The sequence below is a fragment of the Halomonas sp. I1 genome (genome assembly GCF_032334135.1).
In the GTDB taxonomy this organism is placed as follows: domain Bacteria; phylum Pseudomonadota; class Gammaproteobacteria; order Pseudomonadales; family Halomonadaceae; genus Halomonas.
The window spans coordinates 1-57,671 of the sequence record NZ_JAVXUS010000017.1; the positions used below are offsets into that span (position 1 = coordinate 1).

A 57,671-nucleotide genomic window follows, 5' to 3' on the forward strand; every position below is an offset into this window, starting at 1 on the left:
TACGGCTTACGGCTTACGGCTTACGGCTTACGGCTTACGGCTTACGGCTTACGGCTTACGGCTTACGGCTTACGGCTCGAGTGGAGTAATATGACAGACAGACAGCATATCCAGGTTCTCGATCCGCGGTTGGCCAACCAGATTGCCGCGGGTGAGGTGGTCGAGCGACCGTCGTCGGTGGTCAAGGAGCTGGTCGAGAACGCCATCGATGCCGGCAGCCGGCGTATCGAGGTGGAGCTGGAGTCCGGCGGGGCGCGACTGATCCGGGTGCGTGATGACGGCGTCGGCATCGGCGAAGAGGATCTGCCGCTGGCCTTGTCGCGTCATGCCACCAGCAAGATCGCGTCCCTCGACGACCTCGAGGGCGTGGCGAGCCTGGGGTTTCGCGGCGAGGCGCTGGCCTCGATCAGCTCGGTGTCGCGCCTGGAGTTGATGTCCAACGTCGAGGAGGATCCGACGAGTGGCTGGCGCGTGGTCGTGGAAGGTCGCCGCATGGAACCTCGGGTTACCCCCTCGCCGCACCCACGTGGCACCTCGGTCACGGTGCGCGACCTGTTCTTCAATACGCCGGCACGACGCAAGTTTCTGCGCACCGAGAAGACCGAGTTCGGCCACGTTGAAGAAGCCTTTCGACGCCAGGCGCTGTCGCGCCTGGATCTCGGCTGGGTGCTGCGCCACAACCAGAAGACCATCCATCAGTTGAGCCCCGGGGGCGATCTGGTCGGCCACGAGCGTCGTCTTCAGGCCCTGCTGGGCAAGGGCTTCCTGGAAAACGCCCTGCACCTGGATATCGAGACCGGCGGATTGCGCCTGTGGGGCTGGGTCGGTCTGCCGACTCACTCCCGGGCTCAGGCCGATCAGCAGTATTTCTTCGTCAATGGGCGGGTGGTGCGTGATCGGCTGGTGGCCCATGCCATTCGCCAGGCGTATCGGGACGTACTCTTCCATGGCCGCCATCCCGTGTTTGTCTTGTATCTGGAGGTCGACCCCACGGTGGTGGATGTCAACGTCCATCCGACCAAGCATGAAGTGCGCTTCCGCGATGGGCGCATGGTGCATGATTTCCTGTTTTCCAGCCTGCACCGGGCACTCGGTGAGGCGCGTGCCGGCCAGCCGGGCGAAGGCACGGTGACAGAAGGGGCGCCTGACGCGGAAGGGGCGTCGGAAGAGGTGCCGTCGGCGGCGAATGGCGTGGCCGAGTCCGCCGGACGCTGGCAGCAACAACCCATGGCGCTGCATGGGCGTGATGAAGAGGGGGGGCAGAAGGTTACCCCGGACCGTGTGCGTGCTTTCATGGAGGGCTATCGTGCCCTTCACCCCGAGCACGAGGAGAGCCTGCTGACACCTCAGCCATCCGCGCCGGGAGCGGGAGGGAGCGCCGCCGAGGTGGCGCTGGCCGAGCGAGAGTCCTCTCCCGATGCGGCGACAACCGCCGCGGCTTCGGCACCGTCGATGCCGGAGGAAGATGCCACGCGGGCGCCGCCCCTGGGCTACGCTGTTGCCCAGTTGCACGGTATCTACATACTCTCCCAGACCGAGCGTGGTCTGGTGGTGGTGGATATGCACGCCGCCCATGAGCGTATCGTCTATGAGCGCATGAAATCGCAGGTGCATGGAGACGCCGGTGACGGGGGCGGTCTGCAGGCCCAGCCGTTGCTGGTGCCGGTATCTCTGGCGGCCAGTGCCGCCGAGGTGGCGACCGCCGAGGCCGAGCGTGGCGCCTTCTCGCGGCTGGGCGTGGAGCTCGATGTGGCCGGCCCGGAAACGCTTCTGGTGCGCCAGGTGCCGGCCTTGCTGGTCGATGCCGATGTCGAGCCGCTGGTGCGCGACATGCTGGGTGACCTCGAGCGTTACGGGCGTTCCGATCGACTCGAGGCCCATATCAATGAACTGCTGTCGACCATGGCCTGTCATGGTAGCGTACGGGCCAACCGCCAGTTGACGACGGCGGAGATGAATGCGCTGCTGCGTGACATGGAACGTACCGAGCGCAGCGGCCAGTGCAACCATGGCCGTCCCACCTGGACCGAGATGAGCCTCAAGGAACTGGATCGCCTGTTCCTGCGAGGCCAATGACCCGACGGAGACTTCATGAGCGACACGCGCCCGCCGGCCATCTTCCTGATGGGGCCGACTGCCGTGGGCAAGACCGACATGGCCATCGCCCTGCATGAGCGACTGGGGTGCGAGCTGATCAGCGTCGATTCGGCGATGGTCTACCGTGGCATGGATATCGGCAGCGCCAAGCCGACATCGCGGGAGCTGGCGCGGGCGCCGCATCGCTTGATCGATATCCGTGACCCGGCCGATCCTTATTCGGCGGCGGCGTTCCGCGAAGATGCGCGCCGCGAGATGCGTCGTATCACCGACGCCGGGCGCGTGCCCCTACTGGTCGGTGGGACCATGATGTATTACCAGCGGCTCTGGGTGGGCGAACCCAACCTTCCATCAGGGGATCCGTCGATCCGGGCCGAACTGGATCGGGAAGTCGAACAACGTGGGCTGGCCGCCCTGCATGAAGAGCTCTCACGGATCGATCCGCGTGCCGCCCGACGCATCCACCCCAATGATCCCCAGCGCCTGACGCGGGCATTGGAAGTCTATCGCATCAGTGGACGCTCGCTCACCGAACACTGGGATGAGCAGCGACCGGAAACCTTCCCCTGGCGAACGTTGTCGATAGGGCTCGCCCCGGCCGACCGAAGTGTGCTGCACTCACGGATAGCGGCTCGGTTCGATGCCATGCTCGAGGCGGGATTTCTCGATGAGGTGGCCGGCCTGAAGGCGCGGCATGACCTGCATGCGAGACTACCGGCGATGAAGAGCGTGGGGTATCGTCAGGCCTGGGAGTACCTGGAAGGGCAGGTCGACCGAGAGACGCTGCGGCGCCGGGGGATCGTCGCCACGCGGCAGCTGGCCAAGCGCCAACTGACCTGGATGCGTGGCTGGCCCGAACTGCATTGGGTCGACATTCTGGGCGGTGAGCCACTCGATCATGTCGTGAAATTGGTGCGCGAATTCAGCAGTTAGCGTAAGATGAGCGTTCCATGAGACCGGCTGATCGGGCTTCACCGGGCAAGAGTGCCACCTCGGGAATTGAGGTGGGCACCCAATAACACTATCAACCCCATAAGAGATAATTTAGGGAGAGCAACATGTCCAAAGGACAGTCCCTTCAAGATCCATACCTGAACGTACTGCGCAAGGAGCGCATTCCGGTGTCGATCTTCCTGGTCAACGGCATCAAGCTGCAGGGCCAGATCGAGTCCTTCGACCAATTTGTCATTCTGCTGCGCAATACGGTCAGCCAGATGGTCTACAAGCATGCCATCTCCACGGTGGTGCCGTCGCGCAACGTGCGTCTGCCGGCAACCGATGTGCCCGCGCAGCCGGACAGCGACGCGTGAGGTATTGATTGTTTTTCGAACGTCCCGACGCCGGTGAGACGGCGGTACTCGTCCATGTGGACTTCCAGGACGAAAGAGAGCGTGAGGATTCCGGTGAATTTCTCGAGCTCGTACGCTCTGCCGGTGCGGAGCCGGCTACGCTGCTGACCGGCAGTCGAGGTCGGCCCGATCCGCGCTTCTTCATCGGCGCGGGCAAGGTGGAAGAAGTCCGCGATGCACTGGCGGTCCACAAGGCTGAGCTGGTGATCTTCAATCATGCCCTCAGTCCCTCCCAGGAGCGCAATGTCGAGCAGTCGCTCAAGTGCCGTGTGCTGGATCGCACGGGGCTGATTCTCGACATCTTTGCCCAGCGGGCGCGGACCCATGAGGGCAAGCTGCAGGTCGAACTGGCTCAACTGGAGTACATGTCGACTCGACTGGTACGTGGCTGGACTCACCTGGAGCGGCAGAAGGGCGGTATCGGCCTGCGCGGTCCGGGGGAAACCCAGCTGGAGACCGACCGCCGTTTGCTGCGTGGTCGCATCAAGGCCATTCACAAGCGCCTGGACAAGGTGCGTAGCCAGCGCGGCCAGAATCGCCGTGCCCGTTCGCGGGCCGAAATTCCCAGCGTGTCGCTGGTCGGCTATACCAATGCCGGCAAGTCGACACTGTTCAACGCTCTGACCGAGTCCAGGGTCTATGCGGCGGACCAGCTGTTCGCTACCCTCGACCCCACCTTGAGGCGTCTCGAGGTCGAGGACGTGGGGCCGGTCGTGCTGGCCGATACCGTGGGTTTCATACGGCATCTGCCTCACAAGCTGGTGGAAGCTTTCCAGGCGACGCTTCAGGAAGCCGCCGAAGCGAGTCTGCTGGTTCATGTGATCGATGCCGCGGACCCGGACCGCGACCTCAATGTGAGTCAGGTAAACGAGGTGCTGGGCGAGATCGGTGCGCTGGATGTGCCGACGCTCAAGGTGATGAACAAGGTCGACCTGTTCGACAGCGCACCGCGCATCGAACGCAATGCCGAAGGACGGCCCGAGTCGGTGTGGTTGTCGGCCAAGGACGGTCGCGGGCTGGCGCTTTTCGAGCAGGCGCTCTCGGAATGCCTGGCCGACGATATCATCGACTTCGATATCACCCTGGCACCTGCTCAGGGCAAGCTGCGAGCGGGCCTTCACGACCTGGGGGCGGTACGCGAAGAGCGTTTCGATGAGCAGGGGCGTACCTTGCTCGAGGTACGGCTGCCGCGACGTGACTTTCTGCAATTGATGGCGCGTCTGGGCGAAAGCGCCAACGACTACCTGCCGCAGGAATTGCAGGAAGGTCCCGTTTGGGAGCAGTGAGTCGCCTTCGGGCGTCGGTCGGCGTCGCCAACGCCGGTCGACGCCACAAGGATCGCAACGATGCCCGTCGCGACACTCCGGTGCGCGGCGGTACGCAACGCATAGTGGAGACGACGTATGGCCTGGAATGAGCCCGGTGGCGGCAACCAGCATGACCCCTGGAGTGGTGGGGGCCGCCGTGGTGGCAACGGCGGTGGAGGCAAGGGGGGCGGCAACCAGGGCCCCCCGGATCTCGACGAGGCCCTGAAGAAGTTTCAGAACAAGCTCAATGGCATGTTGGGCGGCCGCGGCAAGCGTGGCGGCAATGGTGGCGGCTCGGGCGGCGGCGGCAAGCCGCGCAACGTTTTCGCATTGCCGGGCCTGCTGCTGATCGTGGCACTGGCCATCTGGGCGGCGTCAGGGTTCTATCTGGTCGATCAGGCCGAACGGGGCGTGGTGCTGCGTTTCGGCAAGTACCAGGAAACCGTGACGCCGGGCCTGCAATGGAATCCGCCGTTGATCGATGACGTTCGCATGGTCAATGTGACCCGGGTACGTTCCATTACCCAGACCCAGTCGATGCTGACCCAGGACGAGAACATCGTGTCCGTCGAGATTTCGGCTCAGTACCAGGTGGCCGATCCGCGCGGTTACGTGCTGAACGTGCGTGACCCCGAGCTGAGCCTGGAAAACGCCCTGAATTCCGCCCTGCGCCATGTGGTGGGCGGCACCGACATGATCGATATCCTGACCTCGGGCCGCGAGATCCTCGGCAGCTCGGTCAACAGCCGCCTGCAGTCCTATCTGGACAGCTATGGTACCGGCATTCTGCTGCAGACCTTGAACATCGAGTCCACCTCGCCGCCGGATGCGGTGCAGGATGCCTTCGATGACGTGATTCGTGCCCGCGAGGATCGCCAGCGCACCATCAACGAGGCCATGGCCTATGCCAATGCGGTGATTCCCGCCGCTCAGGGCCAGGCCCAGCGCATCGTCGAACAGGGGCAGGGGTATCGCGAATCGGTGGTAGCCGAGGCGCGTGGTCAGGCCAATCGCTTCAATGCCCTCTTGACCCAGTACCAGGATGCTCCGGCCATCATGCGTGAGCGCCTCTATCTGGACACGCTCTCCGAGGTCTACAGCGGTACGCCGAAGGTGATGGTCGACGTCGCCGAGCAGAGCCCGCTGATGGTCCTGCCGATGGATCGCCTCAAGCGCAGTGGCACCACCGGTGGCCAGGCGAGCGATAGCGACACGCAGCTGGATCCACAGTTGCTCGAGCGGCTGCGCAATATCCAGTCCTCGTCCAGTTCGAGCAGCAGCAACAGCAGCAACAGCAACGGAATTCGCAGGGAGGGTCGCTGAAATGATCAATAATCGTTCCCTGCTCATCGTCGGTGGCCTGGCTGCCGTCGCCTGGCTGGCCAGCAGCAGTCTGTATGTGGTCGACGAGACCGAGCGTGCGGTGAAGCTGCGCTTCGGCGAGGTCGTCGAGGAGAACATCCAGCCGGGCTTGCATGCCAAGATTCCGATCACCCAGACGATCCGCAAGTTCGATACGCGTGTACTGACGCTGGATACCGATGCCAGTCGCTACCTGACGCTCGAGCAGAAGGCAGTGATCGTCGACTCCTACGTCAAGTGGCAGGTGGTCAACCCGACCCGCTACTACGAGGCCACCGCCGGTGACGAGATGCAGGCTGTGCGCCTGATTCAGCCTCGGGTCGACGAGAGCCTGCGTAACGAGTTCGGTCGCCTGAACCTGTCGCAGATCATCTCCGAGCAGCGCGACGAGTTGATGACCGGGCCTACCGAGGAACTCGACAAGCTGATGCGCGAAGAGCTCGGGGTAGCGATCCTCGACATTCGCGTCAAACGCATCGATCTGCCCGAGGATGTCTCCTCGGCGGTGTACGATCGCATGCGCTCGGAGCGCGAGCGCGAAGCCCGCGAATGGCGTGCCCAGGGTCAGGAAGAAGCCGAGCGCATTCGCGCCAATGCCGACCGGCGTCGTCAGGTCCTGCTGGCCCAGGCCCAGGAACGTTCCGAGACCCTGCGGGGCGAGGGTGACGCCGAAGCGGCGGCGATCTTCTCGCAGGCTTATGGCAAGGACGAGGAATTCTTCTCCTTCTGGCGTAGCCTCGGCGCCTATCGCGACAGCTTCCAGGGTGATGGCGACATGCTGGTGCTGGATCCGTCCAGCGATTTCTTCCAGTATCTCAAGAGCCCGACGCCGACCGACGAATGAACCGGCCGGCCTGGCGTCGGTGCCAAGATGGTACCGGCGCCAGGGTTCATCCTGATGCGAAACGTGATAGAATCGGTAAACCGGGCGTGGCCCGGTTTTTTTGTGGCCTATCCACTCCCGGCGAGCTTTCTCCGGCATCCCGCCATGCTTATGTTCCGTCATGCCGCGAGGCTCGCGCAGGCCAACCACTGTCTTGCAGGAAGAACGACATGACCATCGCTGACCGCTGGCTCTTGCCCGACGGCATGGACGAAGTGCTGCCGCCCCAGGCCAGCCGCATGGAGGAATTGCGCCGGGCGTTGCTCGATCTCTATCACGGCTGGGGCTATGACCAGGTCATGCCGCCCCCCGTGGAGTTTCTCGACTCTCTGCTGACCGGAACCGGTACCGAGCTGGATCTGCAGACCTTCAAGCTCACCGACCAGATGACCGGCCGCATGATGGGGGCCAGCGCCGATGTCACCCCGCAGGTGGCCCGCATGGATGCTCACTCCCTCAAGCGACAGGGGCCCGTTCGGCTATGCTATTGCGCCAATGTGCTGCGCGCCAAGGCCGACCAGTATCAGGGTGGCCGAAGCCCGGTACAGGTGGGGCTGGAGCTCTTCGGGCATGCCGGTCTCGAGGCCGATCTCGAGATTCTGCGCCTGGCGTTGACGAGCCTGTCCGTCGCTGGAGCCGGCGAGGTCCACCTGGCGCTCGGCCATATCGGTATCTACCGTAGCCTGGTGGAAGCTGCTGAGCTGTCTCCGGAACAGGAGCGCGCGGTGTTCGAGGCCCTGGAGCTCAAGTCGCCGGGCGCCCTGTCGAGCCGGGTCGAGGAGTGTGTCGATGACCCGGTGCTGGCGGAGATGTTCCGTGCCCTGGTGGCGTTGCACGGTGGCCCCGAGGTGCTCGACGAAGCCCGAGAGGCGTTCGCCGAAGCGCCCCAGGCAGTGGGCGCCGCCCTCGACCAGTTGCGGGCACTGCACCGTGGCGTGATCGCCGAGCATCCGGACGTCGATCTCTATTTCGACCTGGCCGAGCTGCGAGGGTATCAATACCACACCGGCATGATGTTCTCTGCCTATGTACCCGGTTACGGCCAGGCCCTGGCCAAGGGTGGGCGCTATGACGACACCGGACGTGCCTTCGGGCGTGCCCGACCAGCCACCGGCTTCTCCCTGGAACTCAAGCTGTTGGCAACCCTGACGCCGAAAGAATCCCGTGGTGAGGGGATCTGGGCGCCGGCCGAGGGTGAGGGACTGGCCGAGGTCGTCAAGGACCTGCGTCAGCAGGGGGAACGGGTCGTCCAGGCGCTGCCGGGACAGCGGACCGGTCCCGAACAGCACCACTGTCAGCGGCACCTGGTACCGACCGATGGCGGCTGGCGGGTGGAATCGCTGCCATCTTCCGATGACCCCGCCTGACGCCAGGCGAACCGTTTTTTTCGACGCCGGCCGATGCCGGTGTGCAGCAACGAGAGACAAGACACTATGGGCAAGAACGTAGTCGTACTGGGCACCCAGTGGGGTGATGAGGGCAAGGGCAAGGTGGTCGATCTGCTGACCGAATCCGCCGATGCCGTGGTGCGTTTCCAGGGCGGGCACAATGCCGGCCATACGCTGGTCATCGATGGCGAGAAGACGGTGTTGCACCTGATTCCCTCCGGCATCCTGCGAGAGGACAAGACCTGCGTGATCGGCAATGGTGTGGTGCTGTCTCCGGAGGCATTGATCGAGGAGATTCGTGAGCTGGAGGCCAAGGGGGTACCGGTCCGTGACCGCCTTCGCCTGTCGCCGGCATGCCCCTTGATCCTGCCGTATCACGTGCGTCTCGACCAGGCACGCGAGAAGGCGCGTGGCGTGGCCAAGATCGGCACCACCGGCCGGGGCATCGGGCCGGCCTACGAGGACAAGGTGGCGCGTCGGGGCCTGCGTCTCGGCGATATGCTGCATCGCGAGCGCTTTGCCTCCAAGCTCGGCGAGGTACTGGACTACCACAACTTCGTGTTGACCAAGTATCACGGCGAACCGGCGGTGGATTTCCAGCAGGTGCTCGACGATGCCATGCGCATGGCCGACGACCTGCGCGACATGGTCTGCGACACCGTGAGCCTGGTGCACGACGTGCGCAAGGCCGGCGAAAACATCCTCTTCGAGGGCGCCCAGGGCTCGCTGCTGGACATCGACCATGGCACCTATCCCTTCGTGACCAGTTCCAACACCACGGCCGGCGGTACCGCGACCGGCTCCGGCGTGGGCCCGTTGTATCTGGATTATGTGCTGGGCATCACCAAGGCCTACACGACGCGAGTCGGTTCCGGCCCCTTCCCCACGGAACTGTTCGACGAGCATGGTCGTCACCTCGCCGAGAAAGGCCACGAATTCGGTGCCACCACCGGCCGCGCTCGCCGCTGTGGTTGGTTCGACGCCGTAGCCTTGCGTCATGCCGTGCAGATCAACTCGGTGTCGGGGCTCTGCCTCACCAAGCTCGACGTGCTCGATGGCCTGGAAAACATTCGCGTCTGTGTCGGCTATCGCAGCAAGGATGGCGATGTCCTCGATGCTCCGGTGGATTCCGAGGGCTATGAGGCCATCGAGCCGGTCTACGAGGACCTGCCGGGCTGGAACGAGTCGACCATCGGGGTGAAAAGCGTCGATGAGCTGCCCGCCAATGCGCGCGCCTACATCCGTTTCCTCGAGGAGCAGGTGGGCACGCCCATCGATATCATCTCGACCGGGCCGGATCGCAACGAAACCATCGTGTTGCGCAATCCTTTCGCCGAGTAGATCGCCAACCGAGTGAGCCTGGCATCGCCGGGCAGTGCTGAACCGCAACGCCGCCTACCGGAGTTTCCGGCAGGCGGCGTTTTTTGTTGCGACCGTCATGCCCTTTGGGGGGGCAGTTCAGCGGCGGTGACGTTTTTCGGCCGCGACAAACGATATCGCCCCGCACGGAGCGGGGCGATATCGTCTTTCACGCGTCTGACTCGCGAGTCAGAGGTGCGCTTCAGACACTCTTGGGCTCGCTCATCAGGCCCTTGATGATGGCGTAGCAGGCCACCAGCAGTACCAGGGTGAAGGGCAGCCCAGTGGTGATTACCGCGGTCTGCAGGGCCGTCAGCCCGCCGCCCAGCAGCAGGGCGATGGCGATGGCACCCTCGATGAGGCACCAGAACACGCGCTGTGACGTCGGTGCGTCGACCTTGCCGCCGGCGGTGATGGAGTCGATCACCAGCGAGCCGGAGTCCGACGAGGTGATGAAGAACACCATGACCAGCACGATGCCGACGAAAGACGTGATGCTGGTCAACGGGAGCTGGCCGAGCATGGTGAACAGTTGCAGCTCGAGTGCCGCGTTCTGTACGCCCTCGAAGCCATCGGTAATGTACTGGTCGATGGCGGTGCCGCCGAAGGCAGTCATCCACAGCACCGAAACCACGGATGGCACCAGCAGCACGGCAATCAGGAACTCACGCACGCTGCGGCCACGGCTGACCCGCGCGATGAACATGCCGACGAAGGGCGACCAGGAGATCCACCAGGCCCAGTAGAAGGCGGTCCAACCTTGGCTGAAGTTGGCATCCTCGCGCCCGAAGGGCATGGACAGCGCCGGCAGATTGACGATGTAAGCCACCAGGTTCTCGAAGAAGCCCGTGGCGATCATCAGGGTCGGACCGACGGCGATCACGAAGATCAGCAGAAGGAAGGCCAGTGCCATGTTGAGCTGCGAGAGCCGCTGTACGCCCTTGTCGACGCCCATCACGACGGAACCCAAGGCCACGATCGTGATGCCCAGGATGAGCAGCACCATGGTGGCGTCGGTATCGGGTGTCCCGAACAGGTAGCCGAGCCCCGCCGAGGCCTGGGAGGCACCGAGCCCCAGCGACGTGGCCAGGCCGAAGAGGGTGGCAAATACCGCCAGGATGTCGATGACATGACCGGCCCAACCCCAGACGCGCTCACCCAGCACCGGGTAGAAGATCGAGCGCATGGTCAGCGGAAGGCCCTTGTTGTAGGAGAACAGCGCCAGTGCCAGGGCGACGACGGCATAGATCCCCCAGGGGTGCAGGCCCCAGTGGAAAATGGTCGCGGCCATGCCCAGGGTGATGGCGCCCTGTTGGTCGCCACCGGCAGCGCCCAGTGGGGCCCAGTCGGTCCGTACACCATTTTCCACCGTGGTGCCGCCCATGGCGGTACCGAAGTGCGTCATCGGCTCGGAGACACCGTAGAACATCAGGCCGATGCCCATCCCGGCAGCGAACAGCATGGCGAACCAGCCAGCATAGCTGAAGTCAGGGGTGGCATGGGCCCCGCCGATGCGTACCTTGCCCAGAGGCGTGAAGATCAGCACCACGGCGAGGATGACGAAGATATTGGCGGCCAGCAGGAAGAACCATGACAGGTTGCCGGTCAACACATCGAAGATGGCGTTGAAGAGCGGCTCGACCTGGTTCTGCATGGCCAGGGTTGCGATCACGAAGAACAGGATCACCAGCGAGGAGATGGTGAAGACCTTGCCGTGAAGGTCCATGTCCACCCCGAACTTGCTGCCGGTGATGTTGTCCTGACCGATCACGTAATCGGTATCGATTAGGTTGGCGGGCCCATCCGGGGCTGGAATGCCCTCGGACCCCGTATTGGCCTCTTGGGCTTTATCGTCGTTCGTCACGGGACTTCTCCTTGTTGACGTCGATGAACAGTGAAAAGCGAGGCGTCAGTCGCGCGGTAGATGCGCGAGGGCTCCCGACACCTCGGCATGAGTGGCGACCTTGCCGCCAAGCGAGAGGTCTGCATTGGCCCGATGGGGGGAAAGCTTCGCCACCCGATCGGTACCGACCTCGTCGATGGGTTCCACAAATGCCGGATCCATGGGCACCATGATCCGCCTTGGCATGTTCCGTGTTCCTCCCTGGTGTCTCGCTTGTTGATGACACGACAAGTGTGGTCGTTTGACGATGATCGCGCGGGTCGTCACTTTCAACGGCCTGTTTCGCCACGAATCGTTGCATACCGTACATCATCTCATGCGAATCGTCTGCGCCTGGCGACACATCTGGGCGGGGATGGCTATGTCATGTCGCGATCATGACCGTCCGAACGATTGTTTTGATGAGTAATCCTGCTCTCAGGACTTGATGTATTGCACTTCTTCATCCTTGTCGTGCGCCAGCATGACACCGGCATGAAAAAGGGAGGCACCGGACTGGTGCCTCCCCTCCACGATGTTCGAGCCATCATGAATGCTGGCTCGAACTCACGACTCGGGCAGCCACTCCTGCACGACGTCCTGATTGTCCTCGACCCACTGTTTGGCGTTCTCGTACGGGTCGGAACCTTCCTCCTGGTTCATCAACATGACTTCGCCCATCTGCTCGGGCGTCCACTCGAAGGCATCGAGGATGGCGTAGGCCTCCGGCATGTCCTCCTCGAGTCCCTGGCGGGCGATGGTGTTGATGTGCTCGGCGCCCCCATAGACGTTCTCGGGGTCCTCCAGGTACTTGAGGTCCCAGCGCGCGAACATCCAGTGTGGCGTCCAGCCGGTGACCACGATGTCACGCTCGTTCTGGATGGCCGATTGCAGGGCGGCGGTCATGGTGGCGCCGCTACCGCTGCGCAGACTGAGGTCCAGGCCATACTCGTCGACGACGTCTTCGGTCAGGCCCATCAGGCCGGCGCCCGGGTCAATGCCGATGATCTCGTTGTCGAAGGTACCGGCGTTGGCGTTGAGCTCATCGATGGAGTCGACGTCCGTGTACTCGGGCACGACCAGCCCGAGCTTGGTGCCTTGCAGGTTCGGGCCGAGGTTCTCGACCTTGTCGCCGACGCGTTCCAGATAATCGGCGTGCGTCGACGGCAGCCAGGCGGCGACGATGGCGTCGGAATCGCCGGTGGAAACGGCTTGCCACATGGCGGCGGCAGACAACGAGGTCAACTCGACGTCGTAGCCGGCCTGTTCCAGCACGGCACGTACTACGTTGGTGGAGGCGACTTCCGAGGACCACTCGACATACCCCAGCTCGACGGTTCCCTTGTCCTGAGCCTGGGCGGTACCGGCGGCGAGGGCGGTGCCGGCGGCCAGTGCGATGCCAGCGATGCGAAGATGATGGCGCATGGGTTGCTTGGTCATCCGTTTTGCCTTTATTGAAGATGTACCTAAAGGATGCAGACGCGGGCGCAGGTATGCAACCTTGCTCCCGCGACGCTGACGGGATATCAGGACTTGCGTTGCTTGCGCAGCGACTGGGTGACGCGGTCGAGGATCATGGCCAGGATGACCACCGCGATACCGGCTTCGAAGCCGTCACCCGGGCGAAGGCGCTGGATGGCGCGCCAGACTTCGCTGCCCAGGCCATCGGCGCCGATCATCGCCGCGATCACCACCATGGAAAGTGCCAGCATGATCGTCTGGTTGATGCCGGCCATGACCGTGGGCAACGACATCGGCAACTGGACCTTGATCAGCTTCTGACTGCGCGTGGCGCCATAGGCATCGGCGGCTTCGACGAGTTCCACCGGTACCTGACGGATACCCAGGGTGGTGAAGCGGATCGCCGGTGGCATGGAGAAGATCACGGTGGCGAAGATCGCCGACACGGAGCCGATGCCGAAGAAGGGAATCGCCGGGATCAGGTAGACGAAGGCCGGCATGGTCTGCATGAAGTCCAGCACCGGCATGATGGTCTTGTAGAGTCGCTCGGAGAGCGCGGCGGCGATGCCCACTGGCAGGGCGATGACCACTGCCACCAGGGTGGCGATCACCACCAGGGTCAGGGTCTCGATCATCGGGTCCCAGAGGCCCAGGTTCCAGATCAGCGCCAGGCCGACGGCGGCGCCGATGGCCAAGCGAGAGTTGGCCAGCCACCAGCACAGGGCCACGATGATCGCCAGCAGTGACCAGTCGGGCAGCCACATGAGCGCATCGTTGAGGCCATCGATACCGGTCTGTGTCACACGGGAGATGCCGCGGGTCACCACGGAGTATTCCGTGGTCAGCCAGTTCAGGCCGCCCTCGATCCAGTCGCCGAGCGGAATGCGCGGAATGTCGATAGCCATCAGTCTTCTCCTGCCTGTGCGAGTTCATCCAGGACGGCGCCCTTGACCACCACGCCCTGAAGCACCTTGTCGTCGTCCACGACGGCGATGGGGAAACGGTTCTCGCTGAACATGGCGAACAGGTTGTGCAGCGGCTCTTCCCGCGTCACGCTACGAAAGTCCTGCGTCATGGCCTCGGTCACCTTTTCCTTGCCCTGCTCCAGCGCTTCGCTCGCGGCATCGGCGTCGATCAGCCCGATCAGGCGGCGTTCGCGGTCGAGGATGTAAATGGAGTCGAGGCTGTGTTCGCGCATCTTGCGCAATGCGGTGCGTGGGCCGTCACTGTCGCGCACCGTGGAGCGCACCTTGCGCATGGCGCTCTCGGCGGTGAGGATGCGTGACTTGTCGACGCCCTCGATGAAGCGACGTACATAGTCATCCGCTGGTTTGGTGAGGATTTCCTCGGGCGTGCCGATCTGCACCACTTCACCGTCCTTGAGCAGCACGATGCGATCGCCGATGGTCAGTGCCTCATCGAGGTCATGGGTGATGAAGACGGTGGTCTTCTGCATGCGGTGCTGCAGGGCCAGCAGTTCCTGCTGCATGTCGCCGCGAATCAATGGGTCCAGTGCCGAGAAGGCCTCGTCCATCAGCAGTACGGTGGCGTCGTTGGCCAGTGCACGGGCCAGGCCGACACGTTGCTGCATGCCGCCGGAGAGCTGATTGGGATAGGCGTCCTCCCAGCCGTCCAGGCCGACCTGCTTGAGAGAGTTGTCCGCGGCTTCCCGCCGCGTTGCCGTGTCGATACCCCGAACTTCGAGGCCGAACTCGGCGTTCTGGCGCACGGTACGATTGGGGAAGAGGGCGAAGTTCTGGAACACCATGGAGAAGTGGCGTCGGCGGCACTCCAGGAGTTCCTTCTCCTTGAGATCGGGAATGTTCTCGCCGTCGATGACGATCTCGCCTTCGGTGGGCTCGATCAGTCGGTTGAGGCAGCGGATCAGGGTCGACTTGCCCGATCCGGAGAGCCCCATGATCACCAGAAGTTCACCCTCGTGAACATCGAAATCGATGTTGGAGAGGCCCAGGGTCTGGCCGGTCTTGTCGAGGATCTCGGGCCGCTTCAGGCCCTGGTCGCGCAATTCGAGCGCCTTCTTCGGCTGGCTGCCGAAGACCTTGCTGAGATTGCGGACCCGAATCTTGACGTTTCGGTTGTCACTCATTGCTGTGCCTTAGTGGCCCCTGGCCGTGGCGCGGACGCCCTGACCGGTGCCTGGTTGGGATGAGGGGACGCATCAGGATGCCGGGCGACAGTCGTGATGCGCGCGAGGCGGCATACCCTAGCGTTGGTTGAATGGTTATTCAAACACACCGGGCGGCCATGAGCGCTCAGGAAGCGCAGGATGCGGCGCCTCCCGTTGACTGTGCCGCCGGCAACAGCCGAAAGAGGCTACCGTTGGAGGCGTCGTTGAGCAAGTACAGGGCACCATCGGCTCCCTGGTGGATATCGCGGATTCGGCCGATATCGCCGTCGAGAATCACCTCGCGCTCCGCCACGGCGTCTTTCTCCAGCGATAGCCGCACCAGCGTCTCGCTGGCGAGCCCACCGGCCAGCAGGTCTCCCGTCCAGCCGGGGAAGGTATCGCCGGTGATATCGGTCAGCCCGGAGGGAGCAAAGCGGCCCTCGAAGACGTGTACCGGGTCACGCATGCCCGGTGCGCTGTCCTTGCCGAGGGGGAGGTTGGTGACGTAATCACGGCCTCGGGTGACCTCCGGCCAGCCATAGTTTTCGCCGGCGACGAGCCGATTGAGCTCATCGCCGGTACGAGGGCCATGTTCGGTCGACCAGGGCGTGCCATCTTCGGCCACGACGAGACCCTGGGGGTTGCGATGCCCAAGGCTGAAGATCTCGTCATCTATCCCCGGATCATCGACAAAGGGGTTGTCCGAGGGCGCCTTGCCCGTGGCTGTCAGGCGGAGAAGGCTGCCGGCATGATCCTCGCCATCCTGGGCTCGTGCGGCGTCGACGCCGCGATCCCCGATGCTCATCAGCAGGGTGCCGTCGTCGAGCCAGGCCAGTCGCGAGCCATAATGGCGTCCTGGCTCGGAAAAACGGTCCTGGGTGAAGAGATGCTCGAGATCCTCGAGACGTTCACCCTGCAGCCGGGCTCGAGAGAGGGCGGTGGCGGTGCCGCCGTCGCCGGTTCGGCTCCAGGTGAAGTAGAGCCAGTCGTGCTCGCCATCGCCATGCACTTCACTGCCGAACCGGGGGTGCAGGACGATGTCGAGCAGGCCGCCCTGGCCACGGGTCGAGACACGCGGCATGCCTGCCAGTCGGGTCGTGCCTCCCTCGGGGGTCACCAGGGTGAGATGGCCCGGGCGTTCGCTGACCAGAAAACGGCCGTCGGGCAACGTGGCCAGGCTCCAGGGATGTTCCAGCCCGGAAGCGATGCGTTCGAGGCATAGCGTCAGGTGTCGTGTCTCAATGGCCGAGTCGGCATGGACCGTCATGCCGGCGGTCAGGAGTAGCCCGACAAGCGACCGGGATATCAGCGCGCGCATCCGTCCTCCCGCATGGGTCGAAATCCTGGTGTCCTGTTTCGGAGGTTCGTTGAAGAGGTGGCGGATACAGGACACAAGGCACTGTCTGAAAAGTCGGTGAGCGAAGTATAGGCGGTCGTCGCGTTGACCGTGTTACATCAAGATGGCCAGCAGGATCGGCAGATAGATCAGCGACAGCAGGGTCGAGCAGAACACCAGGCTGGCCACGTATTCCGGTTCACGCTTGGCGCGTTGAGCGAAGAGGTAGTTGAACACGGCCACCGGCATACTCATCTGCAGGATCAAGATGCCGTGCGCCATGGGGGGCAGTGCCAGCAGGCTGCCGATACCCCAGGCGGTCAGAGCGGCCAACGGAATGCGCAGCAGGCTGAAGCCGATGCCCGAGCGCAGGCTGCGCACCTGAATGCTGGCCAGCGAGACGCCGAGGGTGATCAGCATCAAGGGGACGGTGAAGCCCGAGATCAGGTCGACGCTGTTGGCCAGCCAGAGCGGCAGCTCCGTGTCGGTCAGCAGCAGGCTCAGGGAGATCAGGATGGCGTAGACCGTCGGCGTCTTGGCCAGGGACTTCAACGGATTGCCGCGGCTGGCAAGCATCGTGCCCAGGGTGAACTGGAACAGCGACACGGTCACCATCACGGTGATGCCGAAGGCGAAACCCGCTTCGCCGAAGGCGTAGAGCACCACCGGCAGTCCCATGTTGCCGGTGTTGGGATACATCGAAGGCGCCAGCATGACGCGCCAGTCCTTGCGCAGCAGTCGTGCCAGCACGAAAGCGGCGCCGGCCATGGTGGTGATCACCAGGGCAGCCGCCAGCATGGTGCGACCGAAGCTGCCGGCGTCGATCTCGGCGCCGGAGAGCGAGGCAAGCACCAGGGCCGGCGTGCCGATGTTGAAGACCAGTCGAGTCACGAAGGCGACGGGATAGTCGTGACCGAGCCGGATCCAGGTGAAGCCGAGGCCGGCGCCGGCGAGTACCGGGGCCATCACGGCGAAGAGTTGGGCGAACATGGCAATCCTTCATGAAACGGAATGTCGAGTGACGGCGGTGGCGTCCGGTGTCGATGTCAGGCAGGGCCGGCCTGCATCGCGTTCGGCGCGCGCGAATCCCGGGCCCGCTCGGCCTGGCGCTGCAACGACAGGTCCAGGCGCTCTACCAGCCCGGTGAGCAGGGCGCGGCGACGGTCATCGAGCGATGGCTGCTCGTCCAGCACATCGATCAGCGCATCGCCCGCTCGGCGGACGTCGCTGGAGGTGTGCCCCCTGGCGCTGTCGGCATAAGCCCGGGCCAGCGCGGCGAAAAAGTCCCGTTGCGCATGGCGAAGGGGCATTCCGGGCAGGTCGTCGAGTCGGCGACGCAGTTGCAGGCAGGCATAGCCGATATCCAGGCCGGTAAGCCCCAGGGTAAAGAGATGTCGCTGATCCTCGGGCAGCATGTCGTCGTGCTTGGCCAGGTGCAGCAGTCGGTCGGCCATGCTCCCGATGAAGCGGGTTTCTGCCTCGGGTATGGGGCGGTTCGGCAAGTGGCGAAGATCGCGGACGATGGCGCCGACCAGGCGCCGCTTGCGCAGGGTGGAGCCGAAACCGGGAATCAGCCGGAAGCCCGTCACGACCGTGGCTAGCCCGATCATCACGGCGATGGCTCGGTTGATGAAGCTGTCGAAGGAGAAATCCATGCCGTTGCCGGGCATGGTCAGCAGGATGTTGCCGATGGTGAAGGCCAGGCAGTAGCCCATCAGGCGTGGATTGGCCGCCCCCAGCAGGCCGAGGAACAGGGGCGGGAGAAAGATCATGGCCAGCATCGCAAAGCCGTTGGCCTGGGCGAGCAGTACATGGCCGAACAGGAACGCACTGGGGATTGCCGCCAGCATGCCCTTGGCGAACATCATGCAGACCATGACGGGGTTGTCGCGGCTGGCGAAGAAGGCCGAGAACAAGGTGCCCAGCAGCATGGCTACCTGGCCGCTGTTCCAGGCGGTGGCGATCCAGAAGCTGGCGAGGGTAGCGAAGATGATCCCGGCGCGAACGGCATTCAGGCCCGCGGCCAGGTGGTCGCGATGCCAGGCAAGGGCCACACCGCGCAGACGTTTGCGTCCAGGGCGTGAAATGGCGTCGCGGGCGTCGAGCATGACCAGGGCATGGCCGAGTGCCTCGCGTAACCCGATGATGACCCGCAATTGCAGCGGTGAGGCATTTTCGTCGGGGCACCCAAGGACCCGATGGCGCAGGTCATGCAGGCGACGGTGCGCTTGGCCGGTGCCGCGGGTTTCCGCGGACAGACGGAACCCCTCGGCGATCTCGCCGGCCAGGTCATGGATGGCGGGGTCGAGTCGGTCGCCATAGTGATGCAGGAGCTGTTGCAGGGCATGCAGGGTCGCCATCAGGCGCAAGGTGTGTCGTGTCAGCACATGACTGGCGCGGATGCGTCCTGCGCCTTCGGGGCCCTCGTAGCGCGCGGCCTGGCTGTCCGTCTCGAGCTGTGTGAGCGGCTCCAGGCTGCCGGTCAGGGTCGCCTGGAGTTCATCGAGGTCGGTCGCGTTCGTCAGTCGACGTGTGGCGTGTTGAAAGGCCTGATTGACGACGTCGTCGGCCTGTTGACCGAGGTGATCGCGAACCTTGATCGGCCACAGCAGCGAGCTGACCAGGGTGGCGCAGATGGCGCCCAGCGCCAGCTCGGAAAGCCTCGCCACGGCGATGCCGAAAATGCCGTCGGGCTGGGAGGCTCCGATGACCACGATCAACATCGCCGTGACGGCGCCCATGATACAGCCGTAGGAGGCATTGTTGCGCAGCAGGGAACTGCCGTAGGTACACAGCATGATCCACAGCGTCAGGACGACCAGGGCGGGGATCGGGGCCTGGACGAACAGCCCCATGATGGCAATGCCGGCGGCGCAGCCGACGACCGTGCCGGCGATCTGGCTCAAGCCCTTCTCGACCACCATGCCGCTCATCGGACGAATCTGCAGGAAGGCCGCCGAGATCAACGCCCAATAGGGACGTTCCAGGTCGCACCACAGGGCCACGTAGAGCGCCAGCAGCATCGCCAGGGTCGCCTTGATGGCGAACTGCACGGCCTGGGTGCCGGGCGTCAGGTAGGCTTGCAACCAGGGCGACATGCGCCGTTACTCCGCGTTGTCGAGGATGCGTACGGTAGCCGTCATGCCGGCACTGAGGGTGACGCCCTCGGGGATCTCGTCGAGCGCGATGCGTACCGGGATACGCTGAGCGAGCCTGACCCAACTGAAGGTGGGTTGTACTTGCGGCAGCAACTGGCTGTCGGTCGAGGTATTGCTGTCGGCAATGCCTCGCCCGATGCTGGCCACGTGGCCTTTCAGCTCGGTATCGCCGCTCATCAGAATGACGCGGGCCGGGTCGCCGACCTGGATGTGCGGCGTCTTGGTTTCCTCGAAGTAACCGGTGACATAGAAGGAGTCCGTCTTGACCAGAGCCATCACTGGCGTGCCGGCGTTGACGTAATTGCCCTCGGCAAGCTGCAGGTTGAGAACGTGGCCGGCGGCAGGGGCCTGAACGCTGGTGCGCTCCAGGTCAATTTGCGCGCTTTTCAACGCACTCTGCGCCTGCCCCAACTGGGCGGCGGCAACCTGGCTGTTGATCTGTGCTGTCTCCTGGCTCTCGGCGCTGATCGCCTGACGGCTCAGACGGTTGCGCCGCGAGGCCTCGTGCTGGCTCAGCTCCAGCTCGGCCTGGCGCTGCTGGACCACGGCCTGCGTCTTTTCCAGTGCGGCCTGATAGCGAGTGTCATCGATGCGGAACAGGGTCTCGCCCTTGTCGACGCCCTGGTTGTCGGTGATCGGCAGGGCGACGACGCGCCCCGAAACGTCCGGGGCGATGGTGACGACATCGGCCCGGACCCGGCCGTCCCGGGTCCAGGGGGTGTAGAGATAGTAGTGCCAGAGCCAGAGACCGGCGACGATGGCCAGAGCCACGATGGCCAGGGTGATGAGGCTGCGTAGAAGGGTGCGCATCATTTAGAGAATCCCCACGGACGCCGAAGCCAGGAAGGCGATGCTAGCGGTGCAGATGAAAAACAGAGCGGTGTCGAACCAGGCCTCGAACCACAGCCGTGCCGAGCCGACCAGGCGGTGCAGGATCGCTCGGATCACCAGTGTGGCAAACAGCCCGAGCAGGGCGTAGAGGAGCATGGGGGAAAAATAGATCCCGCCGAAGGCGATTTCACGAAGGCCCATGGTCGCCCCTGTTGAGTCGCTTGAAAGCGTCCCATGGTAGCAATTTCCGACGGCGCGGGCACGGCGGCCATCGAGAGGGGCTCTCCCGCCAGTACGACAGTGGGGTCAGGAAGCGCGTCGCTGGGCGCCATGCTGCCACTCGACCGGACAGGCACTGCGCAGGAACTCGAGCAAGGCCGAGACCTTGCGCGGCTGGTGCCCATGCGCATAGAGCAGGCTGACCGGAGAAGGAGAGACCTGCCAGTCGTCGAGACAGCGTTCGAGCTGCCCCGGGTGGGCCGCTTCACGGCGCTCGGCCATCCAGTTCGGCATGACGCCGAGTCCCTGTCCCCGAGCGATGGCATCGGATTGCAGCACCAGGCGATTGACCCTCAGTCGCGATCCCGGCGGCCGCACGTCGACCTGGCCTTGATGCGGATGACGCAGTACCAGCCCGTGTTCGGCGTCACCGAGCAGGTCGATCCAGTCATGACGCTCCAGCTCATTGGGGTGGGTGGGGTGGCCATGACGGGCCAGGTACCCCGGATGCGCGTACAGCCCGCGCGACAGCAATGCCAGTGTCTCCTGACGCAGTCCTGTCTCGCCGGGATCGCCGAACCAGATCGCCACCGATTGCGGAGCAAAGCTGTCCGGGAGGGCTTCGCGGATCATCAGGCTGACATGCACGCCAGGGTGACGTTGCATGAAGTCGTCGATGGCGCGGGCGATCCAGGAGCGCCCCAGGGCATCGTGCACCTCGAGGGTCAGCTCTCCACTGATCTCCTCCCGCAACTCTTCCAGAGCTCGGTGTCCCTGGTCGGCCAGGTCGAGGATGCGCAGGCAGTAATCGTGGAAGACGCGGCCCGCCTCGGTGGGCAGCAGCCGGTTCGACTGACGCCGCATCAGCGGCTGGCCGAGCCGGGTCTCCAACTGCTGGATACGGCGGCTCAGGGTCGACTTCGACACGCCGAGGCGTCGGGCGCTGAGGGTCAGGCTGCCGGACGTCATGACGGCGGCGAAGGCATGCATTTCATCGAGGTCGGACATGATGCTGGCTCGGGCCTGGGAGGGGCACAGTATCGCACAGGTGTTATTGGTGGTGAAAATCATTCTCTAATGCTGTTGCGAACCATGCAACGTAATGTGCGAAGACATAAAGGAACAAATTTGAAAGAATCTAAATGATAAAAATTCGCATTAAATTTGGGTCGATATTTCCGACCCCGGATCATCAGGAGAACGATCGACATGCCCCTTCCTTTCACTCGGACACTGCTGGTGGGCTCCATGGCGGCATTGGGCGTACCCGTTGCCCTGGCACAGGATGCTCAGGACCAGGATCTCGATGACATCGTCGTCACCGCTTCCGGCTACGAGCAGCAGGTCAAGAATGCGCCGGCCTCGATCAGCGTCATTCCCAGAGAGCAGCTCGAGAAACGCCATTACAACGACGTCACCGATGCCCTGCGGGATGTGCCGGGTGTCATCGTCACCGGTGGGGGCAGTGGCGATAATGGCCATGACATCAGCATGCGCGGCATGCCATCCGAGTACACGCTCATCCTGGTCGATGGTCGGCCGGTGAGTTCCCGTGAGTCGCGTCCCAACGGCAGTGCCGGCTTCGAACAGGACTGGCTGCCACCGCTGCAGGCCATCGAACGTATCGAGGTCGTGCGTGGCCCGATGTCGACCCTTTACGGCTCCGATGCCATCGGTGGGGTGATCAACGTCATCACCCGCAAGGTCGCCGACGAGTGGAGCGGCAGCGTCCAGCTCGACAGCATCGTGCAGCAGGACAGCGATTCCGGCGACAGCTATCAGGGCAATTTCTATCTCAATGGTCCTCTGGTCAAGGGGTTGATGGGGCTCGAGGTCTACGGGCGCGCCAAGACGCGCGAAGAGGATGACATCGTCAATGGCTATGAGGACAAGACCCTGCGCAGCCTGACGACCCGACTGACCCTGACGCCCGACGAGGATCATGAATTCGGCGTCGAAGCCGGTGCCACGGAGCAGACGCGTGAAGGGCATGTTGGCCGAAGTGTGCCGGTGGATGGCTGCCGAGGCGGTTGCGAGGACTCCTATGGCGAGTACACCCGCGAGCATGTCGCCCTGACTCACAATGGCCAATGGGGTATCGGGACCACCGACACCCATGTGCAGCGCGAGGTCAGCGAGAACGAAAGCCGCGAAATGGAGATCACCAATACCACCGCCAAGACCAGCCTGGTGATGCCGCTCGGTGCGCATATCGTCACGGTCGGTGCCAACTACGAGAAGGAGGAGCTGGATGACGCCACCTCCAATCGCATTTCCGATCGTACCTTTGTCGAAAATGCCAAATGGGCGCTATTCGCCGAGGACGAATGGATGCTGACCCGCGACTGGTCGTTGACCGGGGGCGTGCGCATGGATGACGACGAGAACTATGGCAGTCATGTCAGTCCGCGTCTCTACAGCGTCTGGAACATGACGCCCGAGTGGACGCTGAAAGGGGGTGTCTCGACGGGGTTCCGCTCGCCCAGCCTGCGCGAGATCACTCCGGACTGGGGGCAGATCAGCCGTGGTGGCAATATTTACGGTAACCCGGACCTGGAGCCGGAAACCTCGCTCAACAAGGAGCTGGCCCTGCTGTACAGCGCGCCCAATGGCCTCAGTGGTGGCGTTACCCTGTTCCACAATGATTTCGAGGACAAGATCACACGGATTCAGTGCCCGATTTCCATCTGCACCGATGGGCCCAACCAGTTCGGAAGTGATCCGACTTACCGCGTCAATGTCGACGAAGCCGTGACCCGTGGGGTGGAGCTCTCCCTTTCGGCGCCACTGGCCGATACCCTGGATCTCACCGCCAGCTACACCTACACCGACTCCGAGCAGAAGAGTGGCGAGTACAAGGGCGAGCCACTGACCCAATTACCCAAGCACCAGGTATCGGCGACCCTGGACTGGCAGGCGAGCGACCGGCTCAGTCAGTGGACGAGGGTGACGTATCGTGGTGAAGAGAGCCAGCCGACAACGGGCCCCTCGCGCAGTTCTCTGGTTGCACCGTCCTACACCTTCGTGGATACGGGCATCGGCTATGAGGTGACCGATACCGCCACGATCAATCTCGGCATCTACAACCTCTTCGACGAAGACGTGACCTACGACGAATACGGCTACATCGAGGATGGTCGTCGAGCGTGGCTGGGGCTGACCGTCGACTTCTGAGGCGTTGAGTGTTTGCCCGGTCATCCCTGGCCCGGGGTAAGCACAGCGGGTTGTGATTCGTGGAACGCGATGTTGCAGAAGACAGGAATGCATCCGCGTTTGAGATTCATTACCATTCGTTCCATTCCACGCCGCGTCGAACAGGCGCGGCGCTTCCGGGAAGCGGCGTCATGCCGTGAGCCGCATGATCGATGCGGTTTCCCGGTACACCAAGGAGTTGTATCACATGTCGTCGAGTCACGTTGCTGCGCCCCGTATCGGCAAGCATTTCGCGAGTTTGACATTGGGGGTTCTGGCCATCTCGATGCTGCATGCCGCCCAGGCCCGAACGCTCGATACCGCCCATGGCGAGATCGAGATCGACGGCCAGCCCAGTCGCGTGGTGACGCTCTATGAGGGTGCCCTGGATGCCTCTCTGGCAGTCGGTGTGACACCTGTGGCGGCGGTGGCCAGCCGGGGTGGCGAGGGCGTGGCCGAGTACTTGAGCGACCAGGTGCCGGATATCGCCATGGTCGGGACCAGTCGCGAGTACAACCTCGAGGCGATCGCGACCCAGGAGCCGGACCTGATTCTGGCCTCGCCGTACCTCAGCGACGAACAGTACGCCTTGATGTCCCGACTGGCACCGACGGTCGTGCCGGAAAGCGAAGGCTTTTCGCCGAACGGCTGGAAGGACGAGACGCGCTTGTATGGCAAGGCGCTGGGACGTGCCGATGCGGTGGATGCCGCCATCGAGGACGTCGAGAGGCGTGCCGCGGACCTGCGGGAGCAACTGAATCCTGGTGATACCACCACCAGCCTGGTGCGCTGGATGCCCCAGGGACCGCTGGTCATGTCCACCGAGCTGTTTTCCACCGGTATGCTCGAAGCCGTCGGGCTGAACGTCACCGATGCCGGTCTGGTCAAGGCAGGCCGCCCGCACAGTGACCCGCTGAGCCTCGAGAACCTGGAGCAGGTCGATCAGGATCTGCTGTTCCTGGCCACGCTCAACGACGCGGGGCGCGAAGCGCTGGAAGCCGCGCGGCAATCGCCGGCCTTCGCGCGGCTCGATGTTACCGAGCGTGATCGGGTCTTTGCCGTCAATGGCCAGCTGTGGACCAGCGCTTCCGGCCCCCTGGCCGCACAAGCCGTGCTGGACGACATCGAGGCCGCTCTGCTGCCTGACGACGAATGATCACCGGCGTCATGCAACGACCTCTGGCCGGCCAGGCGAGCGTCCTGGCCGGCTTCTTGCTGTTGGCCTGCCTGGCCAGTCTGCTGTGGGGGGCCGGCGATGTCGGGGCCGGGCGGGCACTGGCCGTGCTTCTGGGGCAGGGGGACGACGAGGCCCGCTTCGTGGTCGGCACCCTGCGTGGTTCCCGGACCCTGGTGGGGCTGGCGGTAGGCATGGCGCTGGGAGTCGCCGGCGCGCTGCTGCAGACGATATCGCGTAACCCGCTGGCCGAACCGGGGCTGCTGGGCGTCAGTGCCGGCAGCGCCTTCGCGGTGGCCATCGCGCTGTTGCTGGGCACCTCGGCGGCCACGCTGCGCATCGGCGTGGCGCAGGTGGGCGCCTTGCTGGGTTGCCTGTGCGTGCTGGGTGTCGCGCGCTTTCGTGGCCTGGGCCAGGATCCGGTACGCCTGGTGCTGGCGGGCGCGGCCTTTTCAGGGCTGCTGTCGGCGCTCACTACCTTGCTGCTGCTGTTCGATCAGCGGGCGGCCGACGAAATACGCTTCTGGGTGGTCGGCAGCCTGTCGGGACGTCGAATCGGTGATCTGCTGTCGGTGCTGCCGAGCTTTCTGGTCGCCGCAGCCATCACCCTGTTGATCGCCAGGCCCATGGCGGCGCTGGCATTGGGCGAGCGGATGGCCGCCGGACTCGGGCATCACCCCGGTCGGGTGCGCCTGCTGGCGGTCCTGGTGGTGGCGCTGCTGGTCGGTGGTGCCACGGCCATTGCCGGTCCCATTGCCTTCGTCGGCCTGGTGGTGCCCTTCGCGGCGCGTGCACTGGCGGGGCCGGACATCCGTCGCAGCTTGTGGCTCTGCCTGTTGCTGGGGCCGCTGATGGTGCTCGTCGCCGATGTCATCTCGCGGCGAGTGGTGGCGCCCTCGGAGCTCCCCCTTGGCGTCTTGACGGCACTGTGTGGCGCACCGGTGCTGGTTGCCGTGGTCAGGCGTCGTCGTCTGCCGACGTTATAGGAAACGCATGAGTCTGTCGGTTTCATCATCGTCATCCCGGGACAGCATGACCGTATCCCCTTCCCTGGTGCCGGCCCCGGTCGGCACCCATCGCCTGGCCTGGGGCAATGCCAGCGTGCTGCTCGATCGTCGCACCCTTGGCGCCAACCTATTGCTGCTGGTGGTGCTGCTGGCGGCATGCCTGACCTACCTGTGTCTGGGCGAACGGCATCTGTCGCCGCTGGAGGTGCTGGCGGTCCTGCAGGGACAGGGCGATGGTCTGGCGAGCTTTCTGGTCGGCGCGTTGCGCCTGCCGCGGCTCGGCGCAGCGCTCGCCACGGGGGCCGCCTTCGCCCTGGCGGGCTGTCTGATGCAGACGCTGGCCGCCAATCGACTGGCCACACCGGGGATCATCGGCATCGACAATGGGGCCACGGCCTTTGCCGTGGCGTCGGTGGTGGGGATTGGCGTCGGCATGGCGCCGCCGGCCATGGCGCTGGCCGGTGCCACCACGGCCACCATCCTGACCTTCGGCCTGGCACTGGGTGGTGGTACCCAGGGATATCGTTTCATCGTCGCCGGTATCGGCGTGGGCGCGGTCTTCGGTGCCATCACCAATCTGCTGTTGGCGCGAGTCGCCATCGACGTGGCCAATGCCGCCTACCCCTGGACGGTCGGCTCACTCAGTGCCCGCCCCGAGGGGGCTGTCTGGATGCTCACCCTGGGGCTCGCGCTGGGCTTGCCTGCGGCCCTGGCATTGAGTCGCTCACTGCGCCTGATGGGGTTTTCCGAATCCGTGGCACGTAGCCTGGGGACCCGCCTGGGGCGACGTCGCATCCAGGTGCTGAGCACCTCGGTGGTGTTGACGGCCCTGGCCGTCGCCGTGGCCGGGCCGGTGGGCATGGTCGGGTTGATCGGTCCCGAACTGGCGCGTCATCTGGCGTCCCCGCGCAGTGTGCCGATACTGGCCTCGGCATTGGCCGGCGCCTTGATCATGGTGCTCGCGGACCTGGCGGGTCGCCTGATGCTCGCACCGCTGGAGATTCCTGTGGGCATTGTCACAGCGGTGGTGGGCGGTCCCTGGTTACTATGGATTCTGATTCGCCCCCGCCGTCATGGAGTTGCTTGAGATGAATGCCGTTGCGTCTTCCCTGGAGGCCCGGGAACTCACCCTGGCCCACGACCGCATCCCGGTAGTGATCGACCTCGATCTGCGTCTGCCGGCCGGCAAGGTGACGGCCATCGTCGGCCCCAATGGTTGCGGCAAGTCGACCCTGCTGGCGGGGCTGGCGCGCTTGCATTCGCCGCAGGACGGCCATGTACTGCTCGATGGCGCCGACATCGTTCGGCTGCCGGCCCGGGAACTGGCGCGTCGGCTGGCCTTGCTGCCCCAGGAGGCAAGGGCACCGGAGGGGTTGACCGTTGCCGAATTGATCGGCTTCGGTCGTCAGCCGCATCAGAGCTGGCTTCGGCAGTGGTCGGCCGAGGATCGTCGGGTGGTGGATGAGGCACTGGCGGCGGCGGATCTGCAGTCACTGGCCGATCGCCCGCTGGAGTCGCTTTCCGGTGGGCAGCGTCAGCGGGCCTGGATCGCCATGATCATTGCCCAGCAGACCTCACTGCTGCTGCTCGACGAGCCGACGTCTGCGCTCGACCTGGGCCATCAGCTGGAAGTCTTCGAACTGGTGCGCCAGTTGGCGGGGCAAGGCCGGACGCTGGCCATGGTGTTGCATGACCTGCCGATTGCCTGCCGTTATGCCGATCACCTGGTGGCGATGTGCGAGGGCAGGGTCGTGGCGGCGGGGCCGCCGGGCGAGGTCGTGACGCGGGAACTGGTTCGGGAGCTCTACGGCGTCGACTGTACCCTGCTGCAGGATCCTGAGAGTGGGGCGCCGATGTTGACGGGGTTGCGTCGGATTCGCTAGGGGAAACGCTGCTTAAATGCCTGCGCATGTAAATCGCTTCGTTGCGCGGTGCTCGAAAGCTCGCCTAACTATCCGTTATGTCTCGCTTTCTGTGCTCCGTGCGCCTCGCGCTTCACTATGCTCGGCGATTTATTCAGCGTTTCCTTATGTACTGGCTGAGATTTTTCCATGCGCGTCGAGTCGCCGGAAAGGGCGCGAGTGGCATGCCGGCGGTGTCGACATCAGGGGCCCGGCCTGCGGCCGGGCCCGGACGGTGAGTGCATGCGTTACTGGGCGTCGTCGGCGGCCTGCTGGGTCTTCTCGCCGACGGATTCCAGGACATTGCCGGCCTTGTCGAGGACGTTGCTGGTCGCCGAGCGGGTCGTTTCCCAGGCGCTGGCGGCGCCCTCCTTGGTTTCGCTCCAGGCCTGCTGGAGGTTGTCCTTGGCCTGATTCCACCAGGTGTCGGTGTATTCGGGTTGCTCGCCGAGTGCCTGGGCATCGATGTCGAGGTGGACGCTGTACTCGATGTCGTCGAGACTCTCGCCGTTGCGCGTCTCGACGGTGAAGTGCTCGCTGCCGACCACGTACTGCTTGTCGCCCAGGTCGAGCAGGCTGCCGGTGTCGATGACCAGGGCATGGACGCGCATGTCGTTGTCGAGCAGCACGTCCTCCACGTCGCCGATGGCCTGGCTGCTGTCGGACGCCACATAGACATCGGCGTCGAGCAGCTCATCGGTGGAGTAGAGACCTTGCGGCGCGGCCATGGCACTGGCCGACAACAGCAGGCCGGCGCCGAGCAGGACGGGGCGAAGGGGGATATTGAGGGGGGTGTGCAGGGTCATTCGGGTCTCTCCTTGATCCAGGGTGTCGAAAGGTCGACACCTACTTGGTTCGGTTTGTCCGGGCGTAAGTTCCCACGTGATGATATTTGTCACGTCATATATCGCGTTGATTGATGAAACCGCTTTTACTCGAGGGCATGGCCAATGCTATACCTGCGTGCTCTCGATCATGGCAAGGAGGACAGGATGGCAGCTCGGCTGATGGTGGCAGGACTCTCGATGGCGTTGGCATGCCTTGCCACGCCGACCATGGCACAACAATCGGCGCCGCTGAAGACGGTGGCCACCACTGGCATGGTAGGGGATGTGGTCGCTCGGGTCGGCGGGGAATGCGCCGAGGTCACGACCCTGATGGGGCCGGGGGTCGACCCGCACCTCTACCAGGCCAGTGCCCGTGACGTCTCGACCTTCCAGCAGGCCGAGATGATCTTCTATTCCGGCTATTCGCTGGAAGGCCAGCTCGGTGATGTGCTGGAGCGCTTCTCCGAAACCAAGCCGACGATCGCCGTGGCGCCATCGTCCATCGACACCGGCAGCCTGATCACCGTCCAGGACGTCTATGGCATCGACCCCCACCTGTGGATGGATGTCTCCCTCTGGTCGCGGATCGCTCCGACCATCGCCGACTCGCTGAGCGAGGCTCGTCCGGCCTGCGAAGCACAGTTCCGCGACAATGCCGAGGATTATGTCGCGCAGCTCGAAGCGCTGCATCAATGGGTGACGGAGAGTATCGCCTCGATTCCCGAACAGCAGCGAATCCTGGTGACCGCTCATGATGCCTTCAACTACTTCGGTCGTGCCTATGGCATCGAAGTGGCCGGTATCCAGGGCATCAGTACCTCGACCGAAACCGGTGTGGCGGATATCCGCGAGATGGCGCAGGTGGTCGTGGATCGTGAAGTGCCGTCGGTGTTCGTCGAGAGCACCATCAATCCCCGCACTGTGGAGGCCGTCATCGAAGCCGCACGCGAGAAGGGCCAGGAGGTGTCCATCGGCGGGCAGCTTTATTCGGATGCCATGGGCGAGGCAGGCACTGCCGATGGCACCTATATCGGGATGCTGTATCGTAATACCCGGCATATCGTCGAGGCACTCGGCGGCAAGACACCGGCGCTGCCCGAGGCCCTCGAAGAGTGGGCGGCCCGTTGGGATATCGCCTCCTCGTGATACTTCACCTTCCACTGCCTGGCTCGAGAGTTCGCTGCACCCATGACGACGCCGTTACATGAACCGGATCTCGCCCTCCATGTCGAGGACCTGACCGTCAGCTACCATAGCAAGCCGGTGCTGTGGGATATCGACTTCGACGTGCCGCCCGGTGTGATGGCGGCCATCGTCGGTCCGAACGGAGCCGGCAAGAGTACCCTGATCAAGAGCGTGCTGGGCCTGGTGCCCTCGGTGGCAGGGCACGTCACCCTGTTTGGCCGGCCCTATCGGGCGCACCGTCGGCGAGTCGGATATGTGCCGCAACGTTCCAGTGTCGACTGGGACTTCCCGACCACCGCCCTGGACGTGGTCACCATGGGGCTCTATGGCCGGCTGGGCTGGCTCAGGCGGCCGGGGCGGCGCGAGCGTCGAGAGGCCATGCAGGCGTTGGAGATGGTCGGGATGCAGGCGTTTGCCGACCGCCAGATCAGCCAGCTCTCCGGGGGACAGCAGCAGCGGGTTTTCCTGGCTCGGGCCCTGGTACAGCAGGCCGATGTCTATTTCCTCGATGAGCCCATGGCGGGCGTCGATGCCACCACCGAGAAGGCCATTGTCGATATCCTCCGCCGCCTTCGCGATGACGGCAAGACGGTGATCGTCGTTCACCATGACCTGCAGACGGTGCGCAGCTATTTCGACTGGCTGCTGATCCTCAACGTGAGAGTCATCGCCCAGGGGCACGTGGAAGACGTCTACACAGCCGAAAATCTGCGTCGTGCCTACGGCGGTCAGATCGCCCTGCTCGACGAGGCGGCCTTCATGCCTGCCGACAAGACCGCGGAGACGTGACGATGTCGCCGCTCGATCTGCTGCACGATTACACCATTCAGAACGTGGCCATCGGCGCGGCGCTGCTGGGGCTGATCAGTGGCGTGCTGGGCAGCTTCGCGGTGCTGCGCAAGCAGAGCCTGCTCGGCGACACCATGTCCCATGCGGCCCTGCCCGGTGTCTGCATCGGCTTCATCATCGCCGGTGCTCGTGAGATGGGGATCATCCTGCTGGGCGCCCTGACCACCGGGGCGTTCGCCGCGCTGGTGATGCTGCTGCTGACGCGCAACAGCCGGCTCAAGACCGATGCCGGGCTGGGCATTACGCTGAGTACTTCCTTCGCCCTGGGGGTCGTGCTGCTGACGCATATCCAGAACATGAACAATGCCGCCCAGGGTGGCCTCGATGCCTTCCTGTTCGGCCAGGCGGCGGCGACGCTGCGCAGCGACCTGTGGATCATGGGCGGGATCACCGTTGTCGCCCTGGCGCTGGTGGTCGCACTCTGGAAGGAGTTCAAGCTGGTGTCCTTCGATCCCGAATTCGCCACCTCGCTCGGTATGCCCGTCATGTGGCTCGAGGTGATACTGACGGTAATGATTGCCCTGGCCGTGGTGGTCGGGTTGCAGATGGTCGGCGTGGTGCTGATGGCGGCGATGATCATCGCCCCGGCGGTCGCGGCGCGACAGTGGTGTCATCGGCTCGAGGGGATGGTGGTGCTCGCTGCCGTGATCGGCGTGTCGGGCGGAGTGTTCGGAGCCTTGTTGAGTGCGCTGTCGCGCGGACTGGCCACCGGCCCGCTGATCATTCTCAGCGTTTCCAGCGTGGTGATGGTCTCCTTGTTGCTGGCGCCGGGCCGAGGTTTCGTCTGGGAAGGGGGTCGACTGTGGCGCGGCCGGCGCCGGCTGCGCTACCAGCAGGTGCTGACCACGCTCTATCGCCTCGCCGTTCACCATGCCGATCCGGTATTCCGCTCCGAACAGGGCATGTTGGATACCTACCACGGACACCGCACCCGGGCGGCACTGCGTCAACTGCAGAAACGCGGCCTGGTCGAGTGGCGTTCAGCCCCCCCCGATGAACCCGGCGGGGCCAAGCACTGGGTGCTGACGTCGTCGGGTTTCGAGGAAGCCAGGCGCATCCTCGACTCCCTCGGCCAGGAGGAACGCTGATGCTGACCGCCCTGCTCGACAATGCCCCCCTGATGATCATGCTGGTCGGTGCCCTGGTAGGCATCGCCTCCTCGCTGGTGGGCACCTTCCTGGTGCTGCGCGGTGTCAGCATGCTGTCCGATGCCATCGGGCACTCCATTGTCTTCGGTATCGTCGTCGTCTGGTTGATGACCCACCAGCAGAGCGGGCCGGTGCAGATCGTCGGCGCTGCCCTGACGGGATTGCTTACCGTCTTTTTGACCGAGCTGCTGGTCAGCACGCGGCGGGTCAAGAAGGACGCCGCCATCGGCCTGGTGTTTCCGGTGCTGTTCTCGGCCGGGGTGTTGCTGCTCAATCTCTATGCGCGGGACGTGCATATCGATACCCATACGGTGCTGCTCGGCGAGATTGGCTTCGTGTGGCTCGATACCCTGACCATCGGTGATTATCGCGTGCCTCAGGCGCTGGTGTGGATGGGCGCGATGACGCTGATCAACGCTGCCTTCGTCACGCTCTTCTACAAGGAACTCAAGATCGCCACCTTCGACGAGGCCCTGGCTCGGGCGCTGGGGCTGGCGCCGGGCGTGCTGTTCTACCTGTTGCTGCTGTTGACCAGTGGTACCGCCGTGGCGGCCTTCGACGCGGTGGGGGCGGTACTCTTCGTGGCCTTCGTCATCGTGCCGCCTTCGACGGCTTATCTGCTGACGGACCGACTGTGGATGATGTTCATCCTTGGCGCCCTGGTCTCGATCGCCTCCAGTGTCTCGGGCTATTTCCTGGCCGTGGCCTGGAACGTCTCCATCGGTGGCATGATGGCGGTGATGACTGGTGTCTTTCTGCTGCTGGCCTTCCTGGTCGGTCCACGCTATGGAATGGTCGCCCAGGTGCTGAGACGGCGCGGCCAGCGTCGGGTCAACGAGATCCGCACCCTGACGGTACATCTCTACAACCATGAGGACGGGCCGGAGCAGTGGGTGGAGAATGTCACCCAGGCGCTGCGCGAACATCTGCTGTGGGATGGCGCCAAGGCGAGCTGGGTGGTCGAGCGGAGTTGCGACGAGGGCCTGATCGAGCGCCGGGGCGAGGTGCTCATGCTGACCGCCACGGGGCGCGAGATGGCCAGGGAGATTCTCGAGCCGACACGCAACGGCACCGGGTCGCTGACGACGACCGCCTCCTGAACGCCGATCACGTCATGCCGGGGCCGGCGTGCTCTCGTGGACCGCGACGGCACGCCACACCCGGCTCGGTGAAGGACCGTTCGGCAGGTCGGCACAGGTGTCATGACGCAGCAGTTCGAGGGCGTGACAGGTGATGGTCAGCCGGCCCGACTGGTGCGTGGTGTGCCATGCCACCCTGAGTTCGCGATAGGTGTCGTCCGGGGCGTCGGCCTCGTCGGTGTCATCCATGACCTCGATATCCGCTTCCAGACCCCGGGCCGCCAACCACTCCAGGGCGGCGACCTGCGCGCACTGGCGACGCGGCGTGAGGCGCGAGTCGCCACGATAGCAGGGCAGGTAAGGGCGTCCCCGAGCCTCGCTCTCCAGCAACGGCAGGATGTCGTCGTCGCCGATGCGGCCATACTTGCGGAGTTGCGGCAACAGCAGGGCGCTGGCTGCCAGCCGGCAGCCCCCCAGGTGGGTGCTTTCCCAGACATCGAAGGGCAGGTCGTGGCGGTGTGCCGCGTCGGCCATGGCCTTGTAGGTGGCGAAGCCAAACTTGGCACAGCACTTGTCCTTCTTGCCATGGGTGCAGCACAGCAGCAGCGAGCGCTCGACCGTCTCGGGGCGCCAGGCCGTCAGGTCCTCGCCGCGCCGCAGCGCGGCGAGGAAGTCGCCGAGTGCCTCGCGGGGGACGTCGAATGCCAGGCGTTCGGGCATCAGGAACACGCGGTGGTGGTGCTCGGCCTGTTCCCGCCGGTGAATCAGGTTGACGCGACGCCCTTCGTCCGGGAGGGCGTGCAGGGCCGCCGAGAGCGCCTCGGGCATGTCGCTGGCCTGACGCAGATTGCGCTGCCACTTGGGGCGGGGCCAACTGAGCAGCAGGTTACGCTCGGGATGGACACCGCTGCCGACCAGGGGGTCACCGATAGCGCGGCTTTCCACGGCGCAGAAGGCCTGGTTCATGGCGCGACTCCTTCGCTGAGTTCAGCGGTCGAGGCGGTCGGTCGAACGCCTGGCATGGGCACGCATACCAGGCGCCGGGAGTGCGGATCGCGGATGACATTGGCATCGAGATCGAAGACCGCCTTGAGATTGGCGGCGGTAAAGACATCCTGAGGGGCGCCCTGGCGGTGAATGGCGCCGTCGCGCATCATCACCAGCACATCGGCATAGGCGGCCGCCAGGTTGAGGTCGTGCAGTACGACCAGCAGGGTGCGGCCGTGCTCGTGAGCCAGGCGGGACAGCAACTCCAGCAGGTCGACCTGGACCTTGAGGTCGAGAAAGGTGGTGGGCTCGTCGAGCAGGATCAGGTCCGTCTCCTGGGCCAGCACCATGGCGATCCAGCAGCGCTGTCGCTGGCCGCCGGACAGCGCATCGACGCTGCGCTCGGCGAAATCGGTGACATCGGCATGGGCCATCGCCTTGCGGACGGCCCGGGCGTCCCGCTCGGCATCCTGTCGCCACAGCCGCTGGTGGGGGAAGCGCCCCATGCCGACCAGTTGCCTGACCGTGAGGCCCTCCGGGGCGGAGGGCCCCTGGGGCAGGATGCCCAGGCGCTGTGCCACTTCCCGCGTGTGGCGGCGGTGGATGTCCTCGCCGTCGAGACAGACCCGGCCGGCGCTGGGCGCCAGGGTGCGGGCCAGCGTCTTCAGCAGCGTCGACTTGCCGCTGCCGTTGGGGCCGAGCAGCACCGTCAGCTTGCCCTCGGCCACCGCCAGGTCGACGCCGTCGAGCACGCGTCGGGACTCGTACCCGGCGCACAGGGCTTCGCCCGTCAGTCGCGGTGGCTTGGCAGGGATCGAGGGCATGGGGTGACTCGTCGGTGTGGTAGCGGGGACAAGACCGTAAGATAAAAAGTTCTCATTTTCAACGCGTGCAATGCGCCGACGGATCAGCCCCGAGCGACATCACGGCTTCGGTATAGCAGATAGACGAAGAAGGGCGCGCCTATCCCCGAGACGAAGATGCCGGCGGGCAGGTCCTTGGGCAGGAAGGCCACCCGGCCGAGCAGGTCGGCGTAGAGCACGATCAGGGCGCCGACCAGGGCCGCGGCGGGCACCAGCCGGGCGAAACCCCGCCCCACCAGGCGGGCGGCGATATGCGGCGCGATCAGGCCCACGAAGCTGAGCCCACCGGCGAAGGCCACGGCCGCGCCGGCCAGCGCCACGCTGCAGCCCATCAGCACCAGCCGGCTGCGCAGCACGTGCACGCCGAGCCCCTGGGCCACGTGATCGCCCAGCGCCATGGCGTCCAGGTGCCGCGCCCGGGTCAGGCACAGTGGAATGGCGAGCAGCAGCCAGGGCAGCAGGCCCAGCACGTCCTGCCACTGGGCGGCGTAGAGGCTGCCGGTCAGCCACACGTAGGCGGTCATGGCGGCGGCATCGTCGCTGATCACGATCAGCAGGGTGGTCACGGCGCCCATGGCCGCGGAGAGCCCGATGCCGACCAGTACCATGCGCGAGGGCGTGATGCCGCGCCGCCAGGCCAGCAGGAACACCAGCAGGGCCGACAGCAGCGCCCCGGTGAGGGCGGCGGCCGGCAGCCAGTGGACGCTCAGGACGCTGCCGAACAGCGCCAGGAAGGCCACGGCGGCCAGGGCGGCGCCGCTGGTGATGCCGATCACGTCCGGGGAGGCCAGCGGGTTGCGCACGATGCCCTGGAGGATGGCGCCGGCCACGGCCAGGGCCCCGCCCACCAGCACGGCCAGCACGATGCGTGGCAGGCGCAGCTCCCAGACGATGAAGGCGATGTCGCTGTCCCGGGGCGTGGCCAGGGCGTGCAGCATCTCCCCGAACGAGGTGGGAAAGCTGCCCAGGCTCAGCGACAGGCCCATGCTGGCCACCAGCAGCAGCCCGAGCAGGCTCGCGGTGGCCAGATCGCGCCATCGCCGGGTGTCGAGGCCGGCGGCGTCTTCGCCGGTAAGTGGCAGGGAGTGTGACATGATCAGGCCGGTTTCCTGCGTGCCAGGTAGATGAAGAAGGGCGTGCCGATCAGCGCGGTCATCACCCCCACCGGCACGTCCTGCGGGGCCATCAGGAAGCGCGAGGCCACATCGGCCAGCAGCAGCAGGCTCGCGCCCAGCAGGGCGCAGGCCGGCAGCAGCCAGCGGTGGTCGACGCCGAAGATCCCCCGGGCCATGTGCGGCACGATCAGTCCGACGAAGCCGATCATGCCGGCCAGCGCGACCGAGCTGCCGGCCAGCAGGATCACCGCCAGGCCGAGCAGCAGCTTGATGGTGCCGGCACGCATGCCCAGCCCCTTGACCATGTCGTCGCCCAGCAGCAGGGCATTGGCGTGGCGGACGAGCAGGGCGCACAGCAGCAGGGCGCCACCGAACAGCGGCAGCAGCGGCACCACCAGTGACAGCTCGCGCCCGGACACGGAACCGGCCAGCCAGTACAGCACGCTCTCGAAGCTCTGGCGGTCGATGATCAGCAGGCCCTGGCTGAACGAGACGAACATGGCGGTGATGGCCACGCCCGCCAGCACGACCCGCAGCGGCGACAGCTCGCCATGGCGGCCGCGACTCAGCGCGACCACCAGGCCGGCCGCGACCAGGGCGCCCAGCAGCGCCGCCCAGACGATCTCGACCGGGGCATGGAGGGGCAGCAGCGAGACCGCGATCACCACGAAGAACATGGCCCCCGCGTTGATGCCGAGCAGGCTCGGCGAGGCCAGGGGGTTGCGGGTCAGGGTCTGCATCAGGGCGCCGGCGATGGCCAGGCTGGCGCCGACCAGGGCGGCGATCACCGCCCGCGGCAGGCGTTCGGTGAGAATGATGATATGCGCGACCCGGGCGGGATCGTAGTGCAGCAGCGCCTGGGCGAAGGTCGGCGCGGCGATCTCGGTGGTGCCCAGCATGACGCTCGCCGCGAAGGCCGCCGCGGCCAGCGCCAGGCCTAGCAGCAGGCCCAGGCCCCGTGTGACGCCTCGCTTCAGCATGCCGCGCCCTCCGCGTCATGGGCGCGGCAGCCGGCCGCCGATGTCGACTCGGCCGACAGGGTCGCCCCGGGCGCCTCGGGATCCGCCAGCCCGTAGTGGCGGTAGAGATCGTCCAGCATGGCATTGGCGGCCAGGATGCCGCCGCCCATGATCCAGTTCACCGCGTCCACCTCGAAGACACGATCGTGTCGGACGGCGTCCAGCCGCTGCCAGAGGGGGTGAGAGCGCCAGTGCCGGTAGTTGCGAGCGATGGCGGGGTCGTCCGGCTCCAGCAGCACGAAGATCACATCGGCGTTCAGCACCGGGATGTTCTCCTCGCTGGTCAGCTTCATGCCCCAGCCCTGGTCCTGCACGGCATCCGGCTGCTCGAAGCCCAGCTCATCGAGGATCGAGCCGGCGAAGCCTGTCGAATACAGGCGCACATGATCGCTCTTGAAGCGCACCACGGCGGCCTTCTGCGGCCAGGCGGCGCCCAGCGTCTCGGCGATCCGGCGACGAAAGTCCGCCACGCGCGCGTCCCAGGCGCGCAGCAGCTCCCCGGCGCGGGCCTGGCGGCCGGTGGCCTCGGCCATCAGTCTCAGGCTGGCCTTGAAGTCGAAGACGGTGCCGGTGGCCATCGTCGGCGCGACCTGTTCCAGCAGCGGCCGGACCCGCTCGTGGCGAAAGCGCGTGGCCACGATCAGGTCCGGGTCCAGCCAGGCGACCTTCTCCAGGTTGGGCTGGGTCTCCAGGCCGACGTGCTCGACGCCGGCCAGCGCCTCGCGCAGGTAGCGATACATGGGCTTCTCCAGCCAGGAATCGACGACGCCGACCGGCGTGATGCCGAGCGCCACCGCGCTGTCCGTCGCCCCCTGGTAGAGGGTGACGACGCGCTCTGGCGTGGCGGGAACGCGAGTGTCGCCGAAGGCGTTGGCGACGGTGATGGCATCACGGGCGTCGTCCGCGGCCAGGGCGGCGGTCCATGGCAGGAGGGAGGCCAGCAGCGCCGCCAGCCAGCGGGGGAAAGGCCTGCTGGCCATGGCCGTCGGCGCCTGGGGCCCTCGCGATAGGATGTCGGGCATTGTCTGTCGGTCTTTGCAGGTCGGGCAGGCAAGCGGTGAAGAAGCGGCACCCGAGGGTGCCGCTCGCCAGTCCGCTTCAGAAGTCGAGCTGGTAGCTCAGGGTCAGGGTGCGCCCGCGGCCCTTGAAGTAGTACTCGTCGCTGATGCGGGCCGACTGGGAGTAATAGGTGAAGTAGTCCTCGTCGGTGAGGTTCTCCACGCCCAGGCTGGTGCGGCCCACCGGCAGGCGATAGGTCAGCGAGGCGTCGACCAGGCCGTAACCGTCGAACGCCAGTGCCGGGTCGTCGACGCTGCGATCGACGTAGCGGCTGTACTGCAGGTGCGTTGACAGCTTGTCGCTCCAGGTCGCGCTCCAGGCTAGCTTGAGGGTGTCCGGGGCGATGTTGATGCCGGTCAGCTCGGTGTCGACGCTGCCGTCGCCGTCGGTGTCGGACTCGCCCTCGGCGTGGGTGTAGGAGAGACGCAGCTGGTGGGCATCGCTCACCCGGGCCTCGCCGGTGATCTCGACCCCCTGGATCTCGGTCTTCTCGCGGTTGCCGACCCAGGTGCCGTTCTCCTCGGTCAGGCGCTCGCCGAAGTCGGAGTTCGACTCGTAGTAGCTCAGCTCGAGGCCGTAGCGATCCCAGTCGAAGCGGGCACCGATCTCGCGGTTGTCGGTGACGATCGGCTGCAGCGTCAGCAGGGTGTCGACATCCTGACCGGGATCGCCGATGCCGCGCAGCACCCGGCCCACGTCGGGCATGCCGAAGCCTTCGGAGTAGTTGGCGTAGAGCTGGGCCCAGTCGGTGGCCTGGTAGACGATGCCGGCGTTGAACAGCGTCTCGTCGAAGTCCGGGTTGCCGCCCTCGACGCTGACGTTGTCCTGGGTCACGTTGCTGCGGTCGATGGTCGAGAAGTCGTCGACGTCCAGCTCGGCATGTTCCTGGCGGACGCCGGCGTGCAGGCTCAGCGAGTCGGTGACGTCAAGGTCGCCCTGGAGGAAGGCCGCCACGTTACGGAACTGGCTCTCCGGCACATAGGTACGCCCGGTATGGACCAGCATCTGGCGGGAATCGTCCTGCAGCAGGTCCAGGCCGGTGGTCAGGGTCAGGCGGTCGTTCAGCAGGCCGTCGCGGGAGAGGGTGAACTTGGCGCCGACCTTATCGGACTCGTTGCGCGTCTGGTCGAAGCGGCTCTCGCCGTCGACCTGGTAGGGGAAGTAGGGCGTGGTGCCGAACTGGGCGCGGAAGTTCTGGGTATAGAGCTGCGCGTCCAGGCTGTTGCCGAACCAGTCGTCGTGGGAATAGGACACCCGAGCGGTGGTGACCTCGTTGAAGCCGGGGTCGCCATCCGGGTCGCCCTTGCGCGCCGTGGTGGCGACGCCGGCATCGCGGTCGCCGGCCACCGGCACGTAGTCGCCTTCGCCCTCCAGTTCGAAGCGGTTGATCGAGGCCTCGATGTTCTGGTTGGCGTCGATCCAATAGCCCACCTTGGCCAGCAGGTCGTAGCTCTCGGAGTTCTGGAGCTCGCCGGGATAGGCGATGCCCACCAGCTCGTCGTTGCCGTCGTAGAAGACACCGCGCTCCTGGCGGCTGGCGGCCACCACATAGTCCCAGTCGCCGGTCTGGCCGCTGAGGCGGTAGTCCAGCTTGTGGCCGAAGCCCTCCGACTCGAAATCGTCGTCGCTGGTCAGGCTGATGCCGGCATGCTGGCGGATGCCGGCGCCGTCGGGGCGCTTGGTCACGTAGTTGATGATGCCGCCGGTGGCGCCCAGACCGTGCTCGGCGCTGGCGCCGTGGATGACCTCGATGCGCTCGACCATGGACAGGTCGATGGTGTAGCTGTCGCGGCCGCCGTCGCGAAGCGGGTTGGACTGGGGCACGCCGTCGACCAGGAACAACGGCGAGCGGCCGCGGAAGGTCTCGCCGGCGTTGGAGAGCTTCTGGCGGCTGGGCGAGTAGGAGGGAATCAGGTTGCTGAGCACCTGGCCCGGATCCTGGGTGATCGCCAACTGCTGCTCGATCTGCTCGCGGGTGATGATGGTGACCTTCTGCGGGGTCTCGCCTTCGCTGGTGCGATTGCGGGTCGCGGTGACGACCACCGGAGAAAGTGCATCGGCGCTCGAGGATGAGGGTGTCTCGGCGGTCTGGGCGAACGCCGTGACGGGCAGAGCGGCACACAGCAGGACAGGGTGCAGTCGCGTCGGGCGCGGCCGGGAGGCAAGAGGCATACGGCAGGTGTTCCTTGAATCGATCCTGGGAATGGGCGTCGAGACGTGTTGAATTGGACGCCACGGGACGTTGCGCATTATTGGGCGCGCAATCGGTTGAAGATGATAATTTTTTGCATTTGTTTACGCAAACCATTCACTTTGTGATCTTGTAACGCTGGATCGTTGACTTGCCGATGCGATGCGCCACAATGCCCCGCCATTGTCTCGACGAGGATCGCCCGTGGAACTCTTGCGTGTCGTCTTTCGCCACTACCGCTGGCCATTCATTGCCGTCATGCTGCTCAGCCTGGCGAGCGCCGGCCTGGGCATCGGCGTCATCGCCTTCATCAACCGGCAGTTGATCGAGGCCCATGGCGAGCAGTTGGTCGTGCTGCCGCAGTTCCTGGGGCTGATCGTGTTGCTGCTGGGGATCACGCTCGGGGCGCAACTGGCACTGACCACTCTGGGGCACCATTTCGTCTACCGACTGCGCGGACGACTGATCAAGCGGATTCTCGACACCGACATCGAGCGCGTCGAACAGCTTGGCAGTGCCAACCTCATGGCGAGCCTTTCCAGTGACGTGCGCCAGATCACCATTGCCTTCGTGCGGCTTCCCGAGCTGGTGCAGGGGGTAATCCTGACAGTGGGGTCGGCCTTGTACCTGGCCTGGCTGTCACCCGGCATGCTGGCGGTCACCGCGGTCTGGGTGGCGGTGACCGTAGTCGTCGGCTGGCTGCTGGTCTCGCGGGTCTATCGCCACCTCGGCCGAGTGCGCGAGACCGAGGATCGTCTTTACCAGGACTACGCCGCGGTGATCGAGGGGCGCAAGGAACTCGCGCTCAACCGCGATCGCGCGCGCCGGCTGTTCGACGAGGTCTATACCCGCAATGCCCGGGAGTATCGCCACCACATCATCCGTTCCGATACCTTCCACCTGAGTGCGGTCAACTGGTCCAACATCATGATGCTGGGGGCCATCGGACTGGCGTTCTTCCTGGCCAATGGCCTGGGGTGGGCCAACACCAATGTCGCGGCGACCTACTCCCTGACCCTGCTGTTCCTGCGAACACCGCTGATCCAGGCGGTGGGCGCACTGCCGACGCTGCTCGGTGCCCAGGTCGCCTTCAACAAGCTCGAAAGCCTGCAACTGGCCGATTATCGGGAGGCCTTCGCCAGCGGTGAGGCCATGACGGACTGGCAGACCCTGGAGCTGCGCGGCGTGACATTCCGCTATGCCGACGGCGAGCAGGGGCGGGGCTTCGAGGTCGGCCCCATCGACCTGACGTTGAGACGTGGCGAGCAAGTGTTCCTGATCGGCGGCAACGGTAGCGGCAAGTCGACGCTGGCTCGGCTGCTGACCGGCCTCTATCGGCCGCATGACGGGCAGATCTTGCTCGACGGGCAACCACTCGAACCGGCCCGGTGGGAGGCCTATCGGCGGAGCTGCTCGGCGGTCTTCACCGACTTCCACCTGTTCGATCGATTGATGGGCCAGGAGGGCGCCTCGCCCGACCCGGCGCTGGTGGAGGATTGGCTGGACCGGTTGGACATGGACGAGAAGCTGCATTTCGACGGCGACCGCGTCACCAACCCGCAGCTTTCCCAAGGACAGCGCAAGCGCTTGGCCCTGTTGCTGGCCATCGCCGAGGAACGTGATTTCCTGCTGCTGGACGAATGGGCCGCCGACCAGGATCCGCAGTTTCGGCGGACGTTCTACCAGGCCCTGCTGCCCCGGTTGCGCGAGCTGGGCAAGACGGTATTGGCCGTCAGCCATGATGATGCCTACTTCGGTCACGCCGATCGCCTGCTCGAGATGCGCGCGGGCCGGCTCCGCGAACTGACCGGCCAGCAACGGGAGCGGGCCAGCCTGGATGCGGTGGGCAGCCTCGATGGTGCCTGAACGGCGGTGCAGGGCTTGGTGCATGGACTCCCGGCCATGCATCGCCGTATCCATGGCTCGAGAGTCAGATGCCCAGAGGCGAGCGTGACGAAGACGACTCCACGGACGGGGCATCCAGCAGGGGTAATACGGGGCGGCTCCCGGGAGCGGCCACGAGCAGGCTGATGCCCAGGAGCAGGATGAGCAGCCCCCCGCCGAGAGCGGTCCAGCCGAGCCCGCGCTGGAGACGCCCGGAACCTGATGGTCCGATCAAGCGACGTTCTGCCCAGCTTCTTGCCATGATGCTGGCCAGGGCCAGCGTGGAGACCGTCAAGGCGGTGCCGGCCGCCATGGCCAGGGTGGCCATGACGCCGATCCAGAAATGCCCCAGCAGTGACGCGGCTCCTACCATCAGAACGGCACCGCTGCAGGGGCGGATACCGATGGAGACCACCGTGAGCAGGGCGGTACGCCCGTCGTCGGCCTGTGCCGGGGTGACGTGATGAGCGCAATCGCAGTCCGCCTGGTGATCGTGGTGTCGGTGGGCGTGAGAGTCGTGGGAAGGGTGAGCGCGGAAAGGAACATGGTGCCCATGGCGCAGCTGCCGGATGGCCCGCCAGCATAGCCAGCCCCCCAGTAGCGTGATCGCCAGGTAGCTGGCGCGCTCGACCCAGATCACCGAGCCGACGGCCTGGCGTGTCAACCAGCCCAGCCCATGAACCAGTACCGTCACCAGGGCGATCGCCACCAGAGCCTGCAGCAGCGCGGCCGCACAGGAGAGGGTGAGGGCTCGTCGCAGGGCGCCTCCCTGGGTGAGCAGGTAAGTGCCGAGCACGGCCTTGCCGTGGCCGGGGCCGGCGGCATGGAAGACGCCGTAGCCGAAGCTGAGCGCGAGCAGAAGCCCCCAGGTTCGTGCCGAAGGCGCTCCCGAGAGTTCGCTGAGCGACAGGGTCAGGGCGCGGTGCAGATCACGCTGCCAGGTGACCAGTTGCAGGCCGATATCCTGGCCATGTTCTTTCAATAACCAGGTGACGAGCAGCGCCGCCAGCAACGCGGAGGCGATGCCCAGCCATCTGGAGAAGCGTGGCGATTTATCGAGAATATCGGGCATCGAGGCGTTTCCGGTTCGGGACGGCGAGTCGGCGTGCCTGGAGGCGGGTCATGGTGCGGGGCATCGAACCTCCCCCGTTTCGGCGAAGAAGCGGCCCAGGCCCTCCGGCGCTTCGTCGGTTCTGTCCAGTCGAGCGGCCTGGGCGACCTGCTCCGGGTTCGGGTCGGCGGCGATGATACGGGTCGTGCAGTCACCGCCCATGACCAACAGGGCATCCTCCCGAGGTGTCTGGTCGTCGTCGATCTCGTGGACCATCTCGATGTAATAGCTTGGGTCATAAATCCGATAGCGCAGAGCCGATTCGCCGAGCGCCAGAGGATGGGCCAGGGGAAGCTCGAACAGGAATTCCACGCGATCTTCCCGGGCCATGGTGGTGTACGTCTCGACATCGTCGACCTCGACCGGCTCGCCGCCGTGGCGGATGTCGGTGAAGTAGCCTTTTGGCGCGAGGTTGTTGCGGATCTCCGCGCCCAACTGGTCGAGGCGGGCTTCCATGGGCGCGTCACCTTCGGCGCTCTTCAACTCCTCGATCAACATCAGGCTGTAGAAGGGATCGAGCCGCCAGCGCTGTCGCAGTGCCTCGACGCGGCCTCGGTCATCGAGAATCACCTTGACGCTGATATCCGCCCATACATGCGGGTGCGCCACACCCGCTGACGGCAGCAGGAGCAGGGCCATTCCAAGGGCTAGCCGAAAGATCCTGTCGCTCATCGAAGTGTGTCGCCTTGGCATGAGCATCCCCGAAAAGGGAGGTAGCTTAGCAAGGAACGAGTCCCGGGCTCCATTGCCATTTCGGTATTCGAGATGAAGGCGCCATGCTTGTCCTGGGGACTGGCGACGGCGGAGACATGGGCGGAAGCGCGGGATGGCAAGCGTGATGTACGCGTGGAATTGTTAATCTAGGTATCAACAATTATCATCCACATTCGAGTGTCGGGACCATCGTTCCCGACACGTCGTTATTCATGGAAGTGCTGAACAAATAGACGAGCGGAGCGAAGGCTAGGCCCGTTCCCGACGGGCCATAGCATTTCCCACATCCATGTGGGTCACGCAAGGCGCACGGAGCGCAGCACCGAGCGGAGCGACAAACATCCGAAGGATGGCCCCGAAGGGGCGAGAAACCGGAGGTTTTGAGTCAACCGGAGCCTATGGGGTATAGGTGAGGATTCCGACCGGGCTGGCGCACCAGCACCGCGCAACGCAGTGATTTGCCCGTGCAGGCATTTGTGCAGTGTTTCCTTCATTCGCTGCCATGCTCATCGTCGAGGCCCCCGATGCCACACTCACACCCATCCGCCCCGTCCCGTTTGCCGATGGCGCTCGCTGTTCGTCGTGCGCTGGGACTTTCGCTGTCCGGTGCCCTGCTGGGCGCGCCGCTGCTTGCGCTGGCCCAGGACGAGGTCGCCGAATCCGATACCGTCGTGGTGGTCGGTACTGCCCTCAAGGTTGCCGCGCCACTGGTCGAGACGCCGCGCCCGGTGTCGACCGTCCAGCGGGAGGAGATGGAAGAGCGCAACGTTCAGAGCCTCGATGAGACCTTCCGTTATCGAGCCGGCGTGCTGGCGGGCCATTACGGCGCCGATAACGATACCGACTGGTTCAAGGTGCGAGGCTTCGATCAGTCCACCTACCAGGATGGCTTGCGGATCTATCGGACGGGGTACTATCAATGGTTGCCCGAGCCCTATGGCCTGGAAAGCGTCGATGTGTTCAAGGGGCCGTCGTCGATTCTCTACGGTGAAGCACCGGCCGGCGGTCTGATCAATGCCGTCAGCAAGCGGCCGACGAGTGAGCCCCGCGGCGAGGTCAACATTCAGGCTGGCAACCGTCAGCATCGGCAACTCGGGATCGACACCTCGGGGCCCTTGACCGAGAGCGGCGATGTCCGCTATCGCATGGTCGGCATGGTCAAGCAACGCGATGGCGATCTCGACAACACCGAGAACGAGCGCTATTACTTCGCGCCGAGCCTTGAAGTGGATTTCAGTGACGACACCAGCATGACCTTCCTGGCCAGTGTCCAGAAGGATGATGCGGTCCCGACCAATCCCTTCAAGCTGACCTATGGCACGGTCGAGGACACGCCTTTCGGCAAGGTCGACCCGCAGACCAGTTATGGCGAGCCGGGCTATGACACCAATGAACGCACCCAGGCATCCCTCGGTTACGAGCTTCGCCATCAGTTCAATGATACCTGGCGCTTCGAACAGAACCTGCGCTACAGCTACTTGGACATGAAGCTGCGAAGCACCTATGTGCTGGCCCAGCTCGACGAGCGCACTGCCGGGCGCGGCCTGGTCTATCGCGATGGCGAAATCGACAGTTGGACGATGGACAACCGGTTGATCGGCAAGTGGTACACCGACCGCACCGAGAACACTCTGATGATCGGTCTGGGCTACCAGGACCTCGGCCTCGAGGGAAAGGAAGCGGACCCTTACCCTTTCGGTGCGCCCATCGATATCTTCGACCCTCAGTACGGCCAATATACGCCGGTGGCCGAGGACCAGTTGACCGATCGCGAGATCGACAAGCAGCAGACCGGTTTGTACCTCCAGGACCAGCTGCGAATCGACGACCGCTGGGTACTGCTCGGCAGCGTGCGTTATGACCAGGCGGAGACCGATAACGTCAACCGCACCACCGGGACCACGCAGCGCGCCGACGACGATCAGGTGTCCTGGTCCGGCGGGGTCATGTACCTCGGCGACCATGGCATCAATCCCTACCTGAGCTACACCGAGTCCTTCGAGCCGCAGGCCAGCGTCGACGATGATGGGCGCCTCTATGAGCCCCTCGAAGGCGAACAATGGGAAGCCGGCGTCAAGGTTGCGCCGCCGGGCTGGGATGGCTACGTGACCGCGGCCGTCTTCGATCTCGAACAGCGCAACAGCCTGGTCACGACCGGTGGGGGGCGCCAGGAGCAGGTGGGCAAGCAGACGTCACAGGGTGTCGAACTGGAAGGCGTCGGCTACCTGACGGACCAGCTGCAGCTCACGGCGGCCTATACCTATACCGATGCCGAGCGTGAAGGAGGCGAGCGGAAAAGTCTGATTCCGCGGCATCAAGCTTCGGCCTGGCTGGATTACGCCTTCCAGGAAGGTGTCCTGCAAGGGGTCAAGCTCGGTGGCGGCCTGCGTTACGTCGGCGAGAGCACCTACAGCGACATCACGGTATCGGATGTCACCCTGGTCGATGCCATGGCCAGCTACGACTTCGCCGAAAACTGGCGGGCCCAGGTCAACGTCAACAACCTGACCGACAAGGAATACGTCGCCAGCTGTGACTACTGGTGCTACTACGGCGAGTCGCGGAGTGTGATCGGTAGCTTGAGCTATCAGTGGTGAAGGAGAAACACTGATTTATTGCTGCGCTCGATATCCTGGCCGCCGGCGGTGCTCGGAATCCTCATGTAGCAGGCTACACTCCGGTTGACTCGGAACCTTCGGTTCCTCGCCCCTTTGGGGCCATCCTCCGGATGTTTGTCGCTTCGCTCGGTTCTGCGCTCCGGCGGCAACCAGCCTCTCTTCGCTCGCGACATAAATCAGTGCATCCCGATGAACCGGAAGGTGGGTAAGGAGTGAGAGCCCAGAAATGGCCCGAGGCGCTGGAAGGCACCTCGGGCCATTTGATTTTTCTCTGTCCCTCTTGCCACGATTCTGCTCGTCGCTCGTCGCTCGTCGCTCGTCGCTCGTCGCTCGTCGCTCTTCCTCCTTCCGACTTATAACTTTCTCAACCCCCACATGAAGTAGGCGCCGCCCAGCAGGGAGGCGACGATGCCGGCGGGAATCTCCTGCGGGAACAGCAGCTGACGGCCTACCCAGTCGGCGAGCACCATCAGCAGGGCGCCGGTCAGGGCTGCGCCCAGCAGGTGCATGCTCGCCCGGGAAAAGCCCAGCAGGCGGGCCAGGTGGGGCGCGAGCAGGCCGACGAAGGAGAGCGGGCCAACCACCAGGGTGGCGGCGGCGGTGAGCAGGGCGACCAGCAGCAACAGCAGCAGGCGCGAGCGCTTCAGGCTGATGCCCAGTGCACGGGATGTGGCGGCCCCCAGCGGCAGGATATCCAGCCAGCGGGCGAGCGGGCCGGTCAGCAGCCCGAGTGACAGGGCGAGCGCGACGACGACCAGGGCACTGGTCAGGTCGACATAGTAGGTGGATCCCGAGAGCCAGGCGATGACCTGCTGGCCGCGAGGGTCGCCGCCTGCCAGCACGATGGCGCGCACGGCATCGAAGGCGGCGGTGATCGCCACCCCGGTCAATAGCAGGCGCTCGGGCAGCAGGCCGCTGCGGCCATTGAAGATGATCAGAATCGCCAGGCTGGCCATGGCGCCCAGGGTGCCGACGCCGACCAGCGTCAGGTTGTTCGGCGAGGGCAGCAGGAAGATGGCCAGGATCAGCGCGATGGCGCTGCCGCCACTGATGCCCAGTACCTCGGGACTGGCCATGGGGTTGGCGGTGACACGCTGGATCAGGGTGCCGGCAAGCGCCAGCATCACACCGCAGCCGGCCGACGCCAGGACCCGCGGCAGTCGCCATTGCAGGACGTCCCAGTCACCGGGCGAGAGCCAGCTCCAGCCGCCGGCGGTCTGTCCGGCGAGCAGCGCGACCACGGTCACGATGGCCAGGCCAAGGGCCAGCCCGCCCGCCAGGCGGCCGGGCGTGGGGTGCCGTCCAGCCGGGGCGGTGGTCGTGCCGGGAGGCTGGTCGCCGCGCAGGCGCAGTCGAGGAATCAGCCAGATCAACAGCGGCGCGCCCAGGGCGGCGGTGACGGCGCCGGTGGGAATCAGGCCCGATACCTGGCCGGTGAACCGCTGGAGCAATTGATCGGTGGTGGCCAGCAGCAAGGCACCGAGCAGTGTCGACCAGAGCAGTCGCGGGCCAAGGCGGCGGGCGCCGGCCAGGCGCACGATATTCGGTGCGGCCAGGCCGATGAAACCGATCACGCCGACGACGCTGACCACGCAGCCGGTGAGAAAGACCGCCAGGCCCAGGCCGGCCAGGCGCAGGGCTCGCAATGAGACGCCGAGACTCCGGGCGCTGGCATCATCGAGCTCGAGCACCGCCAGGGGACGCAACAGCAGCCAGGCGGCCAGGGCGCCGAGGAGCAGGCGAGGAGCGAGAAAGGCCACGCCACCCCAATCGTTCTGGGCCAGCGAGCCGGCGCCCCAGATCAGCAGCCCCTTGAGTTCTTCCTGGTGGAAGAGCAGCAGTACGATGCCCAGGGCCCCCAGGTAGAGATTGACCACCAGACCGCCGAGCACCACGACGACCGGGGCCAGGCCTCGACGCCAGGCCAGGGAGAACACCAGTGCCATGGACAGGCCGCCGCCGGCCAGCGCGACCCATTCGCGGCCCCAGCCCAGCAGTCCGGGGGCCACCAGGGTGGCAGTCATCAACGCCAGGTTGGCGCCGCTGGCCACGCCGAGGGTGGTGGGCGCCGCCAGGGGGTTGCGCAGTACCTGTTGCATCAGTACGCCGGCCAGCGCCAGGCCACCGCCGGCCAGCAGCGACATGGTCAGCCGCGGCCACCAGCTGAAATGCAGGACCAGGGTGTCCATCGTGGGGTTGGCGCTGCTGAACAGGGCCTGCAGGCCGGCGGTGAACCCCGCCCCGGCGTTCAGGCTCGTCGTGGCCAGCGCCAGCAGGGCCAGGCAGAGAAGGGCGCAGGCGATGCCCGGTGTCAATCGGAAGGACGTCCTAGCGAGCATGGGGCGTCTCCAACGCGGCGGTGAGTTGCTCGGCGAAGCGCTGTGCCGAGGGCAGGGCGCCGAAGCTCCAGACTGGCGGCAGCACCAGGGGGGCGCCACGGCTGTCGCGTACCAGCCCCTGCCAGAGGCCACTGTCATCGAGCGTCTCTCGCACGCCGGCGGGGTATGGCTCGATCACTACCAGGCGAGCGTCGAGATTCGCCAGCGCCTCGATGCCGACCAGCGAGAAGCCCCATGCGTTCGTCTCGTCGGACCAGGCGTTGTCGAGGCCGAGACGTTCCAGTACCGCCTGGTAAAGGCCGTTGTCGCCGAAGACACGGACGTGGCGTGCGTCCATGAACTGGACGACCAGCAGCGGTGGGGTGTCGTCGGGCAGTTGTTGGCGCAGCTCGGCGATGCGCGTCTCGGTGGAGGCGATCAACCGTTCGGCCGCTTCGGGACGACCGACGACATCGGCGACGCCGCGAGTCAGCTCGCGCATTTCCTGCCAGGTGTCGCGCCCGGGGGTATAGAGCGTGAAGTTCTTGACCGGCGCGATGCGCGACAGGCGTGGCGTCAGGTTGGCGAACATCGGCGAGATCAGGATCCGGTCGGGATCGAGATCCGCGAGCAACTCGAGGTTGGGCTGGGTGCGCAGGCCGAGGTCGGCCACGCTATCGGGCAGGTGTGGCTCGCCGACCCAGTCGTGATAGGCATCGATCTGGGCAACCGCCATGGGCGGCGTACCGAGTGCCTGGAGGGTTTCGGCCAGGGTCCAGTCCAGGGTCGCGATATGGGGCGGATCGGCGAGGGCGGTGGGTGTGCCGATGAAACAGCAGAGGGTCAGCAGGGTGGCCAGCCAGCGGCCGGTGGCGCGGACGGTAATACGGAGTGCTGGGCCGGAACTCAGGGTCATGACGTCATGGCTAGGGGATCAATGAACGACGGCGATGGGATGTTCCCCACCGGGATGGGACATGACGCGCATGGGAATGCCGTAGATGGCTTCCAGGGTGGCATCCTGCATCATCTCCCCGGGGCTGCCCTGGGCGAGAATCCGGCCGCTGTGCAGCGCCACCAGGTGATCACAGTAGCGCGCCGCCATGTTGACGTCATGCAGCACGATGACGACGCCCAGCCCCAGTTCCTGGCAGAGCTGGCGTACCAGCGCCAGGACCTCGACCTGATGGGCGATATCCAGCGCCGCCAGGGGCTCATCGAGCAGCAGGAAGCGACTGCCCTGGGCCAGGAGCATGGCGAGCCAGACGCGCTGTCGCTCGCCGCCGGAGAGGGTGTCGACGAGGCGGTCGGCGAATGCCTGGGTATGAGTGAGCGCGATGGCACGTTCGACCTGATCGTGGTCCTCGCGAGTATGTCGCCCGAGCAGGCCGTGCCAGGGATAGCGGCCGAAGCCGATCAACTCGCGACCGGTCAGGTTTTCGGCACTGGGTAGATGCTGGGGCAGGTAGGCGACCTGGCGAGCGAACTCGCGGTTGCCCCAGTCGACCAGGGGGCGCTCGTCGAAGCGCACTTCGCCGCAGCTGGCGGGTTGCTGCTGGGCAAGCAACTTGAGCAGAGTCGATTTTCCGGAGCCGTTATGGCCGATCAGACCGTAGACCTGGCCCTCGCGAAAGCTCAGATCGGTGGGATGCAACAGCCGGCTGCCGTTGACTTCGAACGTCGCGGCCTTGACTTCGAACATGATGGACTCCACATCTCTTGGGGAGCGCGAGAGCGTCATCGACCGCCTCGCGCCCGGCTAGCCTAAAGCAGATAAGAATGGTTATCAATATTCGCTCGATGGGAGCGATGAAGAAATTCTATGGAAAATGGATAATCATTTTGCGTTAGTGTCTAGGGTCCTGATTTGCCATACTCTTGTATGCGCCGAGTCGCGGTTCCGCGACCATTCATCAACGAGGAGGATGCTTCATCATGCCGCATTCACTGCCCGAGATTGCGTACCAGTACGATGCCCTGGAACCCCATATCGATGCCCTGACCATGGAGATCCACCACACGCGGCACCATCAGACCTATGTGAACAATCTGAATGCCGCGCTCGAGGGTACCGGCCTCGAGGAAGTGCCGGTGGACGAGCTGGTCGCCAATCTCGATCGCGTGCCCGACGACAAGCGTCAGCCCGTGATCAACAACGGCGGCGGCCACTCCAACCACTCCATGTTCTGGAAGATGATGTCGCCGCAGGGCGGCGGTCAGCCGAAGGGCAAGGTGGCCGAGGCCATCGACAGCGAACTGGGCGGCTTCGACGCCTTCAAGGATGCCTTCACCAAGGCAGCTCTGACGCGCTTCGGCAGCGGCTGGGCCTGGCTGAGCGTGACGCCGCAGGGTGGCCTGGTGGTCGAGAACACCCTGAACCAGGATAGCCCGCTGATGCACGGCAACACCCCGGTGCTGGGCCTGGACGTGTGGGAGCACGCCTATTATCTGAAGTATCAGAACAAGCGTCCCGATTACATCGCGGCCTTCTTCAACGTGGTCGACTGGGACGAAGTCGAGCGTCGCTACCAGGCCGCCACTGCCTGAGGCATCGCTTGAATCGCGCCTGTAGCGGGCGCGGTGTTACTGGATTCGCCAGGGTCGGTTCTTCGCCGGCCCTGGCGTTTTCGTGTCGGGAAGGTGGTCGGCAGGAAGAATTGACAGTCTCGGTGTGGCAATGGATAGTAATAATAATTGTTATTATTAAGGCGGTGCTAGGTCTTGCTCCGCCTGCCGTTGGATGACGCCATGTCCCGACCGTACACCGAGAATCATCAACTCGCTTACCTGTATCGTGATCACCACGGTTGGTTGCAGGGCCTGCTGCGCCGTCGCCTGGGGTGTGTCGACACGGCGGCCGACCTGGCTCAGGACGCCTTCGTCAGGTTGCTGAAGAAGCCGCGTCGTTTCGACAGTTTCGAGGGCGCGCGTGCCTACCTGAGCGTGATGGCCAAGGGGCTTTGCGTCGATCACTGGCGTCGTCAGGACATCGAGCGGGCCTGGCGCGAGACGCTGGCGGCGCGTCCCGAAGGGAGTGTGCCGTCACTGGAGCACCAGCAGATCGTTCTCGAGACGTTGTGCGAGGTCGATGCCATGCTCCAGCGCCTGCCCGAGAAGGTCGCTGCTACCTTCATCGGCTCGCAACTCCAGGGCAAGCCCTATCGACAGATTGCCGAGGAGTTGAATGTGTCCGAGCGCATGGTGAAGAAATACATGGCGCAGGCCGTGCTGCAGTGCGCGCTGATCGACTCGGGACTGGACGAGGGGTCCTGAGCATGTCCGATGAGCAGGGCATGGGGCGTGCGGAGCGCCGTCGCGCGCTCTCCGAAGCGGCAGAGTGGTTTGCGCAGTGGCGTTCCGGCGAGATGACCGAAGCACAGCGCGACGCCTGGCGGGAGTGGCACGACAGTGGCGCGCAGAATCGCTGGGCCTGGGCCCGTATCGAGGCGGTCAGTCAGCGACTCGGTGGTGAACTCGAAGACGATGATCGGCAGGCGGCGAACGGTGTGATTGCCGAGGCGCGGCGTCGGCGCACGGGCAGGCAGCGCCTGTGGAACGGACTGGCGAGCCTGATGGCCGTAGCCGTGCTGACAGGGCTGGCCTGGCAGCCGATGGGCATCGACGACTTGGCGCAGCGCTGGCGCGCCGACTACCATACTGCCACCGGCGAGATTCGGCGCATTACCCTCGATGATGGCAGCCGGCTGTGGTTGAACACCGCCAGCGCGGTGAATGTCGATGACGCTTCGCGTGGCCTGCGGCTGGAACTGGTCAGTGGCGAGGTGCTGATCGATACCGGCCGGGGGCCCCTGGTCGTCGAGACACCGAGTGCCCGCTTGACGCCCCTGGGTACCCGTTTCGATGTTCGGCTGGACGACAGTGATGAAACCCTGTCGGTGTTCGAGGGAGCCGTGACGATACGGCCACGAGCCGCCGATCAGGCATTGGAGGCCTCCCGGGTGGTCGAGACCGGGCAACAGGCGAGCTACACGTCACGCTCGGTGGCCAGCCCGACGCCTGTCGAGCCGGCCCGGGATGCCTGGACCGGCGGTGTACTGCTGGCCGATGGCATGCCGCTCGGGCAACTGGTCGAGGAGCTCGGACGCTACCATCATGCGTACCTGAGTGTGGCGCCCGAAGTGGCCGACCAGACGCTGCTCGGCGCCTTCCCCCTGCGAGACCTGAAGCAGTCGCTGCGCATGATCGACAATACCCTGCCGGTACGGGTGCGCCATGTCATGCCGTTCTGGGTCGAGATCGAGCCCGACCGAGTGGCGTCCGTGACGGAGTAATCGGTCGAGAGGTAAAAAATCACGCTTTCGGTTCCCCTTCCGGCGTTGCCGTTCGATTCCCTGGTACATCACCAACGACAACGCATGAGCAAGGGGAATCATTCATGCCCAAGCATCCGTTTCGACAGCGATCCCGGGCCCTGGCCCTGACCGTTCACGTCGCGGCCATGGGGAGCGCGTTCGCGGCCTTGTCGGTTCCGGCGTCCGTCCTGGCCCAGGAAACCGAGCGGCCGGAGGCTCGACAGTACGACATCCCCGCTGGACCGGTGGGAGAGGTGCTCAATCGGTTTGCGCGCCAGTCGGGGATCTATCTCAGTGGTGTCGGCGCATTGGGAGAAGGGCGTCGCAGCCCTGGATTGCAGGGTCGCTTCGGCGTTCAGGAAGGGTTGAGCCGGTTGCTGCGCGATACCGACTTGCGGGTGGTACGCCAGCCGGATGGCAGTTACCGGCTGGTCGAACGGTCGGCCTCATCCGACATGACGCTCTCGACGTTGAAGGTGGTGGGCGACCGGGCCATGCGGGTGTCCACGGAAGACTCTGGTTCCTATGCGGCGAGTCGAGCCACCATCGGCATGGCGGAGCGCTCGATCAAGGAAACGCCGCAGTCGGTCAGCGTGCTGACCCGGGAACGCCTGGATGATCAGAACCTCACCACCCTGGCGGACGCCATGCGCCGGACCACCGGGATCACCGTGCAGAACTACGGGCCGAGCCAGTACGAGATCAAGGCCCGTGGTTATGTCACCGACTACTTTCTCGTCGATGGCAGCCCCGTCCAGGACGTGGGCAGCGCCTGGGAGGGCAGTGGCGTCTTCGATACCGCCCTGTACGACAGGATCGAGGTACTGCGTGGCCCGGCGGGCATTCAGCACGGTACCGGCGAGCCCAGTGGCACCATCAACCTGGCACGCAAGCGCGCGTTGGCCGATCCACAGGCGTCGCTGACCCTGTCGGCGGGATCCGATGCGGCCCATCGCGGCGTGGTCGATGTGACCGGCGCCCTGGACGACGAAGGGCGGCTGCGTGGTCGGCTCGTGGGCGTTCTCGATGATCGTGACACCTTTATCGATCATGTCGACTCGGACAACCGGATCGGCTATGGCACGCTCGAGTACGACATCACGCCGGACACGACCTTCTCGATCGGTGCGACCCTTCAGGATGAGGAATTTCGTCCGCATTCCGGGATACCCGCCTTCAGTGACGGTCGCCTGGCCAACGTCGATCGCTCGACCTATCTCGGTTCCCTCTGGGATCGCCAGACCGGCAATGCCCAGCGCTACTTCGCCGAGCTGGCGCATCGGCTGGACAATGGAGGGCGTTTTACCGTCAAGGCCAACCGTCTCGAGCGCGAAACGCGCCTGAGAAAGAGCAGCGAGGGGGTGTTGCCGGCGGACCCGATCACCGGCGACTTCGCGACTCGGCAGATCGCCTGGGATCTGGAGAAGCAGGATGATTACCTCGAGGCCCAACTGCAGTCGCCATTCCGGCTCTTCGGGCGCTCGCATGAGGCGGTTGTCGGAGCCAGCTATCAGGATGTCTCGATCGATCAGCGTTATGCCTTCGGCGATCCGCTCTATCGGCCCGGTAACCTCTTCGATCCCGTTCACGATACGCCCGAGCCGACTTTCCCGTCCTGGAACCCCTTGCAGGCGAGCACCGAACAGCAGGCGACCTATGGTCAGGCTCGATTGAACGTTACCGATGACTTGACGCTGGCGGCGGGCGGTCGCGTTACCTGGTGGGAAACGACCAACAATGACACCGGTGACAGTGGTACCGAATTCACGCCCTACCTGGGGCTGATCTATCGCCTCAATGACGACCTCAATCTCTACGGTAGTTACACGGGGGTCTTCGAGCCTCAGACGGCGACGCGCCGCAATGGCGATACGCTCGAACCGCGCGAGGGTGATCAGGTTGAACTGGGCATCAAGGGAGCCCACGGCGATGGTGCCCTGAACTGGCATGCCGCGGTGTTTCACATCGAGGACACCAATCGGGCCTTCACCGATCCCGACAACCCGGCCTTCTCGATTCCCGTTGGCGAAGTGGAGAGCGAGGGCTTCGAGGCGGAAATCAATGGCCGTCTCTCGCCGCGCTGGGACGTCTCCGTCGGCTATGCCTATACCCGTACCGACTATGTTCGCGACGCCAACAACCAGGGGCTGACCTTTTCGCCGGACACGCCGAAGCACAATCTCAACCTCTGGACGCGTTATCGCTTCAGCGACGACCCGGATCAGGGGTGGCGGGTCGGTGCCGGTGTGAACGCGGTCAGCGGCACCTATGCCGAAACCTCGGATGCCCGGATCGAACAGGGCGGTTATACCACTTACTCGGCCATGCTCGGCTATCGGTTCAATGAGCACCTGGATGTGGCGCTCAACGGCGAGAACCTTTCCGACAAGCGGTACTACTCGACGGTACGCGGTATCACCAAGCACAACTACTTCGGTGAGCCACGTCACTTCATGTTGACCATGAAATACCGCTATTGAGCCGCGACATGCGCTTGCGCGGCATATGGCACGGTTCAAGGCACCGCGTGGCATGGCTCGGCCTGCTCCTGATGGTGGTGTCCGCCCCGGGGTGGGCCGAGACCTCGCGGTCCGTGGCAACCTTCGACTGGGGGATTGCCGAGACGCTGCTGGCGCTGGGCGTGACGCCTGTCGCCATGGGGAGCGTTCACGCCTTCCATGACTGGACGGGAGACACCTACGCGTCATCCGAGATCATCGATGTCGGCGTGCAGACGCTACCCAACCTCGAGTTGCTGGATCGACTGTCGCCGCGACGCATCCTGCTGCCTCCGCGGCATCGGCATCGCGAGGCGCTCATGAGTCGGCTCGGCAAGACGGCACGGCTCGACCACTATCCCTATGCGGGAGGTGAAGGCGATTTCTGGCCGCGCATGCGCGCCTTCACCGAGGAGGTCGGGGAACTGGTGGACAAGGCGCCCGAGGCCCGGCGATTGATACGCGAGACAGCGGAGCATTTCGATGAGCTGGCATCGCGTCTCGACGGCCAGGTGCCGCCGCTGCTGGTCGTGCAATTGCAGGACGAGCGGCATCTGCGGGTCTATGGCGAACACAGCCTGTTCCAGGCCGTGCTGGAGCGACTGGGAATGAAGAACGCCTGGCAGGGCTCGACCAATCAATGGGGATACACCCTGGTGGGGCTGGATGAGCTGCTGACGATGGAGGCGCGCCTGGTGATCATCGAAGGTGCCTTGCCGGTCGGCATCGAACGCCATCTGTCGAGCAGCGGCATGTGGCGACTCCTGCCCAGCGTACGGCGCGGTGACACGATCGTGTTGCCCTCATCGTTCTGGATCGCCGGCACCTTGCCCTCGGCGAACCGGTTCGCCGAGGGCCTGGTAGAGGCCCTGGCGGGTGTCCGGGAGGTCGCTGGCGATGGCTGATGGCGCTCTGACGAGCGTGTCGCCCGCTCGAGTCTGTCTGTTGCTGGGGGCGGGTTGCCTGACCTTGTCGCTCTGGCGCCTCGGGGGAGGCGCGGGACTCATCGCCGATCTTGGCGCCCTGTTCTCGCCTTCCCCTCAGGACACCGGGCAGTTGCTGTTGCATTACGCCTGGTGGCCGCGGCTGCTCATGGCCTTGCTGGCCGGAGGCGGCCTGGCGCTGGCCGGCGTGTTGATGCAGCAGGTGCTGCGTAATCCGCTGGCCTCACCGACCACACTGGGGGTCGCGGCCGGTGCCAGCCTGGCATTGATGGCCGCGCGACTGCTGGCGCCGGGACTGCTGGTGCTGGGGCGCGAGTGGGTCGCGCTGGCCGGCGGTGGGCTGGCCGTCGGGCTGGTGTTTCTGATGGCCTGGCGTCAGGGGCTGGCGCCGGTGGTGGTGGTACTGTCGGGCCTGGTGGTCAACTTCTACCTCGGCGCGGTGGCGACGGCGTTATTGCTGTTCCACCACGAGTCGCTCGTTGGCCTGTTGATATGGGGCGCCGGTTCCCTGGTGCAGAACGGCTGGGACGACCTGGCCTTTCTCTGGCCGAGGCTGCTGGTTGGGGCCATCGCCGCCTGCTGGCTGCTGCGTCCCCTGGCGATTCTGGAGCTGGATGACGCCAGCGCCCGAAGTCTCGGCGTCTCGCTGCGGACCCTGCGTCTGGCGGGGCTGGGCATCTCGGTGGCATTGACTGCCAGCATCGTCAGCGTGGTCGGCGTGATCGGCTTCATCGGCCTGGCCGCCCCGAACATCGTCCGAATGGCGGGCGGACGTTCCCTGAAGCAGCGCCTGTGCTGGGGCGTTCCGCTCGGTGGCCTGATGCTGGCGGCGACGGATCTCCTGTTGCAGCAGCTGGGCGGGGAACTGATCGCCGCCATGTTGCCTACCGGGGCGATCACCGGGCTATTGGGCGC

Annotated in this window: 48 protein-coding genes (1 of these 48 running past the window's edge); 25 read left to right on the forward strand and 23 right to left on the reverse strand. The window is 65.0% G+C overall.

What is annotated here, in order from left to right:
* The first annotated feature begins 90 nt into the window (after positions 1-90).
* The 8 genes from mutL (at position 91) to RSO41_RS15190 (ending at position 9,727) form a co-directional block, all read left to right on the forward strand.
* Positions 91-2,076 (forward strand): DNA mismatch repair endonuclease MutL, encoded by a 1,986-nt coding sequence (gene mutL, locus RSO41_RS15155; protein WP_315620010.1) that lies wholly within the window; start codon positions 91-93, stop codon positions 2,074-2,076.
* Positions 2,077-2,091: 15 nt separating this feature from the next.
* Positions 2,092-3,030 carry a tRNA (adenosine(37)-N6)-dimethylallyltransferase MiaA gene (gene miaA, locus RSO41_RS15160; RefSeq protein WP_315620012.1) on the forward strand — a complete coding sequence of 313 codons (939 nt, stop codon included), beginning with the start codon at positions 2,092-2,094 and terminating at the stop codon, positions 3,028-3,030.
* Between the two features lie 125 nt (positions 3,031-3,155).
* On the forward strand, positions 3,156-3,407 hold the full coding sequence (hfq, locus tag RSO41_RS15165; RefSeq protein WP_315620013.1) for an RNA chaperone Hfq: 252 nt from the start codon (positions 3,156-3,158) through the stop codon (positions 3,405-3,407).
* 8 nt (positions 3,408-3,415) lie between these two features.
* Positions 3,416-4,732 carry a ribosome rescue GTPase HflX gene (gene hflX / locus RSO41_RS15170; RefSeq protein ID WP_315620015.1) on the forward strand — a complete coding sequence of 439 codons (1,317 nt, stop codon included), beginning with the start codon at positions 3,416-3,418 and terminating at the stop codon, positions 4,730-4,732.
* Positions 4,733-4,849: 117 nt separating this feature from the next.
* Complete coding sequence (gene hflK, locus RSO41_RS15175) at positions 4,850-6,076, forward strand: FtsH protease activity modulator HflK (RefSeq protein WP_315620017.1); 1,227 nt, start codon at positions 4,850-4,852, stop codon at positions 6,074-6,076.
* A 1-nt stretch (position 6,077) separates the two neighbouring features.
* Positions 6,078-6,959 carry a protease modulator HflC gene (gene hflC / locus RSO41_RS15180; protein WP_315620019.1) on the forward strand — a complete coding sequence of 294 codons (882 nt, stop codon included), beginning with the start codon at positions 6,078-6,080 and terminating at the stop codon, positions 6,957-6,959.
* A 209-nt stretch (positions 6,960-7,168) separates the two neighbouring features.
* Positions 7,169-8,365 carry an ATP phosphoribosyltransferase regulatory subunit gene (locus tag RSO41_RS15185; RefSeq protein WP_315620020.1) on the forward strand — a complete coding sequence of 399 codons (1,197 nt, stop codon included), beginning with the start codon at positions 7,169-7,171 and terminating at the stop codon, positions 8,363-8,365.
* Between the two features lie 66 nt (positions 8,366-8,431).
* Positions 8,432-9,727 carry an adenylosuccinate synthase gene (locus RSO41_RS15190; protein ID WP_315620021.1) on the forward strand — a complete coding sequence of 432 codons (1,296 nt, stop codon included), beginning with the start codon at positions 8,432-8,434 and terminating at the stop codon, positions 9,725-9,727.
* Positions 9,728-9,947: 220 nt separating this feature from the next.
* Here RSO41_RS15190 and RSO41_RS15195 read toward each other — a convergent pair whose 3' ends face one another.
* From RSO41_RS15195 to RSO41_RS15245, 11 genes are all read right to left on the reverse strand, one after another.
* Positions 9,948-11,609, reverse strand: a complete 1,662-nt coding sequence (locus RSO41_RS15195) for a BCCT family transporter (protein ID WP_315620022.1) — start codon at positions 11,607-11,609, stop codon at positions 9,948-9,950.
* A gap of 45 nt (positions 11,610-11,654) precedes the next feature.
* Positions 11,655-11,834: a hypothetical protein gene (locus RSO41_RS15200; RefSeq protein ID WP_315620023.1), complete on the reverse strand. Its 180-nt coding sequence runs from the start codon at positions 11,832-11,834 to the stop codon at positions 11,655-11,657.
* Positions 11,835-12,194: 360 nt separating this feature from the next.
* Positions 12,195-13,067: a glycine betaine ABC transporter substrate-binding protein gene (locus tag RSO41_RS15205; protein ID WP_315620024.1), complete on the reverse strand. Its 873-nt coding sequence runs from the start codon at positions 13,065-13,067 to the stop codon at positions 12,195-12,197.
* Positions 13,068-13,153: 86 nt separating this feature from the next.
* Entirely contained in the window at positions 13,154-13,987 is an 834-nt protein-coding gene (locus tag RSO41_RS15210) for a proline/glycine betaine ABC transporter permease (RefSeq protein ID WP_315620097.1), read from the reverse strand.
* A gap of 5 nt (positions 13,988-13,992) precedes the next feature.
* Positions 13,993-15,195, reverse strand: coding sequence for a glycine betaine/L-proline ABC transporter ATP-binding protein (locus RSO41_RS15215; protein ID WP_315620025.1), 1,203 nt, complete (start codon positions 15,193-15,195; stop codon positions 13,993-13,995).
* 166 nt (positions 15,196-15,361) lie between these two features.
* Positions 15,362-16,534, reverse strand: coding sequence for a PQQ-dependent sugar dehydrogenase (locus RSO41_RS15220; protein WP_315620026.1), 1,173 nt, complete (start codon positions 16,532-16,534; stop codon positions 15,362-15,364).
* Positions 16,535-16,666: 132 nt separating this feature from the next.
* Entirely contained in the window at positions 16,667-17,542 is an 876-nt protein-coding gene (locus tag RSO41_RS15225; RefSeq protein WP_315620028.1) for an AEC family transporter, read from the reverse strand.
* A 56-nt stretch (positions 17,543-17,598) separates the two neighbouring features.
* Positions 17,599-19,650 (reverse strand): FUSC family protein, encoded by a 2,052-nt coding sequence (locus RSO41_RS15230; protein ID WP_315620029.1) that lies wholly within the window; start codon positions 19,648-19,650, stop codon positions 17,599-17,601.
* A gap of 6 nt (positions 19,651-19,656) precedes the next feature.
* Positions 19,657-20,520 (reverse strand): HlyD family secretion protein, encoded by an 864-nt coding sequence (locus tag RSO41_RS15235; protein ID WP_315620098.1) that lies wholly within the window; start codon positions 20,518-20,520, stop codon positions 19,657-19,659.
* A 3-nt stretch (positions 20,521-20,523) separates the two neighbouring features.
* Positions 20,524-20,742, reverse strand: coding sequence for a DUF1656 domain-containing protein (locus tag RSO41_RS15240; protein WP_315620030.1), 219 nt, complete (start codon positions 20,740-20,742; stop codon positions 20,524-20,526).
* Positions 20,743-20,847: 105 nt separating this feature from the next.
* Positions 20,848-21,768: a LysR family transcriptional regulator gene (locus RSO41_RS15245; protein WP_315620031.1), complete on the reverse strand. Its 921-nt coding sequence runs from the start codon at positions 21,766-21,768 to the stop codon at positions 20,848-20,850.
* 201 nt (positions 21,769-21,969) lie between these two features.
* Here RSO41_RS15245 and RSO41_RS15250 point away from each other — a divergent pair, with 201 nt between their 5' ends.
* The 5 genes from RSO41_RS15250 to RSO41_RS15270 all read left to right on the forward strand — a co-directional run bounded on the left by RSO41_RS15250 (position 21,970) and on the right by RSO41_RS15270 (position 28,016).
* A complete protein-coding gene (locus RSO41_RS15250; RefSeq protein ID WP_410000345.1) occupies positions 21,970-23,934 on the forward strand; it encodes a ligand-gated channel protein in 1,965 nt (654 codons plus the stop codon).
* 226 nt (positions 23,935-24,160) lie between these two features.
* The gene (locus RSO41_RS15255; protein WP_315620032.1) at positions 24,161-25,108 is read left to right on the forward strand and encodes an iron-siderophore ABC transporter substrate-binding protein; all 948 of its coding nucleotides are present in this window, start codon (positions 24,161-24,163) and stop codon (positions 25,106-25,108) included.
* 11 nt (positions 25,109-25,119) lie between these two features.
* Complete coding sequence (locus RSO41_RS15260; protein ID WP_315620034.1) at positions 25,120-26,112, forward strand: iron ABC transporter permease; 993 nt, start codon at positions 25,120-25,122, stop codon at positions 26,110-26,112.
* A 7-nt stretch (positions 26,113-26,119) separates the two neighbouring features.
* Complete coding sequence (locus RSO41_RS15265) at positions 26,120-27,220, forward strand: iron ABC transporter permease (protein ID WP_315620035.1); 1,101 nt, start codon at positions 26,120-26,122, stop codon at positions 27,218-27,220.
* A 1-nt stretch (position 27,221) separates the two neighbouring features.
* Entirely contained in the window at positions 27,222-28,016 is a 795-nt protein-coding gene (locus RSO41_RS15270; RefSeq protein ID WP_315620036.1) for an ABC transporter ATP-binding protein, read from the forward strand.
* Positions 28,017-28,282: 266 nt separating this feature from the next.
* Here the strand turns inward: RSO41_RS15270 and RSO41_RS15275 are convergent, their stop codons facing one another.
* Positions 28,283-28,840, reverse strand: coding sequence for a PRC-barrel domain containing protein (locus RSO41_RS15275; RefSeq protein WP_315620037.1), 558 nt, complete (start codon positions 28,838-28,840; stop codon positions 28,283-28,285).
* A 186-nt stretch (positions 28,841-29,026) separates the two neighbouring features.
* Between RSO41_RS15275 and RSO41_RS15280 the strand changes: the two genes are divergently transcribed.
* From RSO41_RS15280 to RSO41_RS15295, 4 genes are read left to right on the forward strand one after another with little or no spacing between them, the layout of a single operon-like run.
* Complete coding sequence (locus tag RSO41_RS15280) at positions 29,027-30,007, forward strand: metal ABC transporter solute-binding protein, Zn/Mn family (RefSeq protein WP_315620038.1); 981 nt, start codon at positions 29,027-29,029, stop codon at positions 30,005-30,007.
* Positions 30,008-30,049: 42 nt separating this feature from the next.
* Positions 30,050-30,835, forward strand: coding sequence for a metal ABC transporter ATP-binding protein (locus RSO41_RS15285; RefSeq protein ID WP_315620040.1), 786 nt, complete (start codon positions 30,050-30,052; stop codon positions 30,833-30,835).
* A 2-nt stretch (positions 30,836-30,837) separates the two neighbouring features.
* Positions 30,838-31,983, forward strand: a complete 1,146-nt coding sequence (locus RSO41_RS15290; RefSeq protein ID WP_315620041.1) for a metal ABC transporter permease — start codon at positions 30,838-30,840, stop codon at positions 31,981-31,983.
* The gene (locus RSO41_RS15295) at positions 31,983-33,143 is read left to right on the forward strand and encodes a metal ABC transporter permease (protein ID WP_315620042.1); all 1,161 of its coding nucleotides are present in this window, start codon (positions 31,983-31,985) and stop codon (positions 33,141-33,143) included. The genes RSO41_RS15290 and RSO41_RS15295 overlap by 1 nt, the downstream gene beginning before the upstream one ends.
* 12 nt (positions 33,144-33,155) lie before the next feature.
* Here the strand turns inward: RSO41_RS15295 and RSO41_RS15300 are convergent, their stop codons facing one another.
* The 6 genes from RSO41_RS15300 to RSO41_RS15325 form a co-directional block, all read right to left on the reverse strand.
* Positions 33,156-34,088 carry a sucrase ferredoxin gene (locus tag RSO41_RS15300; RefSeq protein WP_315620043.1) on the reverse strand — a complete coding sequence of 311 codons (933 nt, stop codon included), beginning with the start codon at positions 34,086-34,088 and terminating at the stop codon, positions 33,156-33,158.
* A complete protein-coding gene (locus RSO41_RS15305; protein WP_315620044.1) occupies positions 34,085-34,933 on the reverse strand; it encodes an ABC transporter ATP-binding protein in 849 nt (282 codons plus the stop codon). Before RSO41_RS15305 ends, RSO41_RS15300 begins: the two co-directional genes overlap by 4 nt.
* An 83-nt stretch (positions 34,934-35,016) precedes the next feature.
* Positions 35,017-36,066: an iron ABC transporter permease gene (locus tag RSO41_RS15310; protein WP_315620045.1), complete on the reverse strand. Its 1,050-nt coding sequence runs from the start codon at positions 36,064-36,066 to the stop codon at positions 35,017-35,019.
* A gap of 2 nt (positions 36,067-36,068) precedes the next feature.
* Positions 36,069-37,067, reverse strand: coding sequence for an iron ABC transporter permease (locus tag RSO41_RS15315; protein WP_315620046.1), 999 nt, complete (start codon positions 37,065-37,067; stop codon positions 36,069-36,071).
* Complete coding sequence (locus RSO41_RS15320) at positions 37,061-38,086, reverse strand: iron-siderophore ABC transporter substrate-binding protein (protein ID WP_315620047.1); 1,026 nt, start codon at positions 38,084-38,086, stop codon at positions 37,061-37,063. The genes RSO41_RS15315 and RSO41_RS15320 overlap by 7 nt, the downstream gene beginning before the upstream one ends.
* Positions 38,087-38,204: 118 nt before the next feature.
* Entirely contained in the window at positions 38,205-40,337 is a 2,133-nt protein-coding gene (locus RSO41_RS15325; protein WP_315620049.1) for a TonB-dependent receptor, read from the reverse strand.
* A 223-nt stretch (positions 40,338-40,560) separates the two neighbouring features.
* On the opposite strand from RSO41_RS15325, the gene RSO41_RS15330 reads away from it, so the two are divergent.
* A complete protein-coding gene (locus RSO41_RS15330; protein WP_315620050.1) occupies positions 40,561-42,222 on the forward strand; it encodes a multidrug ABC transporter permease/ATP-binding protein in 1,662 nt (553 codons plus the stop codon).
* A gap of 64 nt (positions 42,223-42,286) precedes the next feature.
* On the opposite strand, the gene RSO41_RS15335 is transcribed toward RSO41_RS15330, so the two are convergent.
* Together RSO41_RS15335 and RSO41_RS15340 are read right to left on the reverse strand one after the other, a co-directional pair.
* Complete coding sequence (locus RSO41_RS15335) at positions 42,287-43,312, reverse strand: nickel/cobalt transporter (RefSeq protein ID WP_315620051.1); 1,026 nt, start codon at positions 43,310-43,312, stop codon at positions 42,287-42,289.
* A 48-nt stretch (positions 43,313-43,360) separates the two neighbouring features.
* Complete coding sequence (locus RSO41_RS15340; protein ID WP_315620052.1) at positions 43,361-44,023, reverse strand: DUF1007 family protein; 663 nt, start codon at positions 44,021-44,023, stop codon at positions 43,361-43,363.
* Between the two features lie 566 nt (positions 44,024-44,589).
* Here RSO41_RS15340 and RSO41_RS15345 point away from each other — a divergent pair.
* The gene (locus RSO41_RS15345; RefSeq protein WP_315620053.1) at positions 44,590-46,662 is read left to right on the forward strand and encodes a TonB-dependent siderophore receptor; all 2,073 of its coding nucleotides are present in this window, start codon (positions 44,590-44,592) and stop codon (positions 46,660-46,662) included.
* A gap of 374 nt (positions 46,663-47,036) precedes the next feature.
* Here RSO41_RS15345 and fhuB (RSO41_RS15350) read toward each other — a convergent pair whose 3' ends face one another.
* From fhuB (RSO41_RS15350) to RSO41_RS15360, 3 genes are read right to left on the reverse strand one after another with little or no spacing between them, the layout of a single operon-like run.
* The gene (gene fhuB, locus RSO41_RS15350; protein WP_315620054.1) at positions 47,037-49,022 is read right to left on the reverse strand and encodes a Fe(3+)-hydroxamate ABC transporter permease FhuB; all 1,986 of its coding nucleotides are present in this window, start codon (positions 49,020-49,022) and stop codon (positions 47,037-47,039) included.
* Positions 49,012-49,917, reverse strand: coding sequence for an iron-siderophore ABC transporter substrate-binding protein (locus RSO41_RS15355; RefSeq protein WP_315620056.1), 906 nt, complete (start codon positions 49,915-49,917; stop codon positions 49,012-49,014). Before RSO41_RS15355 ends, fhuB (RSO41_RS15350) begins: the two co-directional genes overlap by 11 nt.
* An 18-nt stretch (positions 49,918-49,935) precedes the next feature.
* On the reverse strand, positions 49,936-50,703 hold the full coding sequence (locus tag RSO41_RS15360) for an ATP-binding cassette domain-containing protein (RefSeq protein WP_315620057.1): 768 nt from the start codon (positions 50,701-50,703) through the stop codon (positions 49,936-49,938).
* A 233-nt stretch (positions 50,704-50,936) separates the two neighbouring features.
* Between RSO41_RS15360 and RSO41_RS15365 the strand changes: the two genes are divergently transcribed.
* The 6 genes from RSO41_RS15365 to fhuB (RSO41_RS15390) all read left to right on the forward strand — a co-directional run.
* Positions 50,937-51,548, forward strand: a complete 612-nt coding sequence (locus RSO41_RS15365) for a superoxide dismutase (protein ID WP_315620058.1) — start codon at positions 50,937-50,939, stop codon at positions 51,546-51,548.
* A 201-nt stretch (positions 51,549-51,749) separates the two neighbouring features.
* Complete coding sequence (locus tag RSO41_RS15370) at positions 51,750-52,274, forward strand: sigma-70 family RNA polymerase sigma factor (RefSeq protein WP_315620059.1); 525 nt, start codon at positions 51,750-51,752, stop codon at positions 52,272-52,274.
* A 2-nt stretch (positions 52,275-52,276) separates the two neighbouring features.
* Positions 52,277-53,293, forward strand: a complete 1,017-nt coding sequence (locus tag RSO41_RS15375; RefSeq protein WP_315620060.1) for a FecR domain-containing protein — start codon at positions 52,277-52,279, stop codon at positions 53,291-53,293.
* A gap of 104 nt (positions 53,294-53,397) precedes the next feature.
* Positions 53,398-55,794 (forward strand): TonB-dependent siderophore receptor, encoded by a 2,397-nt coding sequence (locus RSO41_RS15380; RefSeq protein WP_315620061.1) that lies wholly within the window; start codon positions 53,398-53,400, stop codon positions 55,792-55,794.
* A 47-nt stretch (positions 55,795-55,841) separates the two neighbouring features.
* Complete coding sequence (locus RSO41_RS15385; RefSeq protein WP_315620063.1) at positions 55,842-56,717, forward strand: ABC transporter substrate-binding protein; 876 nt, start codon at positions 55,842-55,844, stop codon at positions 56,715-56,717.
* Positions 56,710-57,671, forward strand: partial view of a Fe(3+)-hydroxamate ABC transporter permease FhuB gene (gene fhuB / locus RSO41_RS15390; protein WP_315620064.1) — the 5' portion only. 1,033 nt of this gene lie beyond the right edge of the window; the window shows 962 of its 1,995 coding nt (coding positions 1-962); its start codon is at positions 56,710-56,712; its stop codon lies off the right edge, out of view. The genes RSO41_RS15385 and fhuB (RSO41_RS15390) overlap by 8 nt, the downstream gene beginning before the upstream one ends.

Excerpts from the sequence above, each read along its gene's own strand:
- RSO41_RS15280 (WP_315620038.1), top strand. The coding sequence starts at position 29,027 with ATGGCAGCTCGGCTGATGGTGGCAGGACTCTCGATGGCGTTGGCATGC.
- RSO41_RS15250 (WP_410000345.1), top strand. The coding sequence starts at position 21,970 with ATGCCCCTTCCTTTCACTCGGACACTGCTGGTGGGCTCCATGGCGGCA.
- RSO41_RS15260 (WP_315620034.1), top strand. The coding sequence starts at position 25,120 with ATGCAACGACCTCTGGCCGGCCAGGCGAGCGTCCTGGCCGGCTTCTTG.
- RSO41_RS15285 (WP_315620040.1), top strand. The coding sequence starts at position 30,050 with ATGACGACGCCGTTACATGAACCGGATCTCGCCCTCCATGTCGAGGAC.
- miaA (WP_315620012.1), top strand. The coding sequence starts at position 2,092 with ATGAGCGACACGCGCCCGCCGGCCATCTTCCTGATGGGGCCGACTGCC.
- RSO41_RS15185 (WP_315620020.1), top strand. The coding sequence starts at position 7,169 with ATGACCATCGCTGACCGCTGGCTCTTGCCCGACGGCATGGACGAAGTG.
- RSO41_RS15375 (WP_315620060.1), top strand. The coding sequence starts at position 52,277 with ATGTCCGATGAGCAGGGCATGGGGCGTGCGGAGCGCCGTCGCGCGCTC.
- RSO41_RS15365 (WP_315620058.1), top strand. The coding sequence starts at position 50,937 with ATGCCGCATTCACTGCCCGAGATTGCGTACCAGTACGATGCCCTGGAA.
- RSO41_RS15325 (WP_315620049.1), bottom strand. The coding sequence starts at position 40,337 with ATGCCTCTTGCCTCCCGGCCGCGCCCGACGCGACTGCACCCTGTCCTG.
- RSO41_RS15360 (WP_315620057.1), bottom strand. The coding sequence starts at position 50,703 with ATGTTCGAAGTCAAGGCCGCGACGTTCGAAGTCAACGGCAGCCGGCTG.
- hflC (WP_315620019.1), top strand. The coding sequence starts at position 6,078 with ATGATCAATAATCGTTCCCTGCTCATCGTCGGTGGCCTGGCTGCCGTC.
- fhuB (WP_315620054.1), bottom strand. The coding sequence starts at position 49,022 with ATGCTCGCTAGGACGTCCTTCCGATTGACACCGGGCATCGCCTGCGCC.
- RSO41_RS15190 (WP_315620021.1), top strand. The coding sequence starts at position 8,432 with ATGGGCAAGAACGTAGTCGTACTGGGCACCCAGTGGGGTGATGAGGGC.
- RSO41_RS15205 (WP_315620024.1), bottom strand. The coding sequence starts at position 13,067 with ATGACCAAGCAACCCATGCGCCATCATCTTCGCATCGCTGGCATCGCA.
- RSO41_RS15340 (WP_315620052.1), bottom strand. The coding sequence starts at position 44,023 with ATGAGCGACAGGATCTTTCGGCTAGCCCTTGGAATGGCCCTGCTCCTG.
- RSO41_RS15235 (WP_315620098.1), bottom strand. The coding sequence starts at position 20,520 with ATGCGCACCCTTCTACGCAGCCTCATCACCCTGGCCATCGTGGCTCTG.
- mutL (WP_315620010.1), top strand. The coding sequence starts at position 91 with ATGACAGACAGACAGCATATCCAGGTTCTCGATCCGCGGTTGGCCAAC.
- RSO41_RS15320 (WP_315620047.1), bottom strand. The coding sequence starts at position 38,086 with ATGGCCAGCAGGCCTTTCCCCCGCTGGCTGGCGGCGCTGCTGGCCTCC.
- RSO41_RS15215 (WP_315620025.1), bottom strand. The coding sequence starts at position 15,195 with ATGAGTGACAACCGAAACGTCAAGATTCGGGTCCGCAATCTCAGCAAG.
- RSO41_RS15370 (WP_315620059.1), top strand. The coding sequence starts at position 51,750 with ATGTCCCGACCGTACACCGAGAATCATCAACTCGCTTACCTGTATCGT.
- hflK (WP_315620017.1), top strand. The coding sequence starts at position 4,850 with ATGGCCTGGAATGAGCCCGGTGGCGGCAACCAGCATGACCCCTGGAGT.
- RSO41_RS15290 (WP_315620041.1), top strand. The coding sequence starts at position 30,838 with ATGTCGCCGCTCGATCTGCTGCACGATTACACCATTCAGAACGTGGCC.
- RSO41_RS15315 (WP_315620046.1), bottom strand. The coding sequence starts at position 37,067 with ATGCTGAAGCGAGGCGTCACACGGGGCCTGGGCCTGCTGCTAGGCCTG.
- RSO41_RS15255 (WP_315620032.1), top strand. The coding sequence starts at position 24,161 with ATGTCGTCGAGTCACGTTGCTGCGCCCCGTATCGGCAAGCATTTCGCG.
- RSO41_RS15245 (WP_315620031.1), bottom strand. The coding sequence starts at position 21,768 with ATGTCCGACCTCGATGAAATGCATGCCTTCGCCGCCGTCATGACGTCC.
- RSO41_RS15270 (WP_315620036.1), top strand. The coding sequence starts at position 27,222 with ATGAATGCCGTTGCGTCTTCCCTGGAGGCCCGGGAACTCACCCTGGCC.
- RSO41_RS15355 (WP_315620056.1), bottom strand. The coding sequence starts at position 49,917 with ATGACCCTGAGTTCCGGCCCAGCACTCCGTATTACCGTCCGCGCCACC.
- RSO41_RS15275 (WP_315620037.1), bottom strand. The coding sequence starts at position 28,840 with ATGACCCTGCACACCCCCCTCAATATCCCCCTTCGCCCCGTCCTGCTC.
- RSO41_RS15225 (WP_315620028.1), bottom strand. The coding sequence starts at position 17,542 with ATGTTCGCCCAACTCTTCGCCGTGATGGCCCCGGTACTCGCCGGCGCC.
- RSO41_RS15305 (WP_315620044.1), bottom strand. The coding sequence starts at position 34,933 with ATGCCCTCGATCCCTGCCAAGCCACCGCGACTGACGGGCGAAGCCCTG.
- RSO41_RS15230 (WP_315620029.1), bottom strand. The coding sequence starts at position 19,650 with ATGTCGCCCTGGTTGCAAGCCTACCTGACGCCCGGCACCCAGGCCGTG.
- RSO41_RS15220 (WP_315620026.1), bottom strand. The coding sequence starts at position 16,534 with ATGCGCGCGCTGATATCCCGGTCGCTTGTCGGGCTACTCCTGACCGCC.
- RSO41_RS15300 (WP_315620043.1), bottom strand. The coding sequence starts at position 34,088 with ATGAACCAGGCCTTCTGCGCCGTGGAAAGCCGCGCTATCGGTGACCCC.
- RSO41_RS15310 (WP_315620045.1), bottom strand. The coding sequence starts at position 36,066 with ATGTCACACTCCCTGCCACTTACCGGCGAAGACGCCGCCGGCCTCGAC.
- RSO41_RS15240 (WP_315620030.1), bottom strand. The coding sequence starts at position 20,742 with ATGGGCCTTCGTGAAATCGCCTTCGGCGGGATCTATTTTTCCCCCATG.
- RSO41_RS15265 (WP_315620035.1), top strand. The coding sequence starts at position 26,120 with ATGAGTCTGTCGGTTTCATCATCGTCATCCCGGGACAGCATGACCGTA.
- RSO41_RS15380 (WP_315620061.1), top strand. The coding sequence starts at position 53,398 with ATGCCCAAGCATCCGTTTCGACAGCGATCCCGGGCCCTGGCCCTGACC.
- RSO41_RS15295 (WP_315620042.1), top strand. The coding sequence starts at position 31,983 with ATGCTGACCGCCCTGCTCGACAATGCCCCCCTGATGATCATGCTGGTC.
- RSO41_RS15335 (WP_315620051.1), bottom strand. The coding sequence starts at position 43,312 with ATGCCCGATATTCTCGATAAATCGCCACGCTTCTCCAGATGGCTGGGC.
- RSO41_RS15345 (WP_315620053.1), top strand. The coding sequence starts at position 44,590 with ATGCCACACTCACACCCATCCGCCCCGTCCCGTTTGCCGATGGCGCTC.
- RSO41_RS15200 (WP_315620023.1), bottom strand. The coding sequence starts at position 11,834 with ATGCCAAGGCGGATCATGGTGCCCATGGATCCGGCATTTGTGGAACCC.
- hfq (WP_315620013.1), top strand. The coding sequence starts at position 3,156 with ATGTCCAAAGGACAGTCCCTTCAAGATCCATACCTGAACGTACTGCGC.